We start from the raw sequence: 53,993 nt of genomic DNA, 5'->3' as shown, positions 1-53,993 counted from the left end.
CTGGGTCGAGGCAGCCTACGGCGACGAGGCCGGAGCCTTCTGGTCCGCGCTCGCCGACAACATCGTCACCGTCACCGCCGGCTGGTCGGAGGCCTACAACCTCTTCCTCGAGGGCGAGGCCGACATGGTCCTCTCCTACACGACCTCGCCCGCCTACCACGCCATCGCCGAGGAGGACGACGGCTTCGCCGCCGCCGCCTTTGAGGAAGGCCACTACCTCCAGATCGAGGTCGGTGGCATCGTCGCCTCCACGGATCAGCCCGAGCTCGCGCGCGACTTCCTCGCCTTCATGCTCTCGGACGCGGCGCAGTCGGTGATCCCGACCACCAACTGGATGTACCCGGCGGTGGTGCCGCAGGACGGGCTGCCGGAGGGCTTCGGCGATCTGATCCAGCCCGACCGGGCTCTGCTCTACCCGCCGGACGAGGCGGCCGCGGCGCGAGAGGCGGCGCTCGACGAATGGCTCCTCGCGCTCAGCCGCTGACGCCCGCCGGACGCCGCGCATGAGCCGCACCGCCCTGCCGGGTGTGGCCGCGGCCACGCTGGTGGCGGCTCTGGTGGCGGCGACGCTCGTCGCCGTTGCGCTCCGGGCCGAGGCTGCGGCGCAATTTGGTCCCGCCGACTGGGCCGCGATCCGGTTTACCGTGCTTCAGGCGGTCCTTTCGGCCGTGCTTAGCGTCGGCCTCGCGATCCCGGTCGCGCGCGCGTTGGCGCGGCGGCGCTTTCCAGGCCGCAGGCTGCTCATCACGCTGCTCGGCGCGCCGTTCGTCCTGCCCGTGATCGTGGCGATCCTCGGCCTGCTGGCCGTCTTCGGCCAGAACGGCCTCGTGAACGCCGCGCTGGCCGGGATCGGCCTGCCGGGCATCCGCATCTACGGCCTGACCGGCGTAGTGCTGGCCCACGTCTTCTTTAACCTCCCGCTGGCGGTCCGGCTGATCCTTCAAGGCTGGGTCGGGATCCCTGCGGAGCGGTTCCGCCTTGCCGCCTCGCTGGGCTTCGGCCCCTCGGACGTCGCGCGCCTGCTGGAGCGGCCTATGCTGCGCGAGGTGGTCCCGGGCGCGCTGCTCGTCGTCTTCCTGCTTTGCACCACAAGCTTTGCGGTGGCGCTGACGCTCGGCGGCGGGCCGCGCGCAACGACTATAGAGCTCGCGATCTACCAGGCATTCCGCTTCGACTTCGACCTAGGGCGCGCGGCGCTCCTGGGGCTGGCGCAGGTCGCGCTGACCGCCACGGCGGCGCTCGTCGCGCTCCGATCCGCGGTGCCGGCGGCGTTCGGCGCCGGACTTGGCGCACCGGTGGCGCGGTGGGATGCACGCACGCCGCTCCTGCGCGTGCAGGACACCATTCTCGTCGCGCTCGCCGCCGCGTTCCTGCTGACCCCGCTCTTACTCGTCGTGACGCGAGGCGCGGCCGGAATCGTGACGCTGCCCGCGTCGGTCTGGCTCGCAGCCGGGCGGTCGGTGGCGGTGGCACTCGGTTCGACCGCCCTGATGCTGATCCTCGCGCTGTCGATCGCGGCGGCCACGCTCCGTCTTGGCAGGACGCCTGCGCGGCTGATCGAAGCGTCGGGTTACCTCGCCGTTGCGGTGTCGCCCATGGTGCTGGGGACGGGGCTCTTTCTCCTGCTGTTCCCCGTCGCCGGACCGGCCGATCTGGCGCTGCCGGTGACGATGCTGGTCAATGCGGTGATGAGCCTGCCCTTCGCGCTGCGCGCGCTCGTGCCGGCGCTGGCGGAGATCGAGCGCTCCTACGGTCGCCTCGCCAGTTCCCTCGACATGCATGGCCAGGCGCGCCTGCGGCATCTCTGGCTGCCGCGGCTGCGCCGACCGCTGGGCTTCGCCGCGGGTCTCGCCGCGGCTCTGTCGATGGGAGACCTTGGCGTGGTCGCGCTCTTCGCCGATCCGGAGCACGCGACTCTTCCGCTCAAGCTCTATGACCTGATGGGCGCCTACCGCAGCGACGCCGCCGCCGCTGCGGCCGTCCTGCTCCTGGCGCTCAGCCTCGGGGCCTTCTGGATCTTCGACCGTGGGGGGAGGATCGATGCTGACCTTTGACCGGGTCGAGGTGCGGCTGGGGGACTTCGAACTCGTGGCCGACCTCGGCGTTGAGCGAGGGGCTCGTGTCGCCGTCATCGGTCCCTCCGGTGCCGGCAAGTCGACGCTGCTGCAGGCGGTCGCAGGCTTCATCGATCTGACCTCAGGCCAGATAGAGTGGCGCAGGCAGCGGATCGACGGCCTTGCGCCCGGTGTGCGACCAGTCAGCGTGGTCTTTCAGGATCAGAATCTGTTCCCGCATCTGACCGCGTTTCAGAACGTGGCCCTCGGTGTTGACCCGCGGCTGCGCCTTTCGGAGGTGCAGCGCGCCAACGTGGAGCGAGCGCTCGACCGGGTCGGCCTTGGTGGCCTCGGCGAACGGAAGCCTGCTCACCTCTCGGGCGGACAGCAGGGCCGGGTGGGGTTAGCGCGCGTCCTGCTGCGGCGTCAGCCGATCCTGTTGCTCGACGAGCCGTTCTCCGCACTCGGACCGGCATTGAAGGTGGAGATGCTGGATCTGGTGTCCGAGGTTGCCACGGAAACCGGAGCGACCGTCCTAATGGTGACGCACGACCCGGACGACGCGCGCCGCTTCGCGCCCCAGACGGTGCTGGTGGCGAACGGCGTTGCGCATCCGCCGCAAAACACTACGGACCTGCTCCGGAACCCGCCGGCGGCGCTTCGCACCTATCTCGGCTGAACCGCGGCCGGCGCGGTCCCGGCCTCGCGGCCTACGCGGCCGGCGTCTTGCGCGGATGCTTGACCGGCGCCCAGATCCGCTTGTTGGTGAGATAGAGCAGCACCGACAGGACCGTCAGCATCAGCACTCCGGCAAAGCCCGCCTGCTTCCGCGCCGCGAGCTTCGGCTCCGCGGTCCACATCAGGAACGCCGAGATGTCCTTCGACACCGACACGAGGTCAGTCGGGGCGCCGTCGGCATAGACGACGTCGTCGCCGTAGAGTGGCGGCGGCATCGAGATCCAGCCGCCGGGGAAGGCCGTGTTCTCGTAGAGGACCGCGCCCGCCTCCTCGCGCTGTTCACCGGTATAGCCAACGAGCAGCGATGCGATGTACTCCGCACCGCCCATTCCGTTCACCAGCTGGCTGAGGCCGGTGCCGTAAGGGCCATGGAACCCGGCCCGCGACTTTGCCATGAGGCTGAGGTCGGGCGCCGTCTCCATCATCGAGTTCGGGAAGTGGTCGACCGGACGCGCCGGGCGGAAGTCGTCGAGTTCCGGGTCGAAGACCTCGTAGAACTCGGCGTAGGCGCGCACCTGATCCTCCGGCAAGCCCGGCCCGCCCTCGTCGTGCAGCGAGCGGAAGGCCACGTACTTGAGGCCGTGGCAGGAGGCGCAGACCTCGGTGTAGACCTGCAGGCCGCGCTGGAGCTGCATCTGGTCGTAGGTGCCGAACGGCCCCTCGAACGAGAAGGCATAGTCGGTGACATGCGCCTCTTCCTCGGCGGCCGAGGCGGCCCCGACGCTCACGCCCAGCGCCGCTGCTGCGGAAATCAGGATCCGTGCGATCATTGCGGCGTCCTTTCTCATTCGGCCGGCCTGGGCGCGGCCGTGGCGGGCTTGGCATGCTCGCCGCCATGGTAGTGCGCGTTGAAGTCGTCCTCGACCGTCGCCGGCTGCGCGATCGGCTTCTCCATGACACCAAGCAGCGGCAGGACGACGAGGAAGTAGAAGAACCAGTAGGCCGAGCCGATCAGCGAGATCGTCGCGTAAGGCTCCTCGGCCGGCATTGCTCCGCACCACATGAGGACGAAGAAGTCGACCACGAGCGCGGCGAACCACCACTTGAACATCGGCCGATAGCGGCCCGACCGCACGCTCGACGTGTCGAGCCAGGGCGCCAGCGCCATCACCGCGATCGCGCCGAACATCGCCAGCACGCCGAAGAACTTGGCATCGATGATGCCGCCTGTGATCCAGTTCGCGGCAATCACGACCCAGACGTCGCCGGTGAAGGCGCGGAGAATCGCGTAGAACGGCAGGAAGTACCATTCCGGCACGATGTGCGCCGGCGTCACCAGAGGGTTCGCCTCGATGTAGTTGTCCGGGTGCCCCAGGTAGTTCGGCATGAAGCCCACGACCGCGAAGAACACGATCAGGATCACCGCGAGCGCGAAGAAGTCCTTGATGACGAAGTAGGGCCAGAACGGCACCGTGTCGCGCGCCGCCACCGCCTTGGACTCGCGCCGCACCTCGACGCCGCTCGGGTTGTTGTTCCCGGTGGCGTGGAACGCCCAGACCTTCAGCAGCGCGAGGCCGAAGATCAGGAACGGCAGGAGGTAGTGCAGCGAGAAGAACCGCGTCAGCGTGTAGTTGTCGACCGCCGGCCCACCGAGCAGCCACGTCTGCAGCGAGGTGCCCACGAACGGGATGGCGCCGAAGAGGCCGGTGATGACGGTCGCGCCCCAGAAGGACATCTGCCCCCACGGAAGAACGTAGCCCATGAAGGCCGTCGCCATCATCAGGATGTAGATGAGGATGCCGATGATCCAGGTGATCTCCCGCGGCTCCTTGTAGGAACCGTAGTAGAGGTTGCGGAAGATGTGCGCGTAGACCGCTACGAAGAACAGCGACGCGCCGTTCATGTGCAGGTAGCGCAGCATGAAGCCGCCGTTCACGTCGCGCATGATGTGCTCGACCGACGCGAAGGCGAGATCGACGTCCGGCGTGTAGTGCATGACCAGGATGATCCCGGTCACGATCTGCAGCGCCAGGGTGAAGAACAGCACGATGCCCCAGATCCACATCCAGTTCAGGTTGCGGGGCGTCGGGATCATGATCGTGTCGTAGAGCAGCGCCACGATCGGAAGGCGGCGGTGAATCCACTTCTCACCGCTGGTGCGCGGCTCGTAGTGATCGTGCGGAATGCCCGGCATCTGTCCCCTCCTCAGCCCAGGACGATCGTGGATTCGTCGGCGAACTCCGCCAGCGGGACCGGCAGGTTCTCCGGAGCCGGACCACGGCGAATGCGCCCGGCCGTATCGTAGTGCGAGCCATGGCAGGGGCAGAACCAGCCGTCGAAATCACCCGCGCCGTCGCCAAGCGGCACGCAGCCCAGATGCGTACAGACGCCCATCATCACCAGCCATTCGCCCGTCTCGTCCAGCGCGCGGTTCTCGTCGGTCGCCGGCACCGCGCCGTCGAGGTTCGCGTTGCGCGCGATCGGATCGGGCAGAGCCGACACGTCGACGGTCCGCGCCTCCGCGATCTCCTCCTCGGTCCGGCGGCGGATGAAGACCGGCTTGCCCAGCCACTTGACGGTGATCTGCGTCCCCGGCGGCACATCTGCCACGTCGACGCGGATCGACGACAGCGCCTGCACGTCGGCCGAAGGGTTCATCTGGTTCACCAACGGCCAGACCGCGGCCCCCGTGACCACCACGCCCGCGCCCGCGGTTGCGTAGTAGAGGAAGTCGCGGCGTGTGCCCGGATGGTCTTCTGCATGCGACACGTGCTTCTCCATTGGCTTCGTCCCGGATACAGCCGGGCAGGACGGGCGCGGCGAGCGCCCGCGGTCGGGTTGAGTGCTTACTAGCCGCCTGATAATGGCGCGTCCAGCGGGCAAACGTCGCAGCGGGAACCGGGGGTGAAAGGGTGTATCTGGTCCGTAGATGGCGCAACGGGCTGGTCGCCGCGGTCCTGATCCTCACCCTCGTCTTCTCCGACCGCGAAGCCGAGCGCTATGGCGACAACTTCCAGATCGCGCTGCCGCTCGCCGCTCTGGGCTGCGCCGTGGCGACCGGGGCGGGCGGAGAATACCTCCTCCGCTTCCTCGGCATGTGGACCACCACCCACGCCTCGAAGCAGGGGCTCGGCGAGGCCGCGATCAACATCCGGCCCGGCGGCGGTGATCTCGGCTTTCCGTCCGGACATACGTCGGCATCCGCTTTTGGAGCGTCCTCTCTGGTCTTCGCGTGCCTGACGGACGCGCCGCTCATCAAGACGGGCGTCGTCTTCGCCGCCGCCTTCACCGGCGCATCGCGGATCGAGGCGGACAAGCACACGATCTGGCAGGTGCTCGCCGGCGCGATCTGGGCGGTTCTGTGGGAACGCGCGCTGCGTCGGCCGGGCCCCGTCCGCGACCGCGTCGTCGCCTCGCTCCGCCGCGTCTTGCGCACGATGGAACGGCCGCTGCGGGTGGCAGGCGGGTGGGCGCGCTCCGCCTGGCGCCGGCGCTAGGCGCCGGACGGCGGACGGGTCGCGATCATGCTCTCGCGCGACGCGAATTTCTCGTACCAGTCGGAGAGCGCTCCGTGACCGGCGCGCCAGTCGAGGTCCTCGTGCCGGAAGTCGAGGTAGGCCAGTGCGCAGGCGACGGCGATCTGCCCCACCGTCAGCGGCCCGCCGAGATGGCTCATCCACCGGTCCGCGAGCGCGTCGAGCGAGCGCGAGATCCGGTCCCGCTGCCCCTGCATCCAACCCTCGTGTCGCTTGCCCTCGTCGCGGAAGCGGCGCTCGTAGGTGATGAGCACGGCGGCGTCCATCATCCCGTCGGCCAGCGACTCGAGCGTCAGCACCTCCCAGATCCGCGATTCGGGATAGAGGCGGCTGCCGGCGAGCCAGTCGAGATAGCGGCAGATCACCCGGCTGTCGTAGAGTGTCGGACCGTCCTCGCGGATCAGCGCGGGGATCTTGCCCACGGGATTCGCCGCAGCGACAGCCTGGTGCGTGGCGACTGCGCTCGTGTGCACGTCCACAAGCTCGATGCGGTCGGCGATGCCGGCTTCGATCGCGGTGACACGGGCCTTGCGTACGAAGGGAGACGCTGGCGAATGGAGAAGTTGCACTCTGAAGTTCCCGGGTCTGTTGCTCGGCGCGACGCTAGCGGTGGGCGTGCCGGCTGCCAAGACCGCGGCGTCGGCGGCCCGGCACCGGCTGGTCCGCAATGAGCGGCCTTTTCACCGGTCTCCCGCTCCCGGCGCTCGTTGGAATCTTCGGCGCAGCAGGTCTGGTGGTGTTCGTCGTCTCGACCCGCATGACGCGGCTCGCCGACCTCATCGCAGACCGCGCCGGATGGGGCGAGGCACTGATCGGGGGGCTGATGCTGGGTGCGGCGACTTCGCTCTCGGGCCTCGCCGTCTCGGTCAGCGCCGCCTGGAGCGGCGACGCCTCGCTGGCCTTCTCCAATGGCGTCGGCGGCATCGCGGCGCAGACGGCATTCCTGGCGCTCGCCGACATCGCGTGGCGTAGGGCGAACCTGGAGCATGCGTCGGCCGAGCCCGCAAACCTGTTCCAGTGCGCACTGCTCGCCATCCTTCTGGCGCTGCCGATACTCGCCTATACCTCGCCCGAGGTCTCGCTCCTAGGCCTCCACCCGGTCTCGCTCGTGATGTTCCTGGTCTACGCGGTGGGCGTCCGGCTGACACGGCGTGTCAGCGAGGCGCCGATGTGGCAGGCGGTCGACACCGACGACACGCGCCACGATGTGCCAGAGGACGAGAGCGAGCCGGAGCGCGGCGCCGCGGGACCGCTGGCGGCATTCGCCCTGCTGGCGATTTCCCTCGCGGTCTCCGGCTGGATCATCGCCCAGGTCGCGGGCGCGGTGATCGAGCGCACCGGCCTCTCGTCGTCTCTCGTCGGTGCGCTGATGACCGCTGTCGTCACGTCGCTGCCCGAGCTCGTCACCACAGTCGCCGCCGTGCGGCGCGGCGCGCTGCAGCTCGCGGTGGGCGGCATCATCGGGGGCAACACGTTCGACTCGCTCTTCCTCGTCGCGTCCGACGCGGCTTACCGCGATGGCTCGATCTTCCACGCGCTCGAGCCGCAGGACTACTTCTGGCTGGCGACTGGTTCGGTGATGACAGCGATCCTGCTCGCCGGCCTCATTCTCCGGGAGCGCACGGGACCGGGCGGCATCGGGCTCGAGAGCTCCTCGATCCTCGGCCTCTACGTCATCGCCGCCGGGGTGCAGGCGCTGGCCGGCTAGCGTCAGGCGAAGAGCACGTTGCCGTCGTGGCGGCCGACACGGACCTCCACGACCTGCCCCTCCGCCTCGTCGCGGTCGAGATGCACCGCCGCGAACTGTTCGGTCCGGCCCATGTGCGGGCTCTCCATCAGGATGCGGTGACGACGGCCGACCTGCGCCGCGAGGTGCCGCTCGACGGAAGCAGCGCCCGCGGCCCGCAGGCGCGCCGCCCGATCGCGCACCGAGGCGCCATCGACCTGCGGCATCCGCGCCGCCGGCGTGCCGCGCCGGGCGGAGTAGGGGAAGACGTGCAGCCAGGTGAGATCGCACTCCTCCACCAGCCTCAGCGAGTTCTCGAACATCGCCTCGGTCTCGGTCGGAAACCCCGCGATGATGTCGGCGCCGAAAGTCATGTCGGGCCTCAGCCGCCGCGCCTCCTCGCAGAAGGCGATCGCGTCGTCGCGGAGATGGCGGCGCTTCATCCGCTTGAGGATCATGTCGTCGCCTGCCTGCAGGCTCAGATGCAGGTGCGGCATCAGGCGCGGCTCGATCGAAATGCACTCCATCAGCGCCTCGTCCGCCTCGATCGAATCGATCGAGCTGATCCGGAGCCGCGGCAGGTCCGGCACCAGCCGCAGGATCCGCCGCACGAGGTCGCCGAGCCGCGGCGTCGCCGGAAGGTCGGCGCCCCACGAGGTCAGGTCGACGCCGGTCAGCACCACCTCGTTGTAGCCGCGCCCAACCAGCCGCCGGATCTGCTCGACCACCACGCCGGCCGGCACGCTGCGCGAATTGCCGCGGCCATAGGGGATGATGCAGAAGGTGCAGCGGTGGTCGCAGCCGTTCTGCACCTGTACGTAGGCGCGGGAGCGTGTGCCGAAGCCGTCGATCAGGTGGCCCGCCGTCTCGCGCACCGACATGATGTCGTCGACTTGCACCGGCTCGGTCCGCTCCAGCAGGCCGTTCCAGGTCTCCGGCCGCATCTTCTCGGCGTTGCCGACCACGGCGTCGACCTCGTCCATCGCGGCGAAGGTCTCGGGCTCGGTCTGCGCGGCGCAGCCGGTGACGATGAGGTGGGCGTTCGGGTTCTCGCGCCTGAGCCGCCGGATCTCCTGCCGTGCCTTGCGCACCGCCTCGGCGGTCACGGCGCAGGTATTGACCACCACCGCGTCCTCGACGCCGGCGGCATCGGCCAGCGCCTTCATCGCCTCCGCCTCGTAGGCGTTGAGGCGGCAGCCGAGCGTGGAGAAAACAGGCGCGCGGCGGTCCATCAGAGCGCCTCCAGCCATTCGGCCGTCAGCACGCCGTCGAAGACATGCGCCGTCGGCCCCGCCATCCAGACGCCGTCCTCGCGCCAGTCAATCTCCAGGCGGCCGCCGTCCAGATCGACCGTTACCCGCCGCCCGGTCAGCCCTCGGCGCGCCGCCGCGACCACTGCCGCGCAGGAGGACGAGCCGCTGGCGAGCGTCGGCCCGACGCCCCGCTCCCACACCCGGACCCGCAGCGTGTCGGGCGCCACGACCTGCGTCACCTGGACGTTCGTGCGCTCCGGAAAGAGCGGGTGCGTCTCGAAGCGCCCGTGGGCGGTGAGGTCCGCTCCCTCGGCGTCGGGGACGAAGAAGGTGCAGTGCGGGTTACCCATGCCCGTCGCCACCGGATCGCCCGGGATCGGCAGGTGCAGCGTGTCTGCCCGCTCGGCTAGCGGGATCTCGCGCCAGTCGAGTTGCGGCAGCCCCATGTTAACTGCGATCAACCTGTCCTCTTTACGAGCCGCCAGGACGCCGCGCCCGGTCCTCAGCGTCAGCGCCGCGCGCTCCGTCCGCGCCATCTCCCACGCCGCGATGCAGCGCGTCGCGTTGCCGCAGGCCGACGAGGTGGAGCCGTCGGCATTCCAGAAGGTCAGGCCGAGGTCCGCGCCTTCGGCCGCCTCCACCACCGCCAGCTGGTCGAAGCCCACGCCGCGGTGCCTGTCGCCCAGCGCGCGCGCAAGCTCCGGCGTCACCGGCTTCGCGCCGCTACGCGCGTCGATCACGACGAAGTCGTTGCCGAGCCCGTGCATCTTCATGAAGGGCAGGCCGCTATGCTGGCACTTTGACATCGGGCGGCCTCATACTCCCGTGCCGCGCGCTTGGAAAGCACACGTTCAGCGGAGGAGGCGCCGCCATCTCTGGCGAGCCATCGCCCGCAGCAGGCCCAGATCGTGCCGCAGCGCCGGCAGAGTCAGCGCGCGCCGGGCCGGGCCGATGTCGAGCAGCCGGTAGAGACCCAGCGCCACGAACGCCACGAGAAAGCCCGCGAAGATCACGTCCGACGTGAAATGCCGCCCCGAAACGACCCGCAGCGCCGAGCCGAGCACCGCGACGGATGCAAGGATCCAGACGGCGCGCCGGCGCCCCCGCGGGCCGAGATGCGGCCACGCGATGACGCCGGTGACGATGGCCAGCGTCGCCGCCGCCGACGCCTCGCCCGAGACGAAGGAGCAGTTGCGTGCGCATTCGTCGACCATCTGGAACGGCGGCGAGAAGCGCGATTCGCCCGAGAAGACGTGATCGGGACGCGCCCGGCCCCAGTGCTCCTTAAGCACGAGGTTCACGAGGATCCCGGGCCCGACGAGGTAGACCGCCGCGATCCAGCCCCAGAGTCGTGCAGGCACGCGCGCGGCGCGCCCGAGCGTCAGCCAAGAGAGCCAGAGGACAAGCGACGCCAGCGCGAGGACGATGGAGGAGTTCCAGATCATGTGGCGCAGCCATTCGGCCTCGTCAGAGTCTGCAATGCCAAAGCTGCCATCTGGGCCGGCGAAGTGGTCCGAGATCCACAGGTCGATCCCCGGCCAGGTCGCGAAGACGAGGTGCACCAGCGCGAACACGACCGCCAGCCGCACCGCCATCAGTCGGCCGCCCAGCAGTCGCCCGGCACGACGTAGGCACGCTGGCCCCGGTCCTCCCAGTAGCCGGCGGGCGAGAAGGCCGCGATAGGCTCGGCGCCTTGAAGGCAGGCGGGCGCTCTGCGGCCGACGAAGAGCACCGGCTCGACGCCGCCCTCGTACGGGTAGGTGCGCGCGTAGTGCGTCAGCGCCGGTCCGTCTGGTGGCGCGGCGCGAAAGTCCAGATGCAGACCCCAGCCCGTGTAGAAAAGGTCGGCCAGCACATCGCGGTTGTCAGAGACGACGACGTCGAGCCCTTGCGCCTCGGCCAGGGCGACGATCTCACGGCTGAGCGCGACACGCCCGAGATAGCGATCCGCCGCGACCTCCCGCAGCCCGTCCGGCAGCCGGTGCGGGACCGCGGCGACGGTGGCGACGGCTAGCGACACCAGAGCGTTGAACGCCACCCCGGCCACCAGCCAGCCGCGCGCCAGCGGCCAGAGCGCCATGACGACAGCGACCGTCCCCGCGAGATAGGCCGTGGCCGCCCAGTTCGCATAGGCGCCCGAGAGCAGCGCCTGCACGCAAACCACCAACAGGATCGGCAGCGAGAAAAGCACGAGCTGACGCAGGCCCGGCCCAAGTCTGCGCCACCGAAAGCCGAGCCCGACCAGCATTGGCAGGAACACCGGCCCGAAGGCGATGAACTGCGCCGCCGTGAACTCGCCCAGCTCGTCCCACTCGAAGCCCAGCCGCGCAGCCGGCGCACGCGCCCAGTCGATGTTGTCCACCGTGTGTTGCATCGTCACTAGGCCGTTGCCGACGTTCCAAAGCACGTTCGGCGCCACAGCGGCGAGGAAAGCAGCCAGACCGGCCAGCGCAAGGCGCCACGACGGCCGCGCCCACGGTACCAGGGCCGCCGCCAGAAGGGCGCCGCCCACAAAATAGATCGCCGCGTACTTGGCCAGGAACCCGATCCCGACCAGCGCCCCGGCGAGCGCACCTAGGCCTGGCCGGTCCTCCGGCACCGCCGATGTCCAGAGCAGCAGCCCGGCCGCCAGGAACGGGAACATCACCGTATCGGTCGAGATGAGCAGGCTGCCCACCGCGATCAGCGGCAGCGTCAGGTAGGCGACCACCGTCCAGAGGGCGGCGACACCGCCCACCAGCCGGGCCGCGACCGCGCCGAGCAGTATCGCGGTCGTCCCGTGCAGGAGCGGCGCGGGGAGGCGCACCCAGAACGGATCGTCGCTCTGCGCCAGCGCGGTCACCGCGCCGATCAGCCAGGCGATCAGCGGCGGCTTCGACGCGTAACCCAGAGCCGGATCCTGCCCCCAGAGCCAATACTGCGCCTCGTCCACGAAGAGCTCGAGCGGCGTCACCGCCAGCAGCCACACGCGCAAGACCGTCACCGCCAGCACGATCGCCAGCGCCGGGCCGAACCACGTCAGCCGGTCAGGCGCGCCGCTGCTCGGCATGGATCAGCCAGAGGTTGCGCGCATAGATGAAGAGCCCCGCCGCCTGACCCAGGATGAACACCGGGTCGCGACGGTAGAGCGCGTAGGCAAGCAATGTCGCGCCGCCGCCGATCGACAGGTACCAGAACGCGACCGGGATCACCGACCGCTGCTCTCGCTCCGAGCTGATCCATTGCACGATGAAGCGCGCCGAGAACAGCACCTGCCCGGCAAGCCCCACGCCGATCCAGGCCAGCTCAAAGCCGTCGTTGACACCGAACCATTGCGCCAATGTTCCGATCACTCGGCGGCCTCCGCCGGGCGTACCGCGACCTCTTCGACGGCCTCGCACCGGCGGCGGCGGCGGATCAGCCACAGCACGCCGAAAATATCCGTGACGCCCACCAGCGCGCGCTGCAGGTTCGTGTACTTGGAGACACCCGCGCGCCGCGGCCGATCACCCACGTCGACCAATTGCACCTCCCAGCCGTCGCGCACGAAGAGCGCCGGGAGAAAGCGGTGCATGTGGTCGAAGTAGGGCAGCGCGAGGAACGCGTCCCGCCGAAAGGCCTTGAGGCCGCAACCCGTGTCGCGGACGCCGTCCCCCAGCATTCGGGCGCGGATGGAATTGGCGACGCGCGAGGCCCGCTGCTTGGCGACGCTGTCCCGCCGGACGGCCCGCTGACCGGCGACGAGGCCAAGCCGCTCGCCCCCCGCCGCGAGCGCATCGAGCAGGCGCGGCAGGTCGGCGGGCGGGTTCTGACCGTCGCCGTCCAGCGTGGCGACACTCGGGGCGCGCGCCGCCCTGACGCCGGCATGAATCGCCGCACTCTGGCCCGCCGATTGCGCGTGACGCAGGATGCGCAGGCTGGGCACCCGTGCCGCCGCCGCGCGCAGCGCCTCGCCGGTGCCGTCGGTCGACCCGTCGTTCACCGCGATAATCTCCCAATCCGGCCGGCCCGCCATCGCCGCCGCGATCTCGTCGATCAGCGGCACGACGTTCTCCGCCTCGTTCTGCATCGGGATGACGATCGTTACCGACAACATCTGGTCACCTGACTCCACGGCCATGGCGCCTTTAGTCGCTCCACTTGCACCTGTCCACACGTGCGCCGCCCTTTCGTCTTGACGCCACACGGACGTGACGCTAGCACCCCGCTCCGAGTGGGCCCGTAGCTCAGTTGGTAGAGCAACTGACTTTTAATCAGTGGGTCACAGGTTCGAATCCTGTCGGGCTCACCACTCCTTCCCGATCCCGTGGCGGCCTTGCGCCGGAGCAGCCGGACTCATAGCGACCTTTTCCCTCCGCGCCGCTCGTGGCAACAACGGCGCGAGCCGAGCGGATCGCTGCGCAATCTCAGGCGGTCCTCGTCATCGAAGGAGCGTCAGATGAGCAAGACCTTCGCCAGCGCCGGCGACCTCGCCGAGAAGCGGTCCAGCTTCACCGAGATCGGGCCCGGGCTCTGGGCCTTCACCGCCGAGGGCGACCCGAACTCGGGCGTCATCATCGGCGACGACGCCGTGATGGTGGTCGAGGCGCAGGCAACCCCCCGCCTGGCCCGCAAGGTGATCGAAGAGATCCGGCGCGTCACCGACAAGCCGATCACACACCTCGTCCTGAGCCACTACCACGCGGTCCGCGTCCTCGGCGCCTCGGTCTACGGCGCCCGCGAGATCGTCATGTCCGGGACCGCCCGCGCGCAGGTCGCCGAGCGCGGACAGGAGGATTGGGAGAGCGAGTTCGCCCGCTTTCCCCGCCTCTTCCAGGGGCATGATGAGATCCCGGGCCTGACCTGGCCCACGACCACCTTCTCAGGTTCGATGAGCGTCTGGCTCGGGAATCGCCGGGTCGACATCATGCAGCTCGGCCGCGCCCACACCGCCGGCGACGCGGTGGTCTGGGTGCCCGATTCCGAGGTGATGTTCACCGGTGACATCGTCGAATATCACTCCGCCTGCTATTGCGGCGACGGGCATTTCGGCGACTGGGGCGAGACGCTCGACAACATCGCGGCCTTCGACCCGGCGGCGATCGCGCCCGGCCGCGGCGATGCGCTCGACACGCGCGAGAAGGTCGCCGTCGCGCTTGCCAACACCCGCGACTTCGTCGAGAGCACCTACCGCGCCGCCGCCCGCGTCGCCGCCCGCGGCGGCAGCCTCAAGGAAGCGTGGGAGGCCGTCCGCGCCGCCTGCGACCCGAAATTCTCAGACTACGCGATCTACGAGCACTGCCTGCCCTTCAACGTCGCCCGCGCTTACGACGAGGCGCGTGGCATCGAGACGCCGCGCATCTGGACCGCCGCCCGCGATCGCGAGATGTGGGAGCAGTTGCAGGCCTGACCACCGCAGCGGCTGCGGGACCAAAGGCCGTCCGATCAGTAGACGACGACGGAGCGTATCGACTCGCCCTCGCGCATCAGGTCGAAGCCCTCGTTGATGTCACCCAGCGACAGCGTGTGGGTGATCATGGGGTCGATCTCGATCTTGCCCTGCATGTACCAGTCGACGATCTTCGGCACGTCGGTCCGGCCCCTCGCCCCGCCGAAGGCCGTCCCCTTCCACGTTCGCCCGGTGACAAGCTGGAACGGCCGCGTCGCGATTTCCGCGCCCGCCGGTGCCACCCCGATGACCACGGAAACGCCCCAGCCGCGGTGTGCGCATTCCAGCGCGTTGCGCATCACCTGCACGTTGCCGGTGCAGTCGAACGTGTAGTCCGCGCCGCCGATCAGGTCGCCCCGACGCTTCGTCATGTCTACGATGTGCGGCACGATCTGGTCGCCGACCTCGGCCGCGTTGACGAAGTGGGTCATGCCGAAGCGCTCGCCCCAAGCCTTCTTGTCCTCGTTGATGTCGACGCCGACGATCATGTCCGCGCCCGCCAGACGCAGGCCCTGGATCACGTTGAGTCCGATGCCGCCGAGGCCGAAGACCACCGCCGTCGAGCCGACCTCCACCTTCGCCGTGTTGATGACCGCGCCGATGCCGGTCGTCACGCCGCAGCCGATGTAGCAGATCTTGTCGAAGGGCGCGTCGGGGTGGACCTTCGCCACCGCGATCTCCGGCAGGACCGTGTGGTTCGAGAAGGTCGAACAGCCCATGTAATGATGCAGCATCTCCCCATCGAGCGTGGAGAAGCGCGAGCTCCCGTCGGGCATGAGGCCCTGCCCCTGCGTGCCGCGGATCGCGGTGCAGAGATTGGTCTTCTGGCTGAGGCACGAGGGGCACTGCCGGCATTCCGGCGTGTAGAGCGGGATCACGTGGTCGCCCGGGGCGACCGTCGTCACGCCCTCGCCGACCTCAAGCACGACGCCCGCGCCCTCGTGACCGAGGATGGACGGGAAGAGGCCCTCCGGGTCGGCGCCGGAGCGCGTGAACTCGTCCGTGTGGCAGATTCCGGTCGCCTTGATCTCGACCAGGACCTCGCCCGCGCGCGGTCCCTCCAGGTTGACGTCCATCACCTCGAGAGGCTTGCCTGCCTCCAGCGCCACCGCTGCCCGTGTCCGCATGTCGCCTCCCTCATTCCTGACGGCGGCACGTGACCGCCGCACCCGTTGAGGCCACTTAAGGACGCCATGACCGCGATGGCAACCGCCCGCGCTCAGCCACTCCGTGCGGCAAGGGCCAGCGCAACGGCCGCCGCGCCCGACGCCAGAAGCTCCACGCCGAGGAAGATCCCGAGCAGCACCAGCGATCCTTCCGGCAGGGCAAAGAAGATGATGAGGCCGAGCGCCGCCGAGACGAGGCCCGACGCCAGCAGCCAGCCCCAGCCCGAACTCTCCCTCCGCCGGGACGCCAGCCAGATCCGCACGAGGCCCGCGGCAAGGAAGAACGCCGCCACCAGGATCGTCAGCGACAGGATCCCTGCAAACGGCTGCGCGACGAGCGACACGGCGAAGAGGATCAGCAGCACGCCTAGCGCAGCAGCCACCGCCCGCGCGCCCGTCTCGCCCCCTCGGAACGCAAGCCAGAGCTGCATTGCGCCAGCGACGACGAACGCCGCCGACGCCACCACAGTTACCGTCAGTGTCGCGGCGAACGGGTTGGCCAGGGCCATGAAGCCGCCGAGGATCAGCACCAGCCCCATCAACAGTGTCAGCAGCCAATCGAAACGTGATGGGGGCGGCGGCGCCTTTTCCGGCTCGGTCACGTGCGACATCGGATCCCTCCGCTTTGCTGCGTCGCCGACAGAACCGCCGGCGCCCGCGCCCGTTCCCCGAGCCCCGCACGAGCGCCTTGCGCGGCAGGGGCACGCGTCTGATGGTGCCGCATGGCCTACGAGCACCGCCGCCTGCCCTACCGCCGCGCCCCAGGCCTCGATGCACCCGAGCCGTGCCACGACGTCGTCATCGTCGGCGCCGGGCCTGTCGGGCTCGCCATGGCTCTGGACCTCGCCAACCACGGCCAGGGCTCGGTTCTGCTCGACGACAACGACAGGGTCAGCATCGGCAGCCGGGCGATCTGCTGGTCGAAGCGTTCGCTCGAGATCCTCGCGCGCCTTGGCGTCGGCCACCGCTGCGTGGAGAAGGGCGTGACGTGGCACGTCGGCCGGACCTTCCACCGCGACCGCGAGATCTTTGCCTTCGACCTTCTGCCCGAGGACGGTCACGAGATGCCCGCCTTCGTCAACCTCCAGCAATACCACGTCGAGGAGTACCTGACCGAGGCGGTGCTGGCGAACCCGCTCATCGACTTTCGGCCGCTGAACCGCGTTGCGGCGATCCGGCCGGCACTGCCGGAGCTGTACGTCCAGACCCCCGAGGGCAGCTATACACTGCAGGCGCGATACGTGCTCGCCTGCGACGGCGCGCGGTCGGCCATCCGCACGATCATGAGGCTCGAATTCGCAGGCGAGCTCTTCGAGGAGCGCTTTCTGATCGCCGACATCGAGATGAAGGCCGACTTTCCGCCCGAGCGGCGATTCTGGTTCGAGCCGCCATTTCATCCGGGCCAGTCGGCGCTTCTGCACAAGCAGCCCGACAACATCTGGCGCATCGACCTCCAGCTCGGCTGGGACGCCGATCCCGAGGCCGAACGCGCGCCCGAGCGGGTGATACCGCGCATCGAGCGGATGGTCGGCCACCGCGACTTCCGCCTCGACTGGGTCAGCGTCTACAGCTTCCAGTGCCGCCGGCTCGATCGCTTCGTCCACGGGCCTGTGATCTTCGTCGGCGACAGCGCCCACGTCGTCAGCCCGTTCGGCGCCCGCGGCGGCAACGGCGGGCTGCAGGACGTCGACGCGCTGGGCTGGCGTCTCGCTGCCCTGCTCGCGGGCCGGGCGTCGGAGCGCGTGCTCTCCGCCTACGATGCCGAACGGACCTTCGGCGCCGACGAGAACATCCGCAATTCTACCCGCACCACCCGCTTCATGACTCCCGCCGACGGCGTCGAGAGGCTATACCGCGACAGCACCCTCGCCCTCGCCGCCGAGGCGCCATTTGCCCGCGCGCTGGCCAACTCCGGCCGCCTCAGCCGCCCCTGCACCTATCCGCTCGACGCGCCCGACGACCCGGCGCTGCCTGCCACCTCGCGCCCAGGCTCGGTCGCGCCCGATGCGCCGCTCGAGGGCGGCTGGCTCATGCGGCAGCTCGGGCCCGACCCGGTGCTCCTGGCCTTGGGTCGTGAAGCGCCGCGCATCGACGGCGTCCGCATCCTGGCGCCGGCACTGAACGACCACCTCCGGCAGCGTTATCTCGGCAATGCGCCGGGCGCGCTCTGCCTGATCCGCCCCGACCAGGTGGTGGGCGCCCGCTGGACCACGGCCGACGCCGCCGCCGTCAGCCACGAGATCGACCGCATGTGGGGCCGCGCATGAAACTTGTCACGGAACCGAATTTCGCCGACCCGGACGAGACCTACGCCCGCCTGCTCGCGGCGCATTCCGGGTTGAGCGAGGCCGAGAGCCACGCCTTCAACGCCGCGCTCGTGCTCATCCTGATGAACCACATCGGCGACGACGCCGCGATTGCCGAGGCGCTGGCGCTCGCCCATCGCGCCACGAAGCCCTGAGGCCTCAGAAGGGCCGCAGCGGCTCGCGACCGCGCGGGCCGAGCAGCCAGCACTGCCGTCCTTCGAAGACGGCTGCCACCAGCGGACCGCCGAACGCGGCACCCGCATCCAGCGCGACACGGTTGCCGTGATGCTCCGGCTCCCGCACCGGCGTGTGGCCATGGACGACCAGCCGCCCGTGGTCGTGCAGGTCATAAAGAAACGGCTCGCGGATCCAGACGAGATCCTCCTCGGTCTGCGCCTCGAGCGGCACCCCCGGGCGGATTCCGGCATGGACGAAGACCAGCTCTTCCGTCACGTGCCAGAGCGGCCGCGCCTCGAGAAAGACCCGGTGCGCCTCGGGCACCGCCGCCGCCGCGTCCCGCTTCACCTCCGCCAGCCGCCGCCCCCGCGCGCGCACGCCATAGCTCGCGAGCGTCTCGACTCCACCCAGGGCGGGATGCAGCCAGTACGCGTCGTCGTCGCGCCCCGCATCACCGAGGCGTTCCGCACGCAGGAAGTTTCGGAACATCCGGTCGTGGTTGCCCATGAGCACGATCCAAGGCTCGCCCGCGCCGATGCCACCGACCAGCCGGTCGATCACGCCGCGGGTGTCGGGACCGCGGTCGTTGAGGTCTCCCAGATGCACCACCGGCGCCTTCGATGCGCCTTCCCGAACCCGATCCGCCGCGATGAGCGCGTGCGCGCGCTCGAGCTTGTCGAGGTGTCCGTGCACGTCGGGAATTGCGTAGATGGTCACCTGGCCTCCTCACGTCGTTCATGCGCCTCTGCGCCGGAGGCGCGCCGCGGCGCCGAATGGCGCCGCTCCAGTGAAGATGCGACGCCGCCCCGACAGGGCGGCGTCTCCGCTCGGCAGGCGTCAGACCACGTCGAACTGCAGCGGCCGCACCTGCTGGAACTTGCCCGTCGCCCGCAGCTTGTCCAGCACCGACTCCGGCACCCGGTCGTCGACATAGAGCAACGCGATGGCGTTGTGCCCCTTTTCGGTTCGGCCCAGCGTGAAGTTGGCGATGTTGACGCCGTTGTCGCCCAGCGTCGCACCCAGCGTGCCGATGATGCCCGGCACGTCCCAGTTGGTCGTGTAGAGCATGTGCTCGCCGATCTCGGCATCGATGTTGACGCCCTTGATCTGGATGAAGCGCGGCTTGCCATCCGAAAAGACGGTGCCCGCGATCGAGCGCTCGCGCTCGGGCGTCTTGACCGTCAGCTTGATGTAGCCCTCGAAGACGCCGGTCTGGTCCTGCGTGGTCGTCGAGATCTCGACTCCCCGCTCCTTCGCCATCACCGGAGCCGAGACCATGTTCACCTCGGGGTTCTGCGCCTTCATGATCCCCGCGATCGCCGCCGCGTTCAGCGCGGCGGTGTTCATCTCGGCCGCGACACCGTCGTAGGTGAGGTTGATCTCCTCGATCGGCTCCTCGGTCAGCTGGCCGACGAAGGCGCCAAGGTGCTGGGCGAGCTTGACCCACGGTCCCATCACCTTCGCCTCCTCGGCGGTGACGGACGGCATGTTGAGCGCGTTCGAGACCGCGCCCGTCAGCAGATAGTCCGACATCTGCTCGGCCACCTGCAGCGCCACATTCTCCTGCGCCTCGGTCGTCGCCGCGCCGAGATGCGGAGTAACGACGACATTGTCCAGCCCGAACAAGGGGCTGGCCGTCGCCGGCTCCTCGGCGAAGACGTCGAAGGCGGCGCCTGCCACGCGGCCCTCCCTCAGCGCCTCGGCCAGCGCCGCCTCGTCGACGAGGCCGCCGCGGGCGCAGTTCACGATCCGGGCGCCCTTCTTCAGCTTCGCAATATTCTCCCTCGACAGTATGTTCCGCGTCCGGTCGGTCAGCGGGACGTGCAAGGTGATGAAATCGCTGCGCTTCAGCAGCTCGTCGAGCTCCACCTTGGTCACGCCCAGATGCGCTGCGCGCTCCTCGCTGAGGAACGGGTCGTAGGCGATAACCTTCATGTGGAGGCCGACGGCGCGTTCGCAGACGATGCCGCCGATGTTGCCGGCGCCGATGACACCGAGCGTCTTTCCGGTCAGCTCCACCCCCATGAAGCGCGATTTTTCCCAACGTCCCTCGTGGGTTGAGGCGTTCGCGGCAGGGATCTGGCGCGCCACGGCGAACATCATCGCGATGGCGTGCTCGGCGGTGGTGATCGAGTTGCCGAAGGGGGTGTTCATCACGATCACGCCGCGCTTCGAGGCCGCCGCGATGTCGACGTTGTCGACGCCGATGCCGGCGCGGCCGATCACCTTGAGATTGCTTGCCTTTTCCAGCACCTTCTCGGTCACCTTGGTGGCCGAGCGGATCGCGAGGCCGTCATAATCGCCGATCACCTCGAGCAGCTTTTCCTTGTCCTTCCCGATGCTTGGGTCGAACGTCACGTCGATGCCGCGGTCGCGGAAGATCTGCACGGCGGTCTCGGAGAGCTTGTCCGAGACGAGAACCCTGGGCGCCATGTCGCGCACTCCTGTTCTTGTAAATACTTGCAAGATTTCGGGGACGGTCTTGCAAGTTCTTGCAAGACCTGGGGCCGTTCAGGCGGCCTTGGACAAGGCCTCGAGCTCGGCCTCGAACGCCCATTCGAGCCACGGCATCAGCGCCTCGAGATCGCTCGTCTCGACCGTGGCGCCGCACCAGATGCGAAGGCCCGGCGGCGCGTCGCGATAGGCACCGACGTCATAGGCGACGCCCTCGGCCTCGAGCCGCTTCGCGACCGCCTTGGCGAAGGCCGCGCCGTCGGCGATGCGCGCGTCGGTGAACTTGAGGCAGACCGAGGTGTTCGAGCGGATCGCCGCGTCCTCGGCGAGGAAGTCGATCCAGTCGTGGTACTGCACGAACCGGTCGATGACGGCGGTGTTGGCATCGGCGCGGGCGATCAGCCCCTCGAGGCCGCCGACCGAGCGGGCCCAGGCGAGCGCCTGCAGGTAGTCTTCGACGCAGAGCATCGACGGCGTGTTGATCGTCTCGCCCCTGAAGATGCCTTCGATAAGCTTGCCGCCCTTGGTCAGGCGGAAGATCTTGGGCAGCGGCCAGGCGGGCGTGTAGCTCTCCAGCCGCTCGACCGCGCGGGGGCTCAGGATCAGCATCCCGTGGGCCGCCTCGCCGCCCAGCACCTTTTGCCAGGAGAAGGTGACGACATCGAGCTTGTCCCAGGGCAGCTCCTGCGCGAAGGCCGCGCTGGTGGCGTCGCAGATCGTGAGGCCCTGGCGGTCGGCCGGGATCGCGTCGCCGTTCGGCACGCGCACGCCGGAGGTCGTGCCGTTCCAGGTGAAGACGACGTCGGCGTTCCAGTCGACCTCGGCGAGGTCGACGATCTGCCCGTAGTCCGCCTCGCGCACCGTCGCGTCGAGCTTGAGCTGCTTGACGGCGTCGGTGATCCAGCCCGCGCCGAAGCTCTCCCACGCCAGCATCTCGACCGGGCGCTGGCCGAGGAGCGACCACATCGCCATCTCGACCGCGCCGGTGTCCGAGGCGGGAACGATGCCGATGCGATAGTCGTCCGGCACGCCAAGCACCGCGCGCGTCTCGTCGATCGCCTGCTTCAGCTTCGCCTTGCCGACGCCGGCGCGGTGCGAGCGGCCGAGCGGCGCATCCGAGAGAGAGTCGAGCGTGAAGGTGGGGGGCTTGGCGCAGGGGCCGGAGGAAAAGCGCGGATTGCCCGGCCGCGCGGCCGGTTTCGTCGGGTTCGTCATGGTATCCTTACAGATATTCGCCCCTCGTTGGGGAGGGGTGTCCCGCGGCTGCCTCTAAGGAACAGCCGCGGGAAAGGCAATAGCAGGCGCGCTTCTCGCGAAGGGATCGGGGGCGACCGGCTTGCCGCGCGCAGAGGGGTTGGTAACGTGGCGCTCCTGCCCGGTCGCGCGGGGCGGCGCAGGAACCTGCGGGCCGGCGCCCGGGTTTCCCACCGGCAAGGGAGCGGCGATGATCACGATCAAGAACCTCTTGGGCCGCAAGGCGGTGGCGAAGTCGAACGGCGACGCGATGCGCGTGACCGAAATCTTCTTTCACGAGAGGACCGGGCATCTGCGCTACGTCGCGCTCGCCACCGGGTCGGTGTTCAAGCGCAAGGAGATCCTCGTCGCGATCGGTCGGTTCTCGCCGCCCGCCGATGACGAGGCGACGTGGGAGGTGGCGGTCGACGCCGACGAGATCGAGAGCGCGCCGGTGTGGCGGCACGAGCCGGAGCGGCCGCCGCTGGCGCTGGAAGCCTGGCCGCCGATCATCACCGGGCCGTTCGGATACACGACCTCGCCGCTCCTGATGTACGCGGCCTACGCAGATGCAGGTGGAGAGGCTGAAGAGCCGACGCCGCCGGAGCCGGCCGATCCGCGGATGAACCGGCTCGAGCGGGCGACACGCCGGATCGGCGGCGAGGTGTTCGGCGAGGACGGCCTGCTCGGCCGGCTCGACGACCTGGCGATCGACCCGCAGACGCTGACCATCAACGCTTTCCTGGTCAACGGGCGGCGGGTGCCGTGGAGCGCGCTGCACCACATGCCCGAAGAGGGAGAATACACGGTGCTCGACCTCGACCGGGCGCGCCTCGGAGCGCTGCCTGAGGTCTAGTCGAGCACCGCGCGGCCGGCGGCGAGATTGTCCGCCGCGCGTGACACCGCGCCGACCTGCGAGCGATGCTCGTGCGCCGCCGCCGCCGCGGCGACGAGCCCGGCGAAGATAGCGCGCTGGCGCCGTGCGTAGAACAGGTGCTCGGGGTGCCACTGCACGCCCAGCGCGAAGGGGTCACGCTCGCGCTCCACCGCCTGGATCATGCCGCCCGTGTCGCGCGCGGCGACGCGCATCCCGCGCCCCAGCCGGTCGACCGCCTGGCTGTGCAGGGCGTTGATCTTCATCGGCTTGCCGCCTGTCAGCCCGATCAGCCGGGTGCCGGGCTCGAGGCATACGGTCTTGCGCGGCAGGATTGTCCAGTAGCGCCGAGAGGCGGTGTAGACGCCGTAGGCGTCCTGGTGCAGCGAGCCGCCGAGGGCCACGTTCATCATCTGGCTGCCGCGGCAGATCCCGAGGATCGGCTTGTTCTGGTCGAACGCCTCGCAGACGAGCCGCCGCTCCAGCGCGTCGCGGTCGGGGTCGAGCCGGGCGGAGGTAACGATCCGGCCGCCGTAGAGGTCGGGCGAGATGTCGTCGCCGCCGCCGATGATGATGCCGTCGACCTGCGCCATGTCGGCGTCGCGCCCCGCGACCCAGCGCACCGCGCGCCCGCCGGCGAGCCACACGTTGAACCGGACCAGCGGAAAGATCCGCCAGCCGGAGCGGCGCGAGGTGGTGACGCCGATCACCGGGCGCGTCGCGTGCCGCCTCATCGCCCAGGCTCGGGCAGGGCTTCGGTCAGGATCGCGTCGACCTGCTCGCACCAGGCGTGGCGCGCGGCGGGCGTGTCGTGCCGCGCCCATTCGTCGGCGAGGTGCGCGAGCAGGTCGGGTCGCGCGGCCACCCGCTCGACCATGACCCAGCGGTTCCACTCGTAGGCGATGGTCCAGTCCGCCTCGTCCACCCGGCTGTCGGGAAGGCGGTAGTGCCAAGCGGGGCGCGGCGCGACCGCGGCGAGATTGTGCGCCGCCGACGCCACCTGCGCGGGCCGGAGATGGCGGAAGAGCGGCAGCATGTCGAGCGCCCGGTTCCGCGACGGCGTCAGCCGCAGGTAGAGCGCGACCAGCGCGTCCATCTCCGCGCCGGGCGGCAGCGCCAGGAGCTCGCGCACGAAGCGGCGCGGATAGGCATCGGTGAAGGGCATCAGCCGCCGGGAGGCGTTCATCGGGTCAGCCAGCCGCAGCCAGTCCTCAATGAGCGCAAAGGCGGTCAGCACGGGCCGCACGCTTTCGACCCGCTCCGAGGCGACCTCGACGTTGAGGTGCATCCCGAAGCTGAGGAGCGGCCCGCGCCGGCTGCCGATCGCGCCGGCGTCACGCAGGGCCTCACGCAGGGCGTCGAGTTCGGGGAGCCGGGTGGCCGGCAGGGGCTCGGTGGTCAGCTCGACCGGGATCACCTCGCGCCCGAACTCAAGTCCCAGATGGCCAAGGCCTTTGCCGCGCCCCTTGCGGAAGGCGGTGTCGAGGAAGCAGCGGATCTCGCCCAGCGCAGTACCGCTCACGATCACCTCGAAGGGTCCGGCGTCGGCCACCTCTCCGCCGAGCTGGCGCTGGACCAGTGCCCCGACGTCGCGTTCGGTGAGACCGGCGAACTCGATCTCGACCCCGACGCGGCGCGCCTTGCCGCTGTCGTTCCGGCCGTTCGGCAAGGGGAGGAAGCGGTCGCGCGGGACGCTGTCGCTGAGGCGGCTCATGGTCCGTGGCCAACGCCGCCGCCACAAGCGGGTTCCGGAGCCGAGCCGCCCTTCCGCCTCAGACGATCTCGTCGGGAACGGCGGGCAGGTCGCGGCCGAAGCGGTCCGCCGGCGTCGGGTCGTAGGGCAGGACGAAGCCGCGACGCTCCTCCGGCGGCTTGTAGAGGTTGTCGACCGCCAGCCGGCGCCAGCTTTCGAGCGCCGTCTCCGCGTCGTAGAACTCGGGGCCGGAGCCCTCCGGCAGCCAGTGCTCGAAGCAGCGCCGCCTGAGGTGCCGCACGTCGGCGGGGCGCGTCAGCTCCAGCCCCAGCTCGGTGTCCCAGTAGAGGCTGCGCCCGTTGAGATTGGCCGACGAGACGATTGCCGCGTCGTCGTCGAACACCGAGACCTTGGAGTGGACATAGATGATCGGGCCGCCCCAGAGCGCGTCGCGCCCCTCGCTGAAGTAACGCCGCGGCTGCACTGGCGCGCCTATGAACACGCGTGACCCGTAGGCGCTTCGCAGCATCCTGAGGCAGCGCGCCTGGAGGAACTCGCCCAGTCGCACGTCGGCGCGCCGCAGCTTGTTGAAGGCGAGGTCATCGGGCGCGGCGGGAATGATCAGGATGAGGTTCAGATCGGGGTTCTTGCGCGCGGCGCGGGCGAGGCGCTGCGCCGTCCTGAGGTCGCGCAGGAACTGGGTCTCGATGTAGATGAGCTTGCGCGACGTCGCGATCCGCCGCCGGTGGGCCATGCTGATCTCGCGCACCAGCCGGTGCGGCGACAGGAAGAAGCCGGTGCGCCGCCGCCGCGAGAGTGTCCGCAGGAGGCCTGGCGTGCGCGGCGGCGCCATCATCCCGCCCGTGACCCGCTGCAGCGACAGGATGTGCTCGACGGCGGCGCGGGCGCGCCCCGGATCGTCGAGGAAGATCTGGACGTCGTGCCAGGTCTCGTCCGCCGGCTGGCGGTGTTCCTTGGTGTCCCACCGCCGCTCGTTGAGATCGAGGCCGCCGAGCGTGATCCGCTTGCGGTCGAAGACGGCGACCTTCTGGTGGTGCGACGCCGGGATCAGGCGCGGAAAACCGTAGGCGGGCCGCGGTCCCTTGTCCGTCTGGCGGATGTAGGGGGCGAGGCAGGGCATGTCCCGCAGGGCCGTCCGCAGTAGCTCGGGGCTCAGCCGCGCGAGCTCCCTGGCGCGCCGCTGCAGCTCGCGCACGAGCCGGGGGTAGAGCACGAGGGTCGGGAGGAGACCGACCCGAGCCGGATGCGCCGCCGCGACGAGTCGCAGGCGCGCGGCATCCGGTCCCGCCAGCTCGGCAACCGCGCTCAGCTCGCGGATCGACCGCCATGTGCACTGGTGCAGGCTCGACGCTGCGATGGCGTCGAAGTCGGTGATGTAGAGGGTGATCTCCACGCCGCTGCGGAGGACGTGCTCGATCAGGTCGCGCCACGTCTCGCCGATCGCGCGGCCCTCGGGCGAGCGCAGGCGGGTGGAGGGGTCGAAGATGCGGAAGCTCGCGACGATCTCCTCACGAGCCGAGAGGAAGTGGCGCTCGTACTCCGGAAAGGCTTCCTCCGCCGTGATGCAGAGGCGGTAGCTCAGCCACTCCTCGCCGATCTGCTTCCGTTTCGCCTCCAGACTCGCCACTGATCCTCCCTCCGACCGCGCTGTGCGGCAGCATCACCCTATCCCAAACGACTGAGGCCCCGCCACGCGGCGAGGCCCCAACCCGGCACACAGACACTCGTTACTCGCTACTGCGCTGCGATCGCTCGCAGCATCCATGCGGCCTTCTCGTGGAAGGCCGATCTCTCAACGGCGAGGTCGGCGGTGACGTCGTCACGCTCGTCCTCGGACAGCTTGATCAGCGCGTGGAGGCGATGCGCCACCCGCTCGTGGTCGCGAGCGAGGTCCTCGACCATCCGCCCGGCGCTCGGCATCTCGGTCGGGTCCTCGATGACCGAGCGCTCCACGATCTCGGCCATGCGGATCGGCGCGAGGTGCCCGAGAGCGCGGATCCGCTCGGCCAGCTCGTCGGCCGCGGCGAACATGTCCTCGTACTGCTCCTCGGTCAGCTTGTGGATCGAGTAGAAGAGCGGACCCTCCACATTCCAGTGGTAGCCGTGCGTCTTGAAGAGCAGGCGGTAGGTGTCTGCCAGAACGTTCGCGAGGCCGGTCGCGATGCCGGCCGTTGCCGTTACGCCGGTGCGAACCTCGTCCTCGCTCGGCACGACCTTCAAACTGTCGGTCATCTGTCCCCCGAATTCGCTCGGCAGCACAACGGCGGCAGGCGGGATCGGTTCCCGCCGGGATGCATGACGCTGCGTCACCACCTGCCGCGCACGATCCCGACCACCATCAGCACGACAAACACCACGATGAAGAGGAAGAACCCCAGAAGCGCGATGGGCGCAAAGGCGGGCGCGAGGCCGCCGAATGCCAGTGGTGCCACCGCGAAGGCCAGCACCAGGAAGATCATCGCGCGTCGCATGAGATCGCCTCCGACGCCTTGGTGGCTCACTGGCGCAACGTGCCCCGCCTGCTCGGGTTCCGGCCGCCCCTCAGCCGCCGAGGAACGCCAGCAGCGCCCCCTCGGCCTTGCGCAACCCGCTGACGGGACTGGGGCGCTCGCCCAGTTCCCGGCGGGTCTCGGGGTCGACGTCGGAGAGCGCGATCACCTGGGGGTGGATGTAGCTGTTGCGCGCGATGGTCGGCGTGTTGGCCAGCCGCTCCGCCGCGGCCTGCGACATCGCCTTGATCGAGGCCTTGTCGGAGCGCACCGCCACCTCGAAGGCGCAGACCGTCCCGGCCCAGGTGCGGAAGGTCTTGGCCGTCGCCTCCTCCTCGCCGACGATGCGGGCGATGTAGTCGTTGACGTCCTCGGAGCTGACGGCGTGGCTCTCGCCGCGCCGGTCGATCCAGCTCATCAGCGCCTTGCCCGGCAGGTCGTCGAGCGCGTGGAAGACCTTGTTGAGCCGCTTGTCTCGCAGCGTCCGGTTCACCTTGCGCCCGCCCTTGGCGGGGTAGTTCAGGCGGATCTCGCCCTCGCCCAGCGCGACGTGGCGCGAAGTCAGCGTCGTCGCGCCGTAGGTGCCGTTCTCCACGACGTTCTCCGGGTGGCCGATCCGGAGCGCCGCGCGGTCGAGCAGCGCCACGACCGCGGCGATGGCGAAGGTCTTTTCGCCGGCCTCGCCCGACAGGTCCTCGTTGATGTGCCGGCGCAGGCGGGGCAGCGCCCGGCCGAAGTCGGCGAGGTTGTCGAACTTGCGCCGTGCGCGCCACTCGGTCCATTCGGGGTGGTAGCGGTATTGCTTGCGCTCCCGCGCGTCGAAGCCCGTCGCCTGGAGATGTCCGTTGCGGCGCGGCGACATCCAGACGTCGCGGTAGGCGGGCGGCACCGCCATCGACTCGAGGCGCCGGCGCTCCTTCACGTCGTCAATGCGGGTGCCGTCGGGCGCCACATAGGAGAAGCCCCGGCCGCAGCGCCGGCGAGTGATGCCGGGTCGGTCGTCGGGGTAGTAGACCAGCCGGGAAGCGGAGTCGCGCAAGGCGTCGATCGGTGACATGACCGGCAAACACGACTCTGCCGGGCGGGTTCCTGCGCCGCGATCACGAATGCCGCAGTAGGCGGCGGGGCTGCGGCGGGAGGCTTGAGGCGGCCCGTGAGAAAGGTGCCGGTCAGGCACATCGGGAGTCGCGACAGGCGGCGCGCTTGGGTATACGACCCGGCGTCCGGGCGAGGGAGCGAGTGGGGCACCGGGCCGGAGGGCAGCGGAAGGATGCGATGACGATCGAGAGCGACGCACGGCAGACGCAGTTCAAGCCGCTCGGCGTTCCCGCGCCGCGGGGGCGGAGCGCGTTCGACTGGATTGCCGTCTTGGCCATCGCGATCGCGTGCATCTGCGCGCTGCCCGGCATCGCGGTGATCGCCGCCGCGCTGTCGAGTTCGCTCGACACGCTCCGCCACCTCGCGGACACGGTGCTCTGGCGTTACACCCGGACGACGCTGATCCTGGTGGCGGCGACCGGCGCGGGCACCATCCTGATCGGCGTGACGGCGGCGTGGCTGGTCGTGATGACCGAGTTCCCGGGCCGCCGGGCGCTGGAGGTGGCGCTGGTGATCCCGTTCGCGTTCCCGGCCTACGTGCTGGCCTATGCCTATACCGACATCCTCGACCATCCCGGGATCGTGCAGAGCACGCTGCGAAACGTGATGGGATGGGGACCGCGAGACTACTGGTTCCCCGAGATCCGCTCGCTCGGCGGCGCGGCGGCGATGCTGACGCTGGTGCTCTATCCTTACGTCTACCTGATCGCGCGCGCGGTGTTCATGACGCAGAGCTCGGTGCCGTTCTTCGCCGCGCGGGCGCTTGGACACTCGCCGCTGAGGGCGTTCCTCGGCGTTTCGCTGCCGATGGCGCGGCCGGCGATCGCGGCGGGCGTGCTGCTGGTCGCGATGGAGACGATCGCCGATTTCGGCGCGGTGGCTCATTTCGGAGTGCAGACCTTCGCGACCGGCATCTACACGAGCTGGTTCGCGATGGCCGACCGGGCGGCGGCGGCGCAGCTCTCGCTGGGGCTCCTCGCCTTCGCGCTGATGCTCGCCATGCTCGAGCGCGTCAGCCGCAGCCGGGCGCGCTTCTTTGCCGGGCAGCGCTCGCAGCCGATGCCGCGGCTCGGGCTGCGCGGCGCGCGGGGCTGGGCGGCGACGTCGTTCTGCGCGGTGCCGGTCATCTTTGGCGTCGTGCTGCCGGTGATCGCCTTGGCGGCGATGGCCGTCGACTCGCAACAGGACATCCTCAGCGCGCGGTACCTGCGCTTCGTGCAGAACACCCTGACCCTCGCGTTCGTGGCCTCGGCCGTGACGGTCGGCGCGGCGATCGTGCTCGGGACGTACCAGCGGCTGCGTCCCGGCCGCGTCTCGGGTGCCTCGCTCTACGTCGCGCGCCTCGGCTACGCGGTGCCGGGCGGCGTCATCGCGGTGGGGCTGCTGGTGCCGCTGGCGGGATTCGACAACGCCCTCGACGCCTGGATGCGCGAAAGCTTCGGGGTATCGACCGGCCTCCTGCTCACCGGGTCGATCGCGGCGCTGGTGGCGGCCTACATGATCCGCTTTCTCGCCGCCGCGATCGGCGGATACGAGAGCGGGGCGGCCGGCATCAGCCCGAGCATCGACTCGGCGGCACGGGTGCTCGGCGCCAACGCCTGGGGCATGGTCCGGAGGGTGCACGTGCCGATCCTGAGCCCCAGCCTCTGGACCGCCGCGCTCATCGTCTTCGTCGATGTGACCAAGGAACTGCCGGCGACGCTGATCATGCGGCCGTTCAACTTCGACACGCTGGCGGTGCAGGCGCATCGCCTCGCGGCCGACGAGCGGCTGAACGGGGCGGCGGTGCCAAGCCTCGTGATCGCCGCGGTGGGGCTGGTGCCGGTCATCCTTCTCTGCCGGCGCATGGCGCGGGGCAGCGGGTTCGGCGGGGCGCGGTCCTGATCCGCGCCCCGGCTTCGTCAGGCGAGATTACTCCCAGCCGACCTCGTTGAAGATCTGCTGCGCGGTCGCGAGGTGCTCGGCCACCGCCGCGAGATCGACGTCGTCGGCCGTGAACTCGCCCAGCTGGTCCACCGCCTCGGTCGTCTCGACATCGGCCACTGCGGGGTACTCGTTGTTGCCCGCCGCGAAGTACTGCTGCGCGCTGTCCGAGGCGAGGTACTCGAGGAACGCCACCGCGTTCTCACGGTTCGGCGCGTTCACGGCGACGCCGCCGCCGGAGAGGTTCATGTGCGCGCCGGTCGTGTCCTGGTTGGGGAACACCCAGCCGATCTGGTCGATGCCATCGCTCACGCCGTCGACCTGCTCCGCGATCGCGCGGGCGAAGTAGTAGGTGTTGGAGACCGCGATGTCGCACTCGCCCGAGACGATGCCGCGAAGCTGGTCGGTGTCGCCGCCCTGCGGGTCGCGCGCCATGTTCTCTACGACGCCCTGCGCCCATTCGCGCGCGGCCTCCTCGCCCTGGTTCTCGATGATCGAGGCGAGCAGCGTCTGGTTGTAGGTGTTTGTCGAGGAGCGGATGCAGATCATGCCCTCGTAGGCGTCGTCCGCCAGAGCGGCGTAGGTCTGCGGCGGGTTCTCGACGTCGTTCTTGTCGTAGAAGATGATCCGGCTGCGGAGCGAGAAACCGAACCACTCGTTGTCTTCGCCCTGGTACTGCGCCGGGATGCGCTCCTCGAGCACCTCCGACTCGACGCTCTGCAGGAGGCCTGCCTCCGAGGCGCGGTGCAGGCGCGAGGTATCGACCGTGATGAAGACGTCTGCGGGCGAGTTCGCGCCCTCGGCCTCCATCCGCGCCATCAGCTCGTCGGCGTCACCCTCGATCCGGTTGATGGTGATGCCGGTCTGCTCGGTGAAGTCCGAGTAGAGCTGCTCGTCCGTGTCGTAGTGGCGCGAGGAATAGAGATTGAGCTCGCCTTCCTGCGCGATCGCCGGCCAAGCGGATGCCACCGCGATGGCCGCGGTCGCGGCCGTCGTCATCATCGCTCTCGAAACGTTCATGCATGTCTCCCTGATTTGAACGCCTTAGTGTTTTCGTCACCTAAAGGAGTGTGCGCCCGGCGCAAGCAAATCCGACAAAGTCAGTCTGATATTTTTTTCTCGGTCGGTTCAAGCTCCCACCTAGGACGCATGGCGGTGAGCGTTCGCGCTCCTCCAACCAGCTCGAGCCGCTCGCCGGACGCGTGGCGGCTTCTCTGGGCGGGGCCGGCGCGTGCGCGGGAGAGCCGGGACGCGGCCGCAGCTCCGCGCGGGCGCGCATCGAGGCGCAGCTCCGGTCGTCGGCGAGCTCTATCGGCCGCGCGCGAGGCGGGCGACGCTCCGTTTCCGCGAAGGTTGACGGTCGAGTCCGGCTGGCGCTGCTCGCCTTCCTGCTCGTCGTTGTGCCGGTCCTCTAGATTACACTTGGCGTGCGCGGCAGCTGGGGCCTTGTGCTGGGCTATCGCGGCACGGAGCTCGTCGCCGTCTCCGCCCTCGTCTGCGCCATCATCCTCTGGGCGAGGTGGCGTCTGCGCCACCGGCTCGATATCCTGGCGCTCGGGCGCGACCACGCCGTCAGCCTCGGGGTCGCCCATCGCCGCTCAACCCTGCTGGTGCTGGTCCTCGTCGCCGCGCTGGCCTCCGTCTCGAACGCGCTCGTCGGGCCCGCCATGTTCTTCGGCCTCCTTGTCACCGCGCTCGCGCACCGGCTGATGCGGACCCACCGCCATCCGAGTCCTGCTGCCAGCGTCGGCGCTGATCGCGGCAAATCCCTCGTCGGCGGGGAGCACATCCTCTCCGACATCAGCCTGACGATCTCTAGGGCGGGGTGACCGCGCTGATCGGCCCGAACGGCGCGGGCAAGTCGACGCTGCTGGCGCTGATGGCGCGGCTCGAGCGGCTACAGGCGGGCGCGCTCCGCTTCGGCGGGCTCGACGCGACGCGGACGCCGACGCGCCGGCGATCCTGCGCCAGGACACCGCGGTGGTGACGCGCCTCAGGGTGCGCGAGCTCCTGGGCTTCGGCCGCTAACCGCACCTTTGCGCAGGTACCTGCTGCTCGACGAGCCACTCAACGACCTGGACGTGACCCACGCCCGAGCGCTGATGTGCCGCCTGCGCGACATGGCCGGCCGCGAGGACCGGACGGTCGTCGTGGTGCTGCACGAGATCAGCTACGCGGCCGCCCACGCCGATCGGATCGTCGCGATGAAGGACGGCCGCGTCGCCTGGAGCGCCGACGGACGAAGCCATCACGCCCGAGCGCATCGCCGCCGTGTTCGACGCGCCGGTCGCAGCGCACCAAGTCGACGGGCGCCCCTTCGTGCTGCACCACGCCTGATATGGCGGGAGCCGATCGCGCAGGCGACTCCTTGGTCCGCGGGTGTCGGCGTCGCCTCAGCAGACCCGGTCGGAAGGCCGCCGTCCGGCGAAGTGCGCCCGCAGCGTCTCGATCAGGTGCGCGCCCTTGGCCGCGCGGGCCTGCAGGCTTGCGCCAGCATAGTGTGGCGTCAGGATGACGTTCTCGAGCGCGCGGAGCCGCGCCGGGACGTGGGGTTCGGTGGCGAAGACATCGAGGGCGGCGAAGCCGAGCGCGCCGGTCTCGAGCGCGGTGCAGAGCGCCTCTTCGTCGACAACGGAGCCGCGCCCGACATTGACGACGATGCCGGCGGGCCCCAGCGCGCCGAGCACCTCGGCGTCGACGGCGTTCCGCGTCTCCGGGCCGCCGGGCAGCGCGATGATGAGCGCGTCGCACGCGCCTGCGAGTGACAGGAGGCTTGCGTGGTAGCGGGCGTCGAGGCCGGCCGGCGCATGTCGGGCATGGCAGTGGGGCTCGATCCCGAAGGCGGTGAGGCGCGACAGGATCGCGCGTCCGACGGGACCGGTGCCGGCGACGCCGACGGGCAGGCCCGACAGCCCGCTGACGGGGGGAGGCTGCCCCAGCCGTGGCCATGCGCCGGACCGGACGAGCCGGTCGAGGGCGGGCAGCCGCTTCAGCGCGGCGAGGAGCAGCATCACGGTGGTGTCCGCGACCTCACCGGCGCTGACGCCGGGTGCGTGAACCACGGCCACGCCCAACCTCCGCGCAGCGTCCAAGTCGACGTTCTCGTAACCCGCAGCGAACGTCGCGACGAGGCGCGCGTTCGGGCAGGCGGCGAGCAGCAGGGCGTCGACTTGGGTGTAGCCGACGATGGCGCCGATCCTCGCCCCCTCGCGCCCGAGAAGCGCATCGCGCTCCGTCCCCGGCGCGTGGCTCTCGACGAGGGGCCACTCCGCCGCAAGCCGCTCCCGCAGGTCGTCCGCCACCGGGACGAGGAGCAGGACGGCCGCGCCGTCCGTCTCGCGCTGCCTCGGCACGCCGGCTACGCGAGCCGCTTCCACGGCCCGGCATTGCCCTCGGACCAGCCGAACCGGGCGAGCTTGTCCTCGTCGAAATCGAAGCCGAAGCCGGGCCGGTCGGACAGGACGAGATCGCCGTTTTCGAGCTCGAGCTGGTGGTCGATTATGTTGCGGAAGTTGACGATGGAATCGTCTGGCATGAACTCGACGTAGCTCGCGTTCTCGCATGCCGCGACGAGATGTGCATGGACGTCGTGCCACGCGTGCGGCGCCATTGTCAGCCCATGGCTGGCGGCGGTGGCGGCGATGCGGCGGAACTCGGTGATCCCGCCGCAGACGATCGCGTCCGTCTGCAGGATCGTGGCCGCGCCGCGAGCGGCGAGGTCCTTGAACCGCCAGCGCCCCGCCTCAATCTCGCCGGTCGCGACCGGGATCCGGGTCGCGGCGGCGAGGCGGACATGGTTGTCGATGTCGTCCGGGCTGAAGGGCTCCTCGATCCAGTAGGGATCGAACTGCTCGAGCCGGGTGATGGTCCGCAGCGCCTCCGGCAGGTCGCGCCAGGCGTTGTTGGCGTCGAGCATCAGGTGGATGTCGGGCCCGATCGCCTCGCGCACGGCCCGGACGCGCGCCTCCTCCTCGGCGGGAGAACGTGCGCCTACCTTCATCTTGACCGCATCGTGCCCCGCCTCGACGAAGCCCTGCATCTCGCGGGCGAGGTCGTCGTTGCTCTTGCCGGCGATGTAGTAGCCGCCGCTGCCGTAGGCCGGGACGCGCCCCATCCGCGACGCCCCCAGGTACTTGTAGAGCGGCAGGCCGACGGAGCGGGCGTTGAGATCCCACAACGCCTGGTCCACGGCACTCAGCGCGCGCATCGTGGCGCCCGCACGCCCGAGGAGGAGCGACTCCTGGTAGAGGTCGCGCCAGATGCCCTCGGTGCGATGCGAATCGTCCCCGATCAATCGTGGCGCGAAGACATCCTCGATCGCGTGGGCGAGCAGTCGGCCGGCGCCGTTCACCGCGTAGCTGAACCCGATCCCGTGGTCGCCGTCGGTTGAGCGGATGCGGACCAGGCAGTACTCGCGCCGGGTGACCGTGCGGGTCGAAAAGACCACCGGCTCGCTGAGCGGGACGCTGGCGACGCATACCTCGACGCTCTCGATCTCGGGCATTTCCGTTCCTTTCTATCTATCTGTGAGCCGCGATCAGCCGGCGTTGTCGAAGCCGTCGTAGCCGCCGGTTCCGCTGCGTCGCCAGGCGATCTCGCGCCGGACGGTGATGACGATCGAGAGGATCGTCAGGATGATGAAGACCACCGAGATCGGGCTCGACAGGAAGTAGCTGAGGAGCGGGACGTCGCGCGCCGAGGCGATCTGCGCCGCGCGCGCGATGTTCTTCTCGGCGAGCGGCCCTAGAATGATGCCGAGGACGACCGGCGGCAGCGGGAAGCGGCCCAGCGTCAAGATGAAGCCAAAGACGCCCATCGCCAGCGCGATCCAGAGATCGGTCGTCGACCCGCGGAAGGTGAAGGCGCCCATCATCGTCAGCACCACGATGGCCGGCGCGAGGATCGAGTTCGGCGTCAGCACCACGCGCGCCAGATAGCGTAGTCCCGTGAAGGCGAAGATCAGGAAGGCGAGGTTCGCCAGGAAGAGGCTGAGGATGAACGGGTAGAGGATGTCCGAGCTCGCCTCGAAGAGGCGCGGGCCCGGGATCAGCCCGTGGATGAGAAGCCCGCCGAGCAGGGCCGCGGTCACGGCATTCCCCGGGATTCCCAGCGTCATCATCGGGATCAGGCTTCCGCCGACGACGCCGTTGTTGGCGGTCTCGGAGGCGAAGACACCCTCCACCGACCCCTTGCCGAACTTTTGAGGCTCCCGCGAAGCCCGCTTCGCCTCGTTGTAGCCGATGAACGAGGCGATGTCGGCCCCTGCCCCGGGCAACGTTCCGATGAAGGTGCCAAGGATGGCCGAGCGTGCCGCGGTCACCTTGTAGCGCAGCGCCGCAGCGGCTCCGGGCCAGAGGCTCCCAACGCTGGTGATCTTGACGCCTCGGTCGCCGCGCGGTTCGATGACGAGCTGAAGCACCTGCGAGATCGAGAAGAGGCCGACCAGCGCGACCACAATCGGGATCCCCTCGTAGAGCGCCGTCGAGCCGCCGGTGAAGCGCAGCGCACCGGTGACCGGGTGCGAGCCGACCACCCCCAGCGAAAGGCCGAGCGCCGCCGAGATTAGGCCCTTGAGCACCGATCCCGCGCCGAGCGCGCCGACGCTGGTCATCGCGAAGATGACGATCCAGAAGAACTCCTGCGAGCCGACCCGCAGGGCCAGCGCCGCGACCAGCGGCGCGCCGAAGAGCAGGACAATGACGCCGACCTGACCGCCGATGAACGATCCGGTGACGGCGGCCCCCAGCGCGGTGCCGGCCTTGCCCTGCTTCGTCAGCGGATAGCCGTCGAGCATCGTCGCGACGGCCGACGGCGTACCGGGCACGTTGATGAGAATCGCCGAGATCGACGCGCCGTAGATCGCCCCGCAATAGACGCCGCCGAGAAAGACGAGCGCCATGGTCGGGTCCATGGTGAAGGTCACCGGGACCAGGAGGGCGATCGAGAGCGTCGCCGAGACGCCGGGCGTCGCGCCGAGAAGTGTGCCGAGCACCGCTCCGGCCGCCACGATGAGCAGCATCGCCGGGCTGAAGACGATCGGTAGAGCTGCGATGATGTCGCTGTACATCAAGTGGCCTCAGAACAGGAGCCCGGAGGGCATCGCGACGTTCAGGAACACCTCGACCACCCCGTAGAGTACGGCCAGAAGGCCAATCGAGACCGAGACCATGACCACGGGCCTGCGCTGACCCATAAGCGCCATCTGGCAGATCATGAAGACGAAGCTCGCCGTGAAGAAGCCGACATGGATGATGCCGAGCACGTAGAGGACGAGCAGTCCCAGCGTGACGGCGAGGTCGAGGCCCGAGCGCGTCATGACGGCTTCCTGCCTGCCACGAGCTTCAGCACGACGAGCAGGGCGCTCAGCGCGGCGAAGCTGCCGATGACCCAGCGCGGCCAGGCCGCTGCGGTGGCGGGGAACGAGTAGGTCTGCGCGAACGCCACCGCGGCTCCGATGACGAAGACGAGCGCGAGGCATCCGTCGAATTCCAGGCGCGCAAGGACACGTCCCATCGCGATGCTCCTTGGAAAGGGTATGCGGACCGCGGTCTGCCGCGGCCCGCGAATGGATCACTCGATGTAGCCGCCTTCGCGGAAGACATCGACGAGGCCGCCGACCACATCCTGCTGCTCGGCCATGATTGCGCCGAACTTATCCGCACTCCGCGGCCGCACGAGGGTGATGCTGCGCTCACGCGCCTCGGCGACGTAATCCTCGTTCTCGAAGGTGCGCGCGAAGGCCTCCCGGTAGAGGGCGAGCAGATCTTCGGGCAGGCCGGCCGGAGCGCCGAAGCCGCGCGTCGAGCCGAGATTGCCGACATCGACACCGATCGCCTGCTCGAAGGTGGGGACGTCGGGGATCATCTCGGCGGGCTCGTCGCTGAAGACGGCGGCGTCGGCCGCGGTATCCTCGAGCTGGATGTAGTCGAAGATGTTGCCGATCGTCGCGTCGATCTCGCCGCCCATCAGGGCGCGGTTCGCGTCGCTTCCACCTGCGTAGGGGATGAAGGCGAACTTTGCGCCTGTCTCCTGCTCGAGCGCGTAGAGCGCCAGCTGGTCATCGGAAAGCGGACCTTGCGCTCCGACGATGACGCTGCCGGGATCCTGCTTCGCGGCCTCGACCGCCTCCTGCACGGTCGCGTAGCGGGAGTTCTCGCCAAGGATGAAGACGTTGGGGTCGACGACGTTCAGTCCCAGCGGCACGAAGGATTCGAGCCAGGGCTCGAACTGCACCTCGCGCGCGGCCTGCAGCAGCGGGAAGTGCGGAAGGTTCATCAGACCGATGGTGCTGCCGTCCGGCGCGGCGGCCGCCAGCGCAGTGGCTCCGACTTCGGTGCCGGCGCCGGGCATGTTCTTGACGACCGTCGAGACGTCCTGCCCCGAGAGCTCCTCGACCGCCGCCTCGAAGTACGGGGCGGTCGTCCTGACGAGCGCATCGCTCGAGCCGCCAGGGCTCGACGCCACGATCATGGTGATGGTCGACGGCACTTCGACCGAGCTGTAGTCCGTCTCCTGTGCCCCGGCGGCAACCGAGGTCAGCGCCATGGCGGCACCGGCGGCACCGGCGGCAAGAAGCGTGGTACGATGGGTCATGATGGTTCCTCCCTTGTCTTGCAGATTCTGGTAAAGCTTCACCGTCGGAGATCAGGCGGCCGCGCGGCCGTCGGATCGGGTGAGATCGTCCAACACTGATGGGTCAATGGTGCAACCCAGGCCGGGCTCGCGCGGAATCTCGATGCGTCCCGACGAGGGCACGGGCAATCCGCTCTCGAAGACATGCTCGAACGGGTCCTCGAGATACATGAACTCGTGCATCAGGAAGCCGTCGATGGCGCCGGCAAGCTGCAGCGTCGCGGCCATGCATACCGGACCAGATGCGCCCGTGTGTGGCGCAACCGCCAGGTTGTAGGCGGTCGCGAGGCCCGTGATCTGACGCACGCCGGTGACGCCGCCCGCCCGCGTCACGTTCGGCTGCAGCACGTCGATCAGGCCGTCCCGCAGGAACTCGCGGAACCCGCCGGCGGTGAACTCCCCCTCGCCGAGCGCGATCCTGACGCCGGAGGCCGCGCGCAGGCGCCTGTAGCCGGGCAGGTCGTCGAGCGGCAGCGGCTCCTCGAGCCAGTAGACGCCCTGGTCGGCGGTCCGCCGCGCGAACTCGATCGCACCCGGCGCGTCGAAGCCGCTGTTGGCGTCGAGCATCAGCCGCACCTCCGGCCCGAGCGCGGCGCGCACCGAAGCGACCCGCTCCACATCGGCGTCGACGTCGCCTGCAATCTTCATCTTGATCGCGTCGTAGCCCTCGTCGCGCAGGCGCGCCGCCTCGGCCGCCATCGCGTCGGGCGCGTCGATCAGTATGGAGGACGCGTAGGCGCGCACCTGCTTCCGGCCGTGACCGAAGAGGAGCGACGAGATCGACCGGTCCTGCTGCTGCCCGGCAAGGTCCCAGAGCGCGATGTCGATACCGCTCATCGCCTCGAGCAGGAAACCGCGGGTGTGGCCACGGGTGCGCAGCGTGGCAAGCATGTCGCGCCAGATGGCTCCAATGTCGGCGGTCTCCCTGCCGTGCACGATCGGCGCAAGCAGATCCTCGACCACCGCCCTCAGCACGGCAATGCCGCCTCGCGAGCAGCACTCGCCGTATCCGCAGCGGCCCTGCTCGTCCGTGATGCGCACGACGAGAGCGCCGAGCTCGGTGATCGGACCGGACGCGATCAGCCACGGCTCCCGCAGTCTGCCCACGATCTCGATACATTCGATGCTGTCGACGCGCATCGCCGGCCCTCCCCCATAGCTATCCAGAGCATCTGATATACCAGATTCCGGCGACTGCCTAGGGCTTGAAGGAAATTTCAGGCCCTGAAGGCGCAGGCTTCAGGCTTGAAGCTGTTAGCGGGAGCGATTTAACGCGGAAGAGGCGCTGCATCTTGGAAAGCGCTCATAGCTTCTGATATACTTGCGTATCGCGCTTTGCCCGCGCATCGGTCGAGGCCAGAATCCAGGGAGGACCGCGCGTCGTGAAGGAGTCCGCCGTGAGGCCAGGTGCAAGGGAAGTCGCAACGCCCGAGCGTCCGTTGGCGATCTCCGAGGCCATCTATCGCACGCTGCGGGAGCAGATCGTCACGCTCGTCCGGCCGCCCGGGACCCAGCTCTCGGACAAGAACATCTGCGCCGAGTTCGGCGTCAGCCGCACTCCGGTGCGCGAGGCAATCCTGAAGCTGGCCGAGGAAGAGCTCGTAGTCGTCCGCCCCAAGTCGGGCACGTCGGTCGCCAGGATCCGGCCCGCGATGCTGGACAATGCGCAGTTCCTGCGGAAGGCGGTCGAGTGTGCCGGCATGTGCGATCTCCGCCGCGTCCGGCTGGCCGACCGGCACGAGCTGCATCGCATCCTCTCCGAGCAGGAGCGCGAGGTCGATGCAAGCGAACCGGGCCGCTTCTATGCGCTCGACGACCTCTTTCACCGTCACCTTCTGTCGATCACTGGACATGCCGAGGCCTGGGCAGCGGTCCACAGGACCAAGGCGCAGCTTGACAGGGTCCGCTATCTTGCCGTGTCCAATCGCGAGCGGAAACTGCGCGTCCTCGATCAGCATCGTCGCATCGCCGAGGCCGTCGAGGACGAGGACCCGCAGCGGGCGCGCGAGGCGCTGGCGCAACACCTCACCGACTCGTTCCGAGCCATCGAGGAGGCCGCGAAGGTCTTTCACGCGTATTTCGAGAACAGCTGATCTAGGCAGCCGCAGCACCACACCGTGCGGCGAGACCGCTCGAGATTTCGCTTCCGAAGCGGATGCAATCATATTCCGTTGCCACGGATTACCCGCGGGACCTCTAGCAGCCATACTACGGACAGCAAGCCAGCCAGAGGCGCGGATCATGATCATGGAAAGCGAGCGGTTCGAGATCAGCGAGGCGCCGATGCGCATCGGCACCGTCCGGCTGAACGTGCGCGACCTTGATGCGGTCGCCGGGTTCTACCGGGACGTCCTCGGGCTCGTCCCGCTGACGGCCGGGGACGGGTCCGTGACGCTAGGCGCGGGTGAGAGGCCGCTTCTCCACCTCGACGGCGACCCGATGCTCGCCCCGCGCGATTCGCGGCAGGCGGGTCTCTTCCACACCGCGTTCCTGATGTCGCGCCGCGACCTGGCCTGCTGGCTGGGCCACGTCACCGAAGCACGGGTGCCGCTGCAAGGCGCGTCGGACCACCTTGTCAGCGAGGCAATCTATCTCGCCGATCCCGAAGGCAACGGAATCGAGGTTTACGCAGACCGGGCGCCGAGCCACTGGCGCGACAGGTCTGGGGCGATCCGGATGAAGACCGACCCGCTCGACCTGGAGAACCTGATGCAGGCGGCTGGGGCGGCGCGGTGGGCCGGCTTTCCGCCCGACGGCGCGATCGGTCACGTCCACCTCCAGGTCGGCGATCTGGAGGAGGCCGACCGCTTCTACCGCGACGCTCTCGGCCTCGACGTCGCCGCGCGCTATCCCGGCGCCAGCTTCTACGGCAGCGGGGGCTATCACCACCAGCTTGCGGGCAACGTCTGGAACAGCCGTCACGCCGGCCCGAGGTCGGAGGGGATGGCCGGCCTCGGCACCGTCGAGCTCGTGCTGCGCGACCCCGCTGGCCTGCGGCGAACTGCCGAGCGCGCCAGCCGCGTTGGATCAGGGATCGAGAGCGGCGAGGATGGCATCAGGCTGCGCGATCCGTGGGGCACCACCATCGCGCTTACCGCCTGAGACGGCCAAGCCGCAGAATCACCGGCGGCGCGAACCCGCTCGCGGCTGCGTCCGAATTCGGCACATCGGCCGCTGGCTGGCTCACCTGTGCCCGCCATGCCATCCCGAAGCCGATTTACTTGTCTCGCCGGTTCCCCGATCGTCGCGCCAGCGAGGCGAGGAGACCATGCGGACGCAGGTTGCCATCATCGGCGGAGGGCCTTCCGGCCTCCTCCTGTCCCAGCTGCTCCATGTGCGCGGCATCGACAGCGTGGTCCTGGAGCGAAAGACGCGGGACTACGTGCTGGGGCGCATCCGCGCCGGCGTGCTGGAACAGGGCCTCGTCGATCTGATGCAAGAGGCGGGGGTCGGCGCGCGGATGACAAGCCATGGGTACGTCCACGACGGCGCCCTCATCTCGCACGGCGAAGAGATCTTCCGCATCGACTTCGCCCGCCGCGCAGGCAAGCCGGTCATCGTCTACGGCCAGACCGAGCTCACGCGCGACCTCTACGAGGCGCGCGAGAAGTCCGGCGGCCGGTTCGAGTTCCACGTCGAGAAGGTGCGAGTCGAAGGGGCCGATTCGGAAACTCCGACGGTGATCTATGAGGTCGGGGGCGAGGAGCGGCGGCTGGACTGCGACTTCGTCGCCGGCTGCGACGGCTTCCACGGGGTCAGCCGCAACACGATCCCCGCGGGAGTGCGTCGCGAGTACGAGAAGGTCTACCCGTTCGGCTGGTTAGGCGTGCTCAGCGAGACGCCGCCCGTCAATCACGAGTTGATTTACGCGAACTCCGAGCGCGGCTTCGCGCTCTGCTCGATGCGGAACGAGAACCTCAGCCGCTACTACATCCAGTGCTCGCTCTCGGACAGCCCGGCGGACTGGACGGACCATAACTTCTGGGACGAGCTGAAACGCCGGATCCCGGCGGAACAGGCCGAGCGCCTCGTCACCGGCCCTTCGATCGAGAAGTCGATCGCACCGCTCCGCTCCTTCGTGACCGAGCCGATGCGCTGGGGGCGGCTGTTCCTCTGCGGGGATGCCGCGCACATCGTGCCCCCGACCGGCGCAAAGGGTCTCAATACCGCTGCGTCGGACGTCCACTACCTCTACAACGCGCTCCGCCAATTCTACGAGGAGCGCGACGAGGAGGGAATCGATCGCTACTCCGAGCGCGCGTTGGCGCGGGTCTGGAAGGCCGAGCGGTTCTCATGGTGGTTCTCGTCGCTGATGCACCGCTACCCGGACCAGTCCGAGTTCGACCTCAAGATGCAGCGCGCGGAAGTCGACTTCCTGCGCGACAACGAAGCGGCGCAGGTGGCGATGGCGCAGAACTATGTCGGCCTGCCCTACTGATGCGGCCCCAACCGGAGGAAGATGCTGATGTCCGAACGCGAGGTGAGCGGGATGAAGGTGCGGCGCGAGGTGCTGGGCGACGGGCATGTCGACCGCGCCGAGGCCGGCAGGACGACGTTCGACGCGCCGTTCCAGACCCTGATCACCGAGGGCGCGTGGGGCACCGTCTGGGCCGACGAAACGATCACCCGCCGCGAGCGCTCGATGCTGACGCTCGCGCTTCTCGCCGCGACGGGAAATTTCGACGAGATCCCGATGCACATCCGCGCCACCGCCCGCACCGGCGCGAGCCCCGAGGACGTGATGCAGGCGTTCCTGCACGTGGCGATCTATGCCGGCGTGCCCAAGGCCAACCACGCGATCAAGCTCGCCAAGAAAACCTTCGCCGAAATGGAGGAGGGCGAGCGCTGACGCCTGCCCTGCCGCGACCGCTTCCAGTCAGTCGCGTCGCGCCTCGCCACGCCTCGCGCGCGCCGCTGCGTAGGCCGCCTTCAGCGCCGCCATGTCCCCGGACGCCATGACCTCGCGGTCGGGCGTGATCCCCTTAGCGATCAGGCGGCGGGCCAGCATGTGCTCGCCGGCGCTGTTCAGCGTTTCGACCGCCACCAGCCGACCCTGCGACAGCCGGTAGACCGATTGCAGCGCGCCGTCGGCCCGCTGCACCACCACATCTTCGTCCGCATCGTGCGCCAGGCCGGCGATCTGCAGCTTAAGCGCGCCGATGTCCGACCAGAACCAGGGCAGGGCGCCGTAGGGCGTGGGCTTGCCGGTCAGCGTCTTCGCCAGCGCCCGCGCCTGGTCCGTCGCGTTCTGTACCGATTCGAGGCGCGCCATACGGCCGAGCTGCGCCTGCGGGTAGGAGATGCAGTCACCGATCGCGCAGATTGCGGGATCCGAAGTGGTGAGCAGCGCGTCGGTGACAATTCCGTTGTCGCAGGCGAGGCCAGACGCCTCGGCCAGGGCCACTTCGGGCACCGCGCCGATGCCGACCACGACCATGTCCGCCTGGAGCTCCGGCCCGTCCTCCAGCCGGACGCTGGTGACGCGGCCCTCGCCGCCGAGGCTGTCGACGCAAACGCCGCAACGAATTCCGATGCCCTGGCCCTCAAGGTACGCCGTAACCGCATCGGCCACCTGCCTGCTTACGGCGCGCCGGAGCAGGTGCGGTGCCACCTCCAGCACCTCGACGCTCAGGCCGCGAGCCGCCAGCATCGCGGCAGCCTCGAGGCCGATGAAACCGCCGCCGATGACGACGACGCGGCCGCTCTCCGGAAGCGCTCGGCGCATCGCCCGCGCGTCTCCGGCGGTGCGGAGGTGGAAGACGCCCTCCTGCTCCACCCCCGGCACCGCCAGGCGGCGCGCGCGCGTGCCTGTCGCGAGGACCAGGCGGTCGTAGGGAATCTCCGATCCGTCAGCCAGCAGGACGCGGCGCCCCCGACAGTCGATCGACGTCACTTCGGCGCCGAGCCGCATGTCGATGCCCTTGTCAATGAAGAAGGTCCGGCCGCGCAGGGGCTGCAGCGGCGTGTCGGGCGCCTTCATGAACGACTTCGAAAGAGGCGGCTTGTGATAGGGTGCGTCGTCCTCTGCCGAGATCAGCGTGACGGTGCCCGGATGCCCCTCCTCCACCAGCGAGGCGGCGAGCTGCGCACCGCCGTGACCGGCGCCGATGATGACGATCCTGCTAGGCTGCGGCGTGCCCGCATCCGGAATATCGCGATCATGTGGGTCGGGTCGGGTCATCGGCCAGCCTTGCTCCTGGGTGGGCTGTGAAAGTGACTGATCACCGAGAAGCGTGGCGCTGGCATCTGAGACAGTCCCGCACCGCCGGCCGCAGCCCTCGCGCCGGGAGGCAAGATCGCCGCTTGTGCCAGCGGTCGCCAAACCGCATCGCGACGAACGGGTCGACCATGGCGCCACGCACCGCTCGACCGCCTCGGCAACAACGGCCCGCCTCAGAAGGGACGCTCCGCTGCGTCCGGTCGCCTCGGACGAACTGGATCACACCGATGGTCACCTCGCGACGGAGCGTCGTTTCAGAGGCTGGCGGCGGCCTCGGCGGGACGACGGCGCCGGGTCCGCTCGCTCGCAGACTTGAGCTGGCCGCAGGCCGCCATGATGTCCTCGCCGCGTGGGGTGCGGATCGGGCTGGCGTAGCCGGCCTTGTGCACGATGTCGGCGAAGGCGCGGATCCGCGCCTCGGGACTGCGGCGGTAGGGGGCGCCGGGCCATTCGTTGAACGGGATCAGGTTGATCTTGGCCGGGATGCCGCGGATCAGGCTGACCAGCCGCCGCGCATCCTCGTCGCTGTCGTTGACGCCGTCGAGCATCACGTATTCGAAAGTGATCCGCTCGGAATTCGACAGCCGCGGATACTCCCTGAGCGCATCGAGCAGCGCGGCGATGTTCCACTTCCTGTTGATTGGCACCAGCCGGTCGCGCACCTCGTCGGTGGTCGCGTGGAAGCTGACGGCCAGCAGGCAGCCTATCTCCTCCGCCGTGCGCGCGATCTCCGGCACGATGCCGCTGGTCGAGAGGGTGATCCGCCGGCGGCTCAGGCTGATTCCCTCGCCGTCCATCACCACCTTCATCGCGTCGCGGACGTTCTCGAAATTGTAGAGCGGCTCGCCCATGCCCATCAGCACGACGTTCGACAGGAGCCGCGTCTCGTCCTTCGGATGGCGGCCCGGCTGCGGCCATTCGCCCAGATCGTCGCGCGCGAGCATCACCTGCCCCACGATCTCGGCCGCCGTCAGGTTGCGCACCAGCCGCTGCGTCCCGGTGTGGCAGAACGAGCAGGTGAGCGTGCAGCCCACCTGGCTGGAGACGCAAAGCGTGCCGCGCGACTCTTCGGGGATGTAGACCGTCTCGACCTCGTGACCGCCGGCGATACGCACCAGATACTTGCGCGTCCCGTCGGCGCTCACCTGACGGCTCACCACCTCGGGGATCTCGATGGTGAAGTGCTCGGCCAGCAGCGCACGGTAGTCCTTGGAGAGGTTCGTCATCGCCGCGAAGTCACGCACGCCCTTCTGGTAGAGCCACTGCCAGACCTGGTCGGTCCGCATCTTGCCCTGCTTCTCGGGCGTGCCCGCGGCGACCAGCGCCTCGCGCAGGCCGTCCCGCGTCAGGCCTATGAGGTTCGCGCGCCCGTCATCCTCCGCGGGCTTGCGCGGCAGGGTCAGGACGTCCTGCGTGATCGGCGTGCTGGCGCTCATCTCATCGGCTCCGGTCGGCTGTGGGCGCACGTCATATGGCATCGCGGTGCGAATATCCAAAGGTAATGTCGCCCGACGCCGGAGCCGGCCCAACCTCGTTCAGCTGCTGCAGCGCGCCTCGGCCTCCTCCATCGCGGCGGTGAAGCCGAGGAGCGAAAAGGTGTCCTGCGTCTGCGTGCCACGCGAGGAGCGCGCCGTGAGCACCGCGTCGACGCCGCGCTTCATCGACGCGACGATGCGCTCGTCGTCGTCGCGCGATGCCGGCCAGGCCCACTCTCCGTCGGTGAAGAGCTGGTAGGCGTCATCGCCAATGCGCACCTCGACGGTCGAGCCTTCGGCGAAGGGATAGCCGCCGGTGAAGGACACCTCTCCTCTGACCTCGTCGCCGGGGCGGAAGGTCACGAAGAGGAGGATATCGCCGCGCCGCACCTGCACCCGGCGTCCGTCGCGCGTGTTCTCCGTGCTCTTGGGACTCGAAACGCCCCAGCATTCCTGCGGGTCGCTTTCGACGAACACGCTCCAGTCCGTCTGCTCGGCGACCTTGTTGGACGAGGTCTGCGCGGTCGCCAGCGGCGCCGTCACCAGAAACGCGGCGCAGATCGCGCCAGCCACTCGGATCGTCATGCCTGCTCTTCGCCCTTTCGTCCGTTGCCGGTTCGCCACGGCTGCGGGCCCCCATTGCGTGTGGTGCGTGGCGCTTGCCGGTGCCGCGGCATCTTCCTAACGTGGCCGGACCTTAGCGCGGGGCGCGGGCGGGACGAAAGGCCCGCGCCTGCAAAATCGCCGTCATGTGAGGGGAGAAAGCGGTATGCAGCCGGTGCCGATGGCCGAAGTCTGGCGCGGAGACTTCCTCGAATGCGTGCATCTGGGCCACGCGGTCATCGCCGACGCCTCCGGCGGCATCGTCCGCTCGTGGGGCGATCCCGAGGCGGTGATCCTGCCGCGCTCGTCCTGCAAGATGATCCAGGCGCTGCCCCTGGTCGAGAGCGGCGCGGACCTCACGACCGAGCAGCTCGCCCTCGCCTGTGCGTCGCACAACGGGGCGGAGATCCATGTCAGCCGCGTCGGGCGATGGCTCGCCGAGCTCGGCCTCTCAGACGACGCGCTGCGCTGCGGACCGCAGGACCCGGACGACGAGCCCGAGCACGCGCGGCTGATCCGGGCGCACGCGGCGCCGGCGCAGATGCACAACAATTGCTCGGGCAAGCACGCGGGCTTCCTGACGCTGACGCAGCGCATGGGCGCGGGGCCGGAATACGTCGATCCCGCCCACCCGGTGCAGCGTGCGGTCCGGGAGGCGTTCGAGGAGGTGACGGACCAGCCGTCGCCCGGCTACGTGATCGACGGCTGCTCGGCGCCGAACTTCGCCACGACGCTGCGCGGCCTCGCCCGCGCGATGGCCGTCTTCGCCTCGGCCCATGAGCGCGGCACGGCGCGAGACCGCGCAGCGCAGCGTCTGGTCGAGGCGATGGTGGCGCACCCCGCGCTGGTTGCGGGCGAGGGCCGCGCCTGCACCGGCCTCATGCGAGCGATGGACGGGGTCGCGGTCAAGACCGGCGCCGAGGGCGTCTTCGTCGCGATCCTGCCCCGCCAGCGCCTCGGCGTCGCGCTCAAGATCGCGGACGGCGCCACCCGCGCCTCCGAGGCCGCCATCGCCGCGATCCTCGTCCTGCTGGGCGTGCTCGACCCGGCGCGTCCCGAGGCGCGCCGGCTGCTGCACCGCCCGACCCTCAGCCGCCGCGGCGCGCTTGCCGGTGAGGTCCGCTATGCGGATGCTTTGGGCGCTTAGGGCGCTCGTGCGCGCGGTACGCCTGCTCTTCCGGGGCGGCATCCTGCTCGTCATCGTGGCCATGCTCGCGCTCAACGTCGCAACGCTGGCCTTCGCGCCCCTTGCCGCCGCCGCCGGTGGGCTCCTCGCCCGCGCGGGCATTACCACCATGGCCGACGCCGCGCAGAGCGATCTCGCCGCCAGTCGCCGGACCGTCGCTGCGCAGGCGGACGAACTGGCCGCCGCCGATCGACGGATCGCATCGCAGGCGGACGAACTGGCCACCGCCAATCGGCGCATCGCGGCGCAGGCCGCCGAAGCGGACGCGCTCCGCCACGTCCGCTATCGCGGGCAGGTGCGCACGGTGCGCGAGGCCGTCTCGGACACCGCAGACCGCATCGCGCGCCGCACCGCGACCGCCACCGCGCGCAACGTTGCCGCGATTCCGGCCGAGGCGGTGCCGCTCTTCGGTATCGCGGTCATCGCCGGGGCGACAGCGTGGGAGCTTAAGGACGCCTGCGATTTAATGGCGGACATCCACGCGCTGAATGTCGCCTTCGACCCCTCGCTCGCCAACGACCCCGAGCGTCACGAGGCCTGCGGCCGCCAGGTGCCGACGCGGGCCGAGATCTGGAGCATGGTCGCCGGCGATCCGGGCGGCTCGCTCAATCGGCAACCTGACGAATATGGCGCTCCCGCCTTCGAGACACCCGGCTGGTGGGACTGGGCGGTGTCGTGGTTCGGCGAGGATCTGGCGGCTAGGGAGTGACGAATTCGTCCCGCGCGTAGCCCTGCAGGTAGAGCAGCGCCGTCAGGTCGCCGTGATTGACAACCTGCGGCGCGCGCGCCTGGACGGCGGGCTTGGCGTGCAGGGCGACCCCCGTCCCCGCGAGCTCGAGCATCCCCAGGTCGTTGGCGCCGTCGCCCACCGCGATCGCGTCGGCCGGCGCGACGCCCAGCTCGGCTGTGATCTCGTGCAGCGCGTTGATCTTCGCCTCGCGGCCGAGGATCGGCTCGGCCACCCGGCCGGTCAGGCGGCCGTCCTCGATCAGCAGCTCGTTCGCGCGGTGCGTGTCGAAGCCGAGCCGCGCCGCCACCGGCCCGGTGAAGGCGGTGAAGCCGCCGGAGACGAGGGCCGTCCGTGCCCCCGCGACCTTCATCGTGGCGACGAGCGTGGCGCCGCCGGGCATTGGCTCGATCCGCTCGGCCAGCACCTGCGCGACCACGCCGGCGTCGAGCCCGGCAAGCAGGCCTACCCGCTCGCGCAGCGCACCCTCAAAGTCGAGCTCGCCGTTCATCGCTCGCGCGGTGATCGCAGCCACCCGCTCGCCCACGCCGGCGACGGCCGCGAGCTCGTCGATGCATTCCTGCCGGATCATCGTGCTGTCCATGTCGGCGACCAGCAGGCGCTTGCGCCGCCCCTCGCCCGGCTGCACGACCAGATCGACACTTTGGGCGTCGAGTTCGCGCCGTACCGCCGCCGCATTCTCGGGCAGGTCCGGCACCGGGAACTCCGCCGCCTCGTCGGGCGAGAGCCAGCGCGGGTCGCCGCCGCCCCACGCGTTGCGGAGCGCTTCGACGAGCGCCGGGTCCAGGCATCCGGGGCAGGCGATCAGCGTGACGATCAAGCGGAGATCCTTCGGGTGCATGCGTCCGCCGAGCCTCTAGTGCGCGGAGCGGCCGATGGGAAGGACCGCGGCGGGAGGCTCCCGCCCGTCATCGCCGCCCTCGCGGGCGTCTCTTCCCGTTGGGCCGGGCGCGCCGCTGGCGCGGCGCGCGGTGGCGCGGCTAGCGCGTTTAGCCTTCGTGCAGCGGCTCGACGCGGCCCGGGATTTCCTCGCGCCGGGTGCCGGCGCCGGCCCAGCTGTCCATGGCCTCGAGCGCCTCCTCGGCCGTCTCGACGAAGCGGAAGAGGTCAAGGTCGGCCTCGGCGATGGTGCCGGCCTCGGCCAGGGCGCGGAAGTTGACGACGCCATTCCAGAAGGCGCGACCGAAGAGCAGGACCGGAATCCGCTGCATCCGGCCAGTCTGGATCAGGGTCAGCGTCTCGAACATCTCGTCGAGCGTGCCAAAGCCGCCGGGGAACACCGCCACGGCCTTGGCGCGGATCAGGAAGTGCATCTTGCGGATGCCGAAATAGTGGAAGTTGAAGCAGAGCTCGGGCGTCACGAACTCGTTTGGTGCCTGCTCGTGCGGCAGGACGATGCCGAGCCCGACGGAATTACCGCCCGCGTCCGCCGCGCCGCGGTTGCCGGCCTCCATGACACCGGGGCCGCCGCCGGTGACGATGACGTCCTCGCGCCCTCCGCTCGCGACGCTGCGCTCGGTCACCAGGCGGGCAAACCTTCGCGCCTCGTCATAGAAGTGGCTGAGATCCCGCAGCGTGTCGGTCCGCGCCCGGTCCTGGCGCGAAGGCGGCGGGATGCGGGCGCCGCCGAACATCACCACCGTCGATTCCACGCCATGCTCGGCCAGCGCCATCTCGGTCTTCAGGAGCTCGAGCTGCAGCCGAACCGGCCGCAGCTCGGCTCGCTGCAGGAAGTCCGCGTCGTCGAACGCAAGCCGATAGGCCGCCGAACGCGTCTGCGGGGTGTCCGGGATGTCGTGCGCGCTCTCGATGTCCTCTTGGGCATCGCGGAACGGACGGGCGCGGCGGTCTCTCATTCGGGTCTCTCCCGGCGCGGATTGCGCCACGGTCGGGCAGCCTCTATAGCCCCTGCCAGTTCTTTTCCAGCCGCCAGAGGATGGCCCGATGTCCCACGCCCAGCTCGAAGCCGCCATCGAAGCCGCCTGGGAGGAGCGCGAGCGCATCACGCCCGCGACGGGCGGCGAGACGCGCGAGGCGATCGAGACGACGCTCGACGCGCTCGACGGCGGCACGCTGCGGGTGGCCGAGCGCGGCGGCGACGGGACTTGGCACGTCAACCAGTGGGCCAAGAAGGCCGTGCTGCTGGGCTTTCGGCTGAAGGACATGGCCGTCCAGCCGGGCGGGCCGCAGGGCGGCGGCTGGTGGGACAAGGTGGAATCCAAGTTCTCCGGCTGGGGCGAGGCGGAGTGGCGCAATGCCGGCTTCCGCGCCGTGCCGACCTGCGTCGTGCGCCGCTCGGCCTACATCGCGCCGGGGGTGGTGCTGATGCCGTCCTTCGTCAACCTCGGCGCCTATGTCGGCGAGGGCACGATGGTCGACACCTGGGCGACTGTCGGCTCCTGCGCGCAAATCGGGCGCAACGTGCACCTCTCGGGCGGCGTTGGGATCGGCGGCGTACTTGAGCCGATGCAGGCGGGGCCGACGATCATTGAGGACGGCTGCTTCATCGGCGCGCGGTCCGAGGTCGTCGAGGGCGTGATCGTGCGCGAGGGTTCCGTCCTCGGGATGGGTGTCTTCATCGGACAGTCGACCAAAATCGTCGATCGCGAGAGTGGCGAGGTGATGTACGGCGAGGTGCCGCCCTACTCCGTCGTCGTGTCGGGCTCGATGCCGTCCTCGGGTGGCGTCAACCTCTACTGCGCCGTCATCGTCAAGCGGGTGGACGAGCGGACCCGCTCGAAGACCGGCGTCAACGAGCTGCTGCGGGACTGAGACGCCTCGACCCTCTTCGCGGACATCGAATTTTCTGCCTATGCTCATCACGGACGGCGCGCCGGAACCGCGGCTGCGCCCGTCCGTTCGCAGAAGATGCACTGCCGCAGGCGGGCAAACCGTATAAAGCGAGGAGAGGGACTATGGAAGGCGTAGGCTGGATAATGACGATCATCATCGGCGCGCTCGCCGGGTGGATCGCCGAGAAGATCATGAAGGCCGACCATGGCCTCCTGACCAACATCATTCTCGGCATCCTGGGCGCCGTGGTGCTGAATTTCATCCTGGGGTTGATCTTCGGAGCGACCTGGGGTGGCTTCATCGGCCAGCTCATCATCGCCATCATCGGCGCGTCCCTGCTCATCTGGGGCTATCGCGCGGTACGCGGCCGCTCTTGAGCGAAGCTAAGCGGGAGCGCGAGGTCTACACGCTGCTGGTCGAGGTCGGCCGCAAGGCCGGTGATGGCCTGCCCGAGAACTCGACCGGCGCCGCGCTCCTCTGCTTCGCCGCCGGGCGCGACGAGGCGGAGGCGGTGCGCGAAACGGTGGCGACGCTGAAGCAGGCGGACCTCGCGCCGCTCGACGTCACCGGCTACGGCACCGAGGGTGAGCGCGCCTCGCATGGCCATGACGTCGGCGAGGACGAGAGGCAGTTGATGCGACGGGCGATCGAGGACAACGCCGTGGTCGTGGCGCAGGTGACACACCTGTACGATCAAGGCCGCGTCTGAGTGCCGCGCAAGGGTTGCGCTCACGGACGCCGCGATGCCGACAGTAAAAAGGATCAAACCTCATGTCGCAGAGACTGCATCTCGTCTTCGGTGGCGAACTCGTCGATCCGGGCAAGACCGTCTTCAAGGACGTGTCCGAGATCGACATCGTGGGTATCTTCCCCGATTACGCCAGCGCCTACGACGCTTGGAAGTCCGCCGCCCAGCGTACCGTGGACGACGCTCACACGCGCTACTTCATCGCGCATCTCCACAGGCTCAGGGACGAGGAAACCCCGGCCTCGCCGACCGAAGAGCTGGAGACCTAGCGCCGGGAAATGCTGCAGCATTGGCCCAGACTGCGGAACCTCCGCCTTCCGTGGACCCGGGCTCCGCGGCACGCGGCGGGCGCGCGCGAGGATGCTGCGGCGAGTGCCGAGGCAGGCCCGCGCGACGGGCTCTGGATTCACATTGCGCGTCCGGAGCACAGGCTGGCGGCCGAACTGCTGGCAGCCCGCCTGCGGGACGATCGACCCGACCTCCGCGTCATCGGTACGGGGGATGCTGCCACGGACGCGGGCGGACCGCTCCAATGGCAGGCTGCACCCGCGGACAAGACCGAGGCAGCCGCGTTCTTCGCCGCCGCGCGTCCTGCCGCCGGCGTCTGGATCGGGGACGAAGTAGATCCGACCCTCGTTTCCGAGGCGCGCCGGAACGGAACTTCGCTGATCCTCGCGAACGTCGGTGGCCCCATCGCGCGCGCTACCCGCGATGCCGGACGTAACCCGTTCCGCATGTTCGACCACGTCTTTCCCCTCTCGCCGCAGGATCGCGAGGCATGGGAGCGGCTCGGCCATCACCCCGAGCCCAACGCCGGCCCGTTGCAGAAGGGGCTCGTCCCGCCGCCCTGCAACGAGGCCGAGCGCCGCAGCTTCGTCGCCGCCCTCGCCGCCCGTCCCGTCTGGCTGGCCGCGGGGATCGTCGCGTCGGAGCTACCGGAAATCCTCCGCGCCCACATGCTTGCGCAGGGGGCGGCGCACCGTCTGCTGCTGATCGTCCGGCCGGCGCAGGGACTGGACGCGGCCGACGTGGCGCGGGAACTCGCGGCCACCGGCTACGCGACGGCACTGCGAAGCGAGGCGGATGTCGCGAGCGAATCCTGCGCCGTCTTTGTGGCGGACCTGCCGGACGAGGACGGCATGTGGTACCGCATCGCGCCGATTACCTTCGTCGGGGGGACGCTGGACAGAAGCGGCGCGACCGTCGATCCCTACGCGCCCGCCTCGCTCGGCTCCGCCGTCGTTCACGGACCCCATGGCGGTGTCCACTCCACCCGCTTCGCCGCGCTCGTGGCGGCCTCGGCCACGCGCCGGATACTTGTGGGCGAGGATCTCGGCACGACGATCAGCGACCTGCAGGCGGCGGATCGCGCCGCGGTGCTGGCCCATCAGGCCTGGAAGGTCGTCACCCACGGCGCGGAGGTGACGGACGCCGTCGCCCGACTGATGATCGAGTGCGCGGACGCGGTCGCCTGATGCGCGCGCCTGCCTTCTGGAGCGCGCCGCCCCAAGCTCCCGGCTGGCAGGCGCACGCTCTCCGGCCGCTGTCGGCGCTCTACGCTGCCGCGACAACGCGCCGGGTCGCGCGATGGCCCGACGTCCATCCCCAGGTGCCGGTGATATGCGTCGGCAACATCAATGCCGGAGGTACGGGCAAGTCGCCGACGGTGATCGCTCTTCAGGAGCGGCTGCGCGCGCGCGGCGTCGAGGCCGTGGTAGTCACGCGCGGCTATGGCGGCCGGCTTGCGGGTCCGGTCCGGGTGGACCCCGCCCGGATGACCGCGCGCGACGTGGGCGACGAGGCGCTGATGCTGGCGGCCTTCGGCGCGGTCTTCGCGTCACGCGATCGCGCGGAGGCTGCACGCGCCGCCGAGGCCTCGGGGTGCGGCGCGATCCTGCTGGACGATGGTCTGCAGAATCCGGCGGTGGCGAAGGACCTGACGCTGGTCGTTGTGGATGCGGCCGTGGGGTTTGGCAACGGCCGCGTGATCCCCGCCGGCCCCTTGCGCGAGCCCGTCGCGGCGGGCCTGCAGCGGGCGGACCTGCTCCTCGTCATCGGCGAGGCGGCTGACCGGCAGCGTTTCGCGGCGCGCTGGCCAGACGGTCCGCTGCCACGGCTCGAGGCAACGCTGGAGCCGCTTGCCACGGGCATGGACTGGGACGGTCTGCGCGTCGTGGCGTTCGCCGGCATCGGGCGGCCCGCCAAGTTCTTTGCGACGCTGCGCAATCTTGGCGCCCATATCGTGGAGGCGGTGCCGCTGTCGGATCACCAACCCTTCGCGCCGGCGCTGCTGAACCGGCTGTCCCGGCTCGCGCGCCAGAAGGACGCGCAGCTCGTCACGACCGAGAAGGACGCCGTCCGCCTGCCGCCCGACTTCCGCCGCGAGGTGCTGACGGTCCCGGTGCGGCTGCGCTGGATTGACGCCCGCCCGCTCGACGCCGCGCTCGACCGGCTGTTCCCGGCCGAGCGCGCCCGCTGACGTCAGCGCGCCTGTTCAGCC

At 69.6% G+C, this 53,993-nt stretch carries 60 protein-coding genes and 1 tRNA gene (2 of these 61 only partly in view); 25 read left to right on the top strand and 36 right to left on the bottom strand.

Annotated elements, in window-relative coordinates:
* The 3 genes in view from thiB to JM664_RS03240 are tightly spaced (at most 19 nt apart) and all read left to right on the top strand, a layout consistent with a single transcriptional unit that may run on beyond the window.
* Positions 1-484, top strand: partial view of a thiamine ABC transporter substrate binding subunit gene (gene thiB, locus JM664_RS03250; RefSeq protein ID WP_227418468.1) — the 3' end only. 497 nt of this gene lie to the left of the window's left edge; the window shows 484 of its 981 coding nt (coding positions 498-981); its start codon lies beyond the left edge, outside the window; its stop codon occupies positions 482-484.
* A gap of 19 nt (positions 485-503) precedes the next feature.
* Positions 504-2,054 (top strand): ABC transporter permease family protein, encoded by a 1,551-nt coding sequence (locus tag JM664_RS03245; protein ID WP_227418467.1) that lies wholly within the window; start codon positions 504-506, stop codon positions 2,052-2,054.
* A complete protein-coding gene (locus JM664_RS03240) occupies positions 2,041-2,733 on the top strand; it encodes a thiamine ABC transporter ATP-binding protein (RefSeq protein ID WP_227418466.1) in 693 nt (230 codons plus the stop codon). The genes JM664_RS03245 and JM664_RS03240 overlap by 14 nt, the downstream gene beginning before the upstream one ends.
* 31 nt (positions 2,734-2,764) lie before the next feature.
* Here JM664_RS03240 and JM664_RS03235 read toward each other — a convergent pair whose 3' ends face one another.
* From JM664_RS03235 to petA, 3 genes are read right to left on the bottom strand one after another with little or no spacing between them, the layout of a single operon-like run.
* Entirely contained in the window at positions 2,765-3,562 is a 798-nt protein-coding gene (locus JM664_RS03235) for a cytochrome c1 (protein WP_227418465.1), read from the bottom strand.
* Between the two features lie 14 nt (positions 3,563-3,576).
* A complete protein-coding gene (gene petB, locus JM664_RS03230; RefSeq protein WP_227418464.1) occupies positions 3,577-4,926 on the bottom strand; it encodes a cytochrome b in 1,350 nt (449 codons plus the stop codon).
* An 11-nt stretch (positions 4,927-4,937) separates the two neighbouring features.
* Positions 4,938-5,501, bottom strand: coding sequence for a ubiquinol-cytochrome c reductase iron-sulfur subunit (petA, locus tag JM664_RS03225; protein WP_227418463.1), 564 nt, complete (start codon positions 5,499-5,501; stop codon positions 4,938-4,940).
* A gap of 143 nt (positions 5,502-5,644) precedes the next feature.
* Between petA and JM664_RS03220 the strand changes: the two genes are divergently transcribed.
* On the top strand, positions 5,645-6,229 hold the full coding sequence (locus JM664_RS03220) for a phosphatase PAP2 family protein (protein WP_227418462.1): 585 nt from the start codon (positions 5,645-5,647) through the stop codon (positions 6,227-6,229).
* Here the strand turns inward: JM664_RS03220 and JM664_RS03215 are convergent.
* Entirely contained in the window at positions 6,226-6,837 is a 612-nt protein-coding gene (locus tag JM664_RS03215; protein ID WP_227418461.1) for a glutathione S-transferase, read from the bottom strand. The genes JM664_RS03220 and JM664_RS03215 overlap by 4 nt on opposite strands.
* Before the next feature lie 98 nt (positions 6,838-6,935).
* On the opposite strand from JM664_RS03215, the gene JM664_RS03210 reads away from it, so the two are divergent.
* Positions 6,936-7,976: a sodium:calcium antiporter gene (locus JM664_RS03210; protein WP_227418460.1), complete on the top strand. Its 1,041-nt coding sequence runs from the start codon at positions 6,936-6,938 to the stop codon at positions 7,974-7,976.
* 2 nt (positions 7,977-7,978) lie between these two features.
* Here the strand turns inward: JM664_RS03210 and mtaB are convergent, their stop codons facing one another.
* The 6 genes from mtaB to JM664_RS03180 are packed head-to-tail and all read right to left on the bottom strand — an operon-like array spanning position 7,979 to position 13,322.
* Positions 7,979-9,226, bottom strand: coding sequence for a tRNA (N(6)-L-threonylcarbamoyladenosine(37)-C(2))-methylthiotransferase MtaB (mtaB, locus tag JM664_RS03205; protein WP_227418459.1), 1,248 nt, complete (start codon positions 9,224-9,226; stop codon positions 7,979-7,981).
* Positions 9,226-10,053, bottom strand: a complete 828-nt coding sequence (gene dapF / locus JM664_RS03200) for a diaminopimelate epimerase (protein ID WP_227418458.1) — start codon at positions 10,051-10,053, stop codon at positions 9,226-9,228. Before dapF ends, mtaB begins: the two co-directional genes overlap by 1 nt.
* A 45-nt stretch (positions 10,054-10,098) precedes the next feature.
* Positions 10,099-10,842 carry a phosphatase PAP2 family protein gene (locus JM664_RS03195; protein WP_227418457.1) on the bottom strand — a complete coding sequence of 248 codons (744 nt, stop codon included), beginning with the start codon at positions 10,840-10,842 and terminating at the stop codon, positions 10,099-10,101.
* A complete protein-coding gene (locus tag JM664_RS03190) occupies positions 10,842-12,296 on the bottom strand; it encodes an ArnT family glycosyltransferase (protein ID WP_227418456.1) in 1,455 nt (484 codons plus the stop codon). Before JM664_RS03190 ends, JM664_RS03195 begins: the two co-directional genes overlap by 1 nt.
* Positions 12,274-12,579 carry a lipid-A-disaccharide synthase N-terminal domain-containing protein gene (locus JM664_RS03185; RefSeq protein ID WP_227418455.1) on the bottom strand — a complete coding sequence of 102 codons (306 nt, stop codon included), beginning with the start codon at positions 12,577-12,579 and terminating at the stop codon, positions 12,274-12,276. Before JM664_RS03185 ends, JM664_RS03190 begins: the two co-directional genes overlap by 23 nt.
* On the bottom strand, positions 12,576-13,322 hold the full coding sequence (locus JM664_RS03180) for a glycosyltransferase family 2 protein (protein ID WP_227418454.1): 747 nt from the start codon (positions 13,320-13,322) through the stop codon (positions 12,576-12,578). The genes JM664_RS03185 and JM664_RS03180 overlap by 4 nt, the downstream gene beginning before the upstream one ends.
* A gap of 119 nt (positions 13,323-13,441) precedes the next feature.
* On the opposite strand from JM664_RS03180, the gene JM664_RS03175 reads away from it, so the two are divergent.
* Both JM664_RS03175 and JM664_RS03170 read left to right on the top strand, forming a co-directional pair.
* Positions 13,442-13,517 (top strand) — tRNA-Lys (locus JM664_RS03175).
* Positions 13,518-13,664: 147 nt separating this feature from the next.
* On the top strand, positions 13,665-14,615 hold the full coding sequence (locus JM664_RS03170) for an MBL fold metallo-hydrolase (RefSeq protein ID WP_227418453.1): 951 nt from the start codon (positions 13,665-13,667) through the stop codon (positions 14,613-14,615).
* A 35-nt stretch (positions 14,616-14,650) separates the two neighbouring features.
* Here JM664_RS03170 and JM664_RS03165 read toward each other — a convergent pair whose 3' ends face one another.
* Both JM664_RS03165 and JM664_RS03160 read right to left on the bottom strand, forming a co-directional pair.
* A complete protein-coding gene (locus JM664_RS03165; protein ID WP_227418452.1) occupies positions 14,651-15,781 on the bottom strand; it encodes an S-(hydroxymethyl)glutathione dehydrogenase/class III alcohol dehydrogenase in 1,131 nt (376 codons plus the stop codon).
* Positions 15,782-15,873: 92 nt separating this feature from the next.
* Positions 15,874-16,431, bottom strand: a complete 558-nt coding sequence (locus tag JM664_RS03160) for an HdeD family acid-resistance protein (RefSeq protein ID WP_227418451.1) — start codon at positions 16,429-16,431, stop codon at positions 15,874-15,876.
* Positions 16,432-16,542: 111 nt separating this feature from the next.
* Between JM664_RS03160 and JM664_RS03155 the strand changes: the two genes are divergently transcribed.
* Both JM664_RS03155 and JM664_RS03150 read left to right on the top strand, forming a co-directional pair.
* Positions 16,543-18,087, top strand: a complete 1,545-nt coding sequence (locus tag JM664_RS03155) for an FAD-dependent oxidoreductase (RefSeq protein WP_227418450.1) — start codon at positions 16,543-16,545, stop codon at positions 18,085-18,087.
* Positions 18,084-18,281 carry a DUF2783 domain-containing protein gene (locus JM664_RS03150; protein WP_227418449.1) on the top strand — a complete coding sequence of 66 codons (198 nt, stop codon included), beginning with the start codon at positions 18,084-18,086 and terminating at the stop codon, positions 18,279-18,281. Before JM664_RS03155 ends, JM664_RS03150 begins: the two co-directional genes overlap by 4 nt.
* A gap of 4 nt (positions 18,282-18,285) precedes the next feature.
* Here JM664_RS03150 and JM664_RS03145 read toward each other — a convergent pair whose 3' ends face one another.
* The 3 genes from JM664_RS03145 to JM664_RS03135 form a co-directional block, all read right to left on the bottom strand.
* On the bottom strand, positions 18,286-19,020 hold the full coding sequence (locus JM664_RS03145) for a metallophosphoesterase (RefSeq protein ID WP_227418448.1): 735 nt from the start codon (positions 19,018-19,020) through the stop codon (positions 18,286-18,288).
* A gap of 120 nt (positions 19,021-19,140) precedes the next feature.
* On the bottom strand, positions 19,141-20,736 hold the full coding sequence (gene serA, locus JM664_RS03140) for a phosphoglycerate dehydrogenase (RefSeq protein WP_227418447.1): 1,596 nt from the start codon (positions 20,734-20,736) through the stop codon (positions 19,141-19,143).
* 78 nt (positions 20,737-20,814) lie between these two features.
* Complete coding sequence (locus JM664_RS03135; protein ID WP_227418446.1) at positions 20,815-21,972, bottom strand: phosphoserine transaminase; 1,158 nt, start codon at positions 21,970-21,972, stop codon at positions 20,815-20,817.
* A gap of 229 nt (positions 21,973-22,201) precedes the next feature.
* Between JM664_RS03135 and JM664_RS03130 the strand changes: the two genes are divergently transcribed.
* Positions 22,202-22,846, top strand: coding sequence for a PRC-barrel domain-containing protein (locus JM664_RS03130; RefSeq protein WP_227418445.1), 645 nt, complete (start codon positions 22,202-22,204; stop codon positions 22,844-22,846).
* Here the strand turns inward: JM664_RS03130 and JM664_RS03125 are convergent.
* From JM664_RS03125 to JM664_RS03100, 6 genes are all read right to left on the bottom strand, one after another.
* On the bottom strand, positions 22,843-23,598 hold the full coding sequence (locus tag JM664_RS03125) for a gamma-glutamyl-gamma-aminobutyrate hydrolase family protein (RefSeq protein WP_227418444.1): 756 nt from the start codon (positions 23,596-23,598) through the stop codon (positions 22,843-22,845). The genes JM664_RS03130 and JM664_RS03125 overlap by 4 nt on opposite strands.
* Positions 23,595-24,578: an amidoligase family protein gene (locus JM664_RS03120; protein ID WP_227418443.1), complete on the bottom strand. Its 984-nt coding sequence runs from the start codon at positions 24,576-24,578 to the stop codon at positions 23,595-23,597. The genes JM664_RS03125 and JM664_RS03120 overlap by 4 nt, the downstream gene beginning before the upstream one ends.
* Positions 24,579-24,636: 58 nt before the next feature.
* Positions 24,637-26,205 (bottom strand): phospholipase D-like domain-containing protein, encoded by a 1,569-nt coding sequence (locus JM664_RS03115; protein ID WP_227418442.1) that lies wholly within the window; start codon positions 26,203-26,205, stop codon positions 24,637-24,639.
* A 107-nt stretch (positions 26,206-26,312) separates the two neighbouring features.
* Positions 26,313-26,810, bottom strand: a complete 498-nt coding sequence (locus tag JM664_RS03110; protein ID WP_227418441.1) for a Dps family protein — start codon at positions 26,808-26,810, stop codon at positions 26,313-26,315.
* A 74-nt stretch (positions 26,811-26,884) separates the two neighbouring features.
* The gene (locus JM664_RS03105) at positions 26,885-27,049 is read right to left on the bottom strand and encodes a DUF1328 domain-containing protein (protein WP_227418440.1); all 165 of its coding nucleotides are present in this window, start codon (positions 27,047-27,049) and stop codon (positions 26,885-26,887) included.
* 70 nt (positions 27,050-27,119) lie between these two features.
* Complete coding sequence (locus JM664_RS03100) at positions 27,120-28,124, bottom strand: DNA topoisomerase IB (RefSeq protein WP_227418439.1); 1,005 nt, start codon at positions 28,122-28,124, stop codon at positions 27,120-27,122.
* Between the two features lie 218 nt (positions 28,125-28,342).
* Here JM664_RS03100 and JM664_RS03095 point away from each other — a divergent pair, with 218 nt between their 5' ends.
* Entirely contained in the window at positions 28,343-30,049 is a 1,707-nt protein-coding gene (locus tag JM664_RS03095) for an ABC transporter permease (protein ID WP_227418438.1), read from the top strand.
* Positions 30,050-30,076: 27 nt separating this feature from the next.
* Here the strand turns inward: JM664_RS03095 and JM664_RS03090 are convergent, their stop codons facing one another.
* Positions 30,077-31,090, bottom strand: coding sequence for an extracellular solute-binding protein (locus tag JM664_RS03090; protein WP_406675765.1), 1,014 nt, complete (start codon positions 31,088-31,090; stop codon positions 30,077-30,079).
* A 425-nt stretch (positions 31,091-31,515) separates the two neighbouring features.
* On the opposite strand from JM664_RS03090, the gene JM664_RS03085 reads away from it, so the two are divergent.
* Positions 31,516-31,917: an iron chelate uptake ABC transporter family permease subunit gene (locus JM664_RS03085; protein WP_406675763.1), complete on the top strand. Its 402-nt coding sequence runs from the start codon at positions 31,516-31,518 to the stop codon at positions 31,915-31,917.
* A complete protein-coding gene (locus JM664_RS18955) occupies positions 31,914-32,075 on the top strand; it encodes an ATP-binding cassette domain-containing protein (RefSeq protein ID WP_406675762.1) in 162 nt (53 codons plus the stop codon). Before JM664_RS03085 ends, JM664_RS18955 begins: the two co-directional genes overlap by 4 nt.
* A 37-nt stretch (positions 32,076-32,112) precedes the next feature.
* On the opposite strand, the gene JM664_RS18950 is transcribed toward JM664_RS18955, so the two are convergent.
* From JM664_RS18950 to JM664_RS03045, 8 genes are all read right to left on the bottom strand, one after another.
* Positions 32,113-32,337: a hypothetical protein gene (locus JM664_RS18950; protein ID WP_406675761.1), complete on the bottom strand. Its 225-nt coding sequence runs from the start codon at positions 32,335-32,337 to the stop codon at positions 32,113-32,115.
* A gap of 144 nt (positions 32,338-32,481) precedes the next feature.
* Positions 32,482-33,441: an NAD(P)-dependent oxidoreductase gene (locus JM664_RS03075; RefSeq protein WP_227418437.1), complete on the bottom strand. Its 960-nt coding sequence runs from the start codon at positions 33,439-33,441 to the stop codon at positions 32,482-32,484.
* A gap of 5 nt (positions 33,442-33,446) precedes the next feature.
* The gene (locus JM664_RS03070; protein WP_227418436.1) at positions 33,447-34,592 is read right to left on the bottom strand and encodes a mandelate racemase/muconate lactonizing enzyme family protein; all 1,146 of its coding nucleotides are present in this window, start codon (positions 34,590-34,592) and stop codon (positions 33,447-33,449) included.
* Positions 34,593-34,625: 33 nt separating this feature from the next.
* Complete coding sequence (locus tag JM664_RS03065; protein WP_227418492.1) at positions 34,626-36,155, bottom strand: tripartite tricarboxylate transporter permease; 1,530 nt, start codon at positions 36,153-36,155, stop codon at positions 34,626-34,628.
* A 9-nt stretch (positions 36,156-36,164) separates the two neighbouring features.
* Positions 36,165-36,404 (bottom strand): tripartite tricarboxylate transporter TctB family protein, encoded by a 240-nt coding sequence (locus tag JM664_RS03060; protein WP_264465481.1) that lies wholly within the window; start codon positions 36,402-36,404, stop codon positions 36,165-36,167.
* Entirely contained in the window at positions 36,401-36,601 is a 201-nt protein-coding gene (locus tag JM664_RS03055; RefSeq protein ID WP_227418495.1) for a hypothetical protein, read from the bottom strand. Before JM664_RS03055 ends, JM664_RS03060 begins: the two co-directional genes overlap by 4 nt.
* A gap of 57 nt (positions 36,602-36,658) precedes the next feature.
* Positions 36,659-37,681, bottom strand: coding sequence for a tripartite tricarboxylate transporter substrate binding protein (locus tag JM664_RS03050; protein ID WP_227418435.1), 1,023 nt, complete (start codon positions 37,679-37,681; stop codon positions 36,659-36,661).
* A 51-nt stretch (positions 37,682-37,732) separates the two neighbouring features.
* Positions 37,733-38,860, bottom strand: coding sequence for a mandelate racemase/muconate lactonizing enzyme family protein (locus JM664_RS03045; protein WP_227418434.1), 1,128 nt, complete (start codon positions 38,858-38,860; stop codon positions 37,733-37,735).
* A gap of 257 nt (positions 38,861-39,117) precedes the next feature.
* Here JM664_RS03045 and JM664_RS03040 point away from each other — a divergent pair, with 257 nt between their 5' ends.
* From JM664_RS03040 to pcaC, 4 genes are all read left to right on the top strand, one after another.
* The gene (locus JM664_RS03040) at positions 39,118-39,813 is read left to right on the top strand and encodes a GntR family transcriptional regulator (RefSeq protein WP_227418433.1); all 696 of its coding nucleotides are present in this window, start codon (positions 39,118-39,120) and stop codon (positions 39,811-39,813) included.
* A gap of 148 nt (positions 39,814-39,961) precedes the next feature.
* Positions 39,962-40,822: a VOC family protein gene (locus JM664_RS03035; protein WP_227418432.1), complete on the top strand. Its 861-nt coding sequence runs from the start codon at positions 39,962-39,964 to the stop codon at positions 40,820-40,822.
* Positions 40,823-40,988: 166 nt separating this feature from the next.
* Positions 40,989-42,158, top strand: a complete 1,170-nt coding sequence (gene pobA / locus JM664_RS03030; RefSeq protein WP_227418431.1) for a 4-hydroxybenzoate 3-monooxygenase — start codon at positions 40,989-40,991, stop codon at positions 42,156-42,158.
* Positions 42,159-42,185: 27 nt separating this feature from the next.
* A complete protein-coding gene (gene pcaC, locus JM664_RS03025) occupies positions 42,186-42,569 on the top strand; it encodes a 4-carboxymuconolactone decarboxylase (RefSeq protein WP_227418430.1) in 384 nt (127 codons plus the stop codon).
* Positions 42,570-42,596: 27 nt separating this feature from the next.
* Here the strand turns inward: pcaC and JM664_RS03020 are convergent, their stop codons facing one another.
* The 3 genes from JM664_RS03020 to JM664_RS03010 all read right to left on the bottom strand — a co-directional run bounded on the left by JM664_RS03020 (position 42,597) and on the right by JM664_RS03010 (position 46,000).
* Positions 42,597-43,901 (bottom strand): NAD(P)/FAD-dependent oxidoreductase, encoded by a 1,305-nt coding sequence (locus JM664_RS03020; RefSeq protein ID WP_227418429.1) that lies wholly within the window; start codon positions 43,899-43,901, stop codon positions 42,597-42,599.
* A 293-nt stretch (positions 43,902-44,194) separates the two neighbouring features.
* Positions 44,195-45,376, bottom strand: coding sequence for a 23S rRNA (adenine(2503)-C(2))-methyltransferase RlmN (rlmN, locus tag JM664_RS03015; protein WP_227418428.1), 1,182 nt, complete (start codon positions 45,374-45,376; stop codon positions 44,195-44,197).
* Between the two features lie 99 nt (positions 45,377-45,475).
* Complete coding sequence (locus tag JM664_RS03010; protein ID WP_227418427.1) at positions 45,476-46,000, bottom strand: invasion associated locus B family protein; 525 nt, start codon at positions 45,998-46,000, stop codon at positions 45,476-45,478.
* A gap of 184 nt (positions 46,001-46,184) precedes the next feature.
* Between JM664_RS03010 and JM664_RS03005 the strand changes: the two genes are divergently transcribed.
* Both JM664_RS03005 and JM664_RS03000 read left to right on the top strand, forming a co-directional pair.
* Positions 46,185-47,165 (top strand): asparaginase, encoded by a 981-nt coding sequence (locus tag JM664_RS03005; RefSeq protein ID WP_227418426.1) that lies wholly within the window; start codon positions 46,185-46,187, stop codon positions 47,163-47,165.
* Complete coding sequence (locus tag JM664_RS03000) at positions 47,149-47,913, top strand: hypothetical protein (RefSeq protein WP_227418425.1); 765 nt, start codon at positions 47,149-47,151, stop codon at positions 47,911-47,913. The genes JM664_RS03005 and JM664_RS03000 overlap by 17 nt, the downstream gene beginning before the upstream one ends.
* Here JM664_RS03000 and serB read toward each other — a convergent pair.
* Together serB and JM664_RS02990 are read right to left on the bottom strand one after the other, a co-directional pair.
* Positions 47,903-48,772: a phosphoserine phosphatase SerB gene (serB, locus tag JM664_RS02995; protein WP_227418424.1), complete on the bottom strand. Its 870-nt coding sequence runs from the start codon at positions 48,770-48,772 to the stop codon at positions 47,903-47,905. The genes JM664_RS03000 and serB overlap by 11 nt on opposite strands.
* A gap of 169 nt (positions 48,773-48,941) precedes the next feature.
* A complete protein-coding gene (locus JM664_RS02990) occupies positions 48,942-49,808 on the bottom strand; it encodes an LOG family protein (RefSeq protein WP_227418423.1) in 867 nt (288 codons plus the stop codon).
* An 88-nt stretch (positions 49,809-49,896) separates the two neighbouring features.
* Between JM664_RS02990 and dapD the strand changes: the two genes are divergently transcribed.
* From dapD to lpxK, 6 genes are all read left to right on the top strand, one after another.
* On the top strand, positions 49,897-50,724 hold the full coding sequence (gene dapD / locus JM664_RS02985) for a 2,3,4,5-tetrahydropyridine-2,6-dicarboxylate N-succinyltransferase (RefSeq protein WP_227418422.1): 828 nt from the start codon (positions 49,897-49,899) through the stop codon (positions 50,722-50,724).
* 143 nt (positions 50,725-50,867) lie between these two features.
* Positions 50,868-51,122 (top strand): GlsB/YeaQ/YmgE family stress response membrane protein, encoded by a 255-nt coding sequence (locus JM664_RS02980; protein WP_227418421.1) that lies wholly within the window; start codon positions 50,868-50,870, stop codon positions 51,120-51,122.
* A complete protein-coding gene (locus tag JM664_RS02975) occupies positions 51,119-51,454 on the top strand; it encodes a hypothetical protein (protein WP_227418420.1) in 336 nt (111 codons plus the stop codon). The genes JM664_RS02980 and JM664_RS02975 overlap by 4 nt, the downstream gene beginning before the upstream one ends.
* Before the next feature lie 62 nt (positions 51,455-51,516).
* A complete protein-coding gene (locus JM664_RS02970) occupies positions 51,517-51,762 on the top strand; it encodes a DUF4170 domain-containing protein (protein WP_227418419.1) in 246 nt (81 codons plus the stop codon).
* 9 nt (positions 51,763-51,771) lie between these two features.
* Entirely contained in the window at positions 51,772-52,968 is a 1,197-nt protein-coding gene (locus JM664_RS02965) for a 3-deoxy-D-manno-octulosonic acid transferase (protein ID WP_227418418.1), read from the top strand.
* Positions 52,968-53,972 (top strand): tetraacyldisaccharide 4'-kinase, encoded by a 1,005-nt coding sequence (gene lpxK / locus JM664_RS02960; RefSeq protein ID WP_227418417.1) that lies wholly within the window; start codon positions 52,968-52,970, stop codon positions 53,970-53,972. The genes JM664_RS02965 and lpxK overlap by 1 nt, the downstream gene beginning before the upstream one ends.
* A gap of 15 nt (positions 53,973-53,987) precedes the next feature.
* Here the strand turns inward: lpxK and JM664_RS02955 are convergent, their stop codons facing one another.
* A protein-coding gene (locus JM664_RS02955; RefSeq protein WP_227418416.1) for a DsbA family protein crosses the window boundary here: on the bottom strand, positions 53,988-53,993 show its 3' end. The gene runs 609 nt beyond the window's last position; the window shows 6 of its 615 coding nt (coding positions 610-615); its start codon lies beyond the right edge, outside the window; the stop codon is at positions 53,988-53,990.

Source organism: Roseitranquillus sediminis (assembly GCF_016918935.1).
In the GTDB taxonomy this organism is placed as follows: domain Bacteria; phylum Pseudomonadota; class Alphaproteobacteria; order Rhodobacterales; family Rhodobacteraceae; genus Roseitranquillus; species Roseitranquillus sediminis.
This window is presented reverse-complemented; position numbering and strand designations above follow the sequence as displayed.

Coding starts and splice junctions, on each gene's coding strand:
- JM664_RS03245 (WP_227418467.1), top strand. CDS start 504: ATGAGCCGCACCGCCCTGCCGGGTGTGGCCGCGGCCACGCTGGTGGCG.
- JM664_RS03240 (WP_227418466.1), top strand. CDS start 2,041: ATGCTGACCTTTGACCGGGTCGAGGTGCGGCTGGGGGACTTCGAACTC.
- JM664_RS03235 (WP_227418465.1), bottom strand. CDS start 3,562: ATGATCGCACGGATCCTGATTTCCGCAGCAGCGGCGCTGGGCGTGAGC.
- petB (WP_227418464.1), bottom strand. CDS start 4,926: ATGCCGGGCATTCCGCACGATCACTACGAGCCGCGCACCAGCGGTGAG.
- JM664_RS03210 (WP_227418460.1), top strand. CDS start 6,936: ATGAGCGGCCTTTTCACCGGTCTCCCGCTCCCGGCGCTCGTTGGAATC.
- mtaB (WP_227418459.1), bottom strand. CDS start 9,226: ATGGACCGCCGCGCGCCTGTTTTCTCCACGCTCGGCTGCCGCCTCAAC.
- dapF (WP_227418458.1), bottom strand. CDS start 10,053: ATGTCAAAGTGCCAGCATAGCGGCCTGCCCTTCATGAAGATGCACGGG.
- JM664_RS03195 (WP_227418457.1), bottom strand. CDS start 10,842: ATGGCGGTGCGGCTGGCGGTCGTGTTCGCGCTGGTGCACCTCGTCTTC.
- JM664_RS03190 (WP_227418456.1), bottom strand. CDS start 12,296: ATGCCGAGCAGCGGCGCGCCTGACCGGCTGACGTGGTTCGGCCCGGCG.
- JM664_RS03180 (WP_227418454.1), bottom strand. CDS start 13,322: ATGTTGTCGGTAACGATCGTCATCCCGATGCAGAACGAGGCGGAGAAC.
- JM664_RS03170 (WP_227418453.1), top strand. CDS start 13,665: ATGAGCAAGACCTTCGCCAGCGCCGGCGACCTCGCCGAGAAGCGGTCC.
- JM664_RS03165 (WP_227418452.1), bottom strand. CDS start 15,781: ATGCGGACACGGGCAGCGGTGGCGCTGGAGGCAGGCAAGCCTCTCGAG.
- JM664_RS03160 (WP_227418451.1), bottom strand. CDS start 16,431: ATGTCGCACGTGACCGAGCCGGAAAAGGCGCCGCCGCCCCCATCACGT.
- JM664_RS03155 (WP_227418450.1), top strand. CDS start 16,543: ATGGCCTACGAGCACCGCCGCCTGCCCTACCGCCGCGCCCCAGGCCTC.
- JM664_RS03150 (WP_227418449.1), top strand. CDS start 18,084: ATGAAACTTGTCACGGAACCGAATTTCGCCGACCCGGACGAGACCTAC.
- serA (WP_227418447.1), bottom strand. CDS start 20,736: ATGGCGCCCAGGGTTCTCGTCTCGGACAAGCTCTCCGAGACCGCCGTG.
- JM664_RS03135 (WP_227418446.1), bottom strand. CDS start 21,972: ATGACGAACCCGACGAAACCGGCCGCGCGGCCGGGCAATCCGCGCTTT.
- JM664_RS03130 (WP_227418445.1), top strand. CDS start 22,202: ATGATCACGATCAAGAACCTCTTGGGCCGCAAGGCGGTGGCGAAGTCG.
- JM664_RS03125 (WP_227418444.1), bottom strand. CDS start 23,598: ATGAGGCGGCACGCGACGCGCCCGGTGATCGGCGTCACCACCTCGCGC.
- JM664_RS03120 (WP_227418443.1), bottom strand. CDS start 24,578: ATGAGCCGCCTCAGCGACAGCGTCCCGCGCGACCGCTTCCTCCCCTTG.
- JM664_RS03110 (WP_227418441.1), bottom strand. CDS start 26,810: ATGACCGACAGTTTGAAGGTCGTGCCGAGCGAGGACGAGGTTCGCACC.
- JM664_RS03105 (WP_227418440.1), bottom strand. CDS start 27,049: ATGCGACGCGCGATGATCTTCCTGGTGCTGGCCTTCGCGGTGGCACCA.
- JM664_RS03100 (WP_227418439.1), bottom strand. CDS start 28,124: ATGTCACCGATCGACGCCTTGCGCGACTCCGCTTCCCGGCTGGTCTAC.
- JM664_RS03095 (WP_227418438.1), top strand. CDS start 28,343: ATGACGATCGAGAGCGACGCACGGCAGACGCAGTTCAAGCCGCTCGGC.
- JM664_RS03090 (WP_406675765.1), bottom strand. CDS start 31,090: ATGATGACGACGGCCGCGACCGCGGCCATCGCGGTGGCATCCGCTTGG.
- JM664_RS18950 (WP_406675761.1), bottom strand. CDS start 32,337: ATGGCTTCGTCCGTCGGCGCTCCAGGCGACGCGGCCGTCCTTCATCGC.
- JM664_RS03070 (WP_227418436.1), bottom strand. CDS start 34,592: ATGCCCGAGATCGAGAGCGTCGAGGTATGCGTCGCCAGCGTCCCGCTC.
- JM664_RS03065 (WP_227418492.1), bottom strand. CDS start 36,155: ATGTACAGCGACATCATCGCAGCTCTACCGATCGTCTTCAGCCCGGCG.
- JM664_RS03060 (WP_264465481.1), bottom strand. CDS start 36,404: ATGACGCGCTCGGGCCTCGACCTCGCCGTCACGCTGGGACTGCTCGTC.
- JM664_RS03055 (WP_227418495.1), bottom strand. CDS start 36,601: ATGGGACGTGTCCTTGCGCGCCTGGAATTCGACGGATGCCTCGCGCTC.
- JM664_RS03050 (WP_227418435.1), bottom strand. CDS start 37,681: ATGACCCATCGTACCACGCTTCTTGCCGCCGGTGCCGCCGGTGCCGCC.
- JM664_RS03045 (WP_227418434.1), bottom strand. CDS start 38,860: ATGCGCGTCGACAGCATCGAATGTATCGAGATCGTGGGCAGACTGCGG.
- JM664_RS03035 (WP_227418432.1), top strand. CDS start 39,962: ATGATCATGGAAAGCGAGCGGTTCGAGATCAGCGAGGCGCCGATGCGC.
- pobA (WP_227418431.1), top strand. CDS start 40,989: ATGCGGACGCAGGTTGCCATCATCGGCGGAGGGCCTTCCGGCCTCCTC.
- pcaC (WP_227418430.1), top strand. CDS start 42,186: ATGTCCGAACGCGAGGTGAGCGGGATGAAGGTGCGGCGCGAGGTGCTG.
- JM664_RS03020 (WP_227418429.1), bottom strand. CDS start 43,901: ATGACCCGACCCGACCCACATGATCGCGATATTCCGGATGCGGGCACG.
- rlmN (WP_227418428.1), bottom strand. CDS start 45,376: ATGAGCGCCAGCACGCCGATCACGCAGGACGTCCTGACCCTGCCGCGC.
- JM664_RS03010 (WP_227418427.1), bottom strand. CDS start 46,000: ATGACGATCCGAGTGGCTGGCGCGATCTGCGCCGCGTTTCTGGTGACG.
- JM664_RS03005 (WP_227418426.1), top strand. CDS start 46,185: ATGCAGCCGGTGCCGATGGCCGAAGTCTGGCGCGGAGACTTCCTCGAA.
- JM664_RS03000 (WP_227418425.1), top strand. CDS start 47,149: ATGCTTTGGGCGCTTAGGGCGCTCGTGCGCGCGGTACGCCTGCTCTTC.
- JM664_RS02990 (WP_227418423.1), bottom strand. CDS start 49,808: ATGAGAGACCGCCGCGCCCGTCCGTTCCGCGATGCCCAAGAGGACATC.
- dapD (WP_227418422.1), top strand. CDS start 49,897: ATGTCCCACGCCCAGCTCGAAGCCGCCATCGAAGCCGCCTGGGAGGAG.
- JM664_RS02980 (WP_227418421.1), top strand. CDS start 50,868: ATGGAAGGCGTAGGCTGGATAATGACGATCATCATCGGCGCGCTCGCC.
- JM664_RS02970 (WP_227418419.1), top strand. CDS start 51,517: ATGTCGCAGAGACTGCATCTCGTCTTCGGTGGCGAACTCGTCGATCCG.
- JM664_RS02965 (WP_227418418.1), top strand. CDS start 51,772: ATGCTGCAGCATTGGCCCAGACTGCGGAACCTCCGCCTTCCGTGGACC.
- lpxK (WP_227418417.1), top strand. CDS start 52,968: ATGCGCGCGCCTGCCTTCTGGAGCGCGCCGCCCCAAGCTCCCGGCTGG.